This window comes from Jiangella sp. DSM 45060, from assembly GCF_900105175.1.
Classification (GTDB): domain Bacteria; phylum Actinomycetota; class Actinomycetes; order Jiangellales; family Jiangellaceae; genus Jiangella.
Window position 1 is genome coordinate 964,641 of sequence record NZ_LT629771.1, and the last position, 57,671, is coordinate 1,022,311.

The 57,671-nt window shown below is 72.2% G+C and carries 48 protein-coding genes (2 of these 48 cut by a window edge); 33 read left to right on the forward strand and 15 right to left on the reverse strand.

Annotation, left to right across the window (positions count from 1 at the left end):
* The 8 genes in view from BLU82_RS04310 to BLU82_RS04345 are tightly spaced (at most 28 nt apart) and all read left to right on the forward strand, a layout consistent with a single transcriptional unit that may run on beyond the window.
* On the forward strand, window positions 1-1,230 hold the end of the coding sequence (locus BLU82_RS04310; protein ID WP_092616064.1) for an Ig-like domain-containing protein. It extends 1,272 nt beyond the left edge of the window; the window shows 1,230 of its 2,502 coding nt (coding positions 1,273-2,502); its start codon lies beyond the left edge, outside the window; the stop codon is at window positions 1,228-1,230.
* Window positions 1,231-1,258: 28 nt separating this feature from the next.
* Entirely contained in the window at window positions 1,259-2,551 is a 1,293-nt protein-coding gene (locus tag BLU82_RS04315) for an ABC transporter substrate-binding protein (protein ID WP_092616067.1), read from the forward strand.
* Window positions 2,548-3,480 (forward strand): carbohydrate ABC transporter permease, encoded by a 933-nt coding sequence (locus tag BLU82_RS04320; protein WP_092616070.1) that lies wholly within the window; start codon window positions 2,548-2,550, stop codon window positions 3,478-3,480. Before BLU82_RS04315 ends, BLU82_RS04320 begins: the two co-directional genes overlap by 4 nt.
* 2 nt (window positions 3,481-3,482) lie before the next feature.
* Window positions 3,483-4,313 (forward strand): carbohydrate ABC transporter permease, encoded by an 831-nt coding sequence (locus BLU82_RS04325; protein WP_092616073.1) that lies wholly within the window; start codon window positions 3,483-3,485, stop codon window positions 4,311-4,313.
* Window positions 4,310-5,326: an N-acetylglucosamine kinase gene (locus BLU82_RS04330; protein WP_092616076.1), complete on the forward strand. Its 1,017-nt coding sequence runs from the start codon at window positions 4,310-4,312 to the stop codon at window positions 5,324-5,326. Before BLU82_RS04325 ends, BLU82_RS04330 begins: the two co-directional genes overlap by 4 nt.
* Window positions 5,323-6,066, forward strand: a complete 744-nt coding sequence (locus BLU82_RS04335; RefSeq protein ID WP_092616079.1) for an N-acetylmannosamine-6-phosphate 2-epimerase — start codon at window positions 5,323-5,325, stop codon at window positions 6,064-6,066. The genes BLU82_RS04330 and BLU82_RS04335 overlap by 4 nt, the downstream gene beginning before the upstream one ends.
* Window positions 6,053-6,802: a sugar isomerase domain-containing protein gene (locus BLU82_RS04340; protein WP_157740563.1), complete on the forward strand. Its 750-nt coding sequence runs from the start codon at window positions 6,053-6,055 to the stop codon at window positions 6,800-6,802. Before BLU82_RS04335 ends, BLU82_RS04340 begins: the two co-directional genes overlap by 14 nt.
* Window positions 6,799-7,578, forward strand: coding sequence for a sugar isomerase domain-containing protein (locus BLU82_RS04345; protein ID WP_092616086.1), 780 nt, complete (start codon window positions 6,799-6,801; stop codon window positions 7,576-7,578). The genes BLU82_RS04340 and BLU82_RS04345 overlap by 4 nt, the downstream gene beginning before the upstream one ends.
* Here the strand turns inward: BLU82_RS04345 and BLU82_RS04350 are convergent.
* Window positions 7,538-8,788 carry an MFS transporter gene (locus BLU82_RS04350; protein WP_092616091.1) on the reverse strand — a complete coding sequence of 417 codons (1,251 nt, stop codon included), beginning with the start codon at window positions 8,786-8,788 and terminating at the stop codon, window positions 7,538-7,540. The two genes, BLU82_RS04345 and BLU82_RS04350, sit on opposite strands and share 41 nt — an antisense overlap.
* Window positions 8,789-9,138: 350 nt before the next feature.
* Here BLU82_RS04350 and BLU82_RS04355 point away from each other — a divergent pair, with 350 nt between their 5' ends.
* Window positions 9,139-9,717 (forward strand): helix-turn-helix domain-containing protein, encoded by a 579-nt coding sequence (locus BLU82_RS04355; RefSeq protein ID WP_092616095.1) that lies wholly within the window; start codon window positions 9,139-9,141, stop codon window positions 9,715-9,717.
* A 17-nt stretch (window positions 9,718-9,734) separates the two neighbouring features.
* On the opposite strand, the gene BLU82_RS04360 is transcribed toward BLU82_RS04355, so the two are convergent.
* From BLU82_RS04360 to BLU82_RS04370, 3 genes are all read right to left on the reverse strand, one after another.
* Window positions 9,735-11,135, reverse strand: coding sequence for a hypothetical protein (locus BLU82_RS04360; protein WP_092616098.1), 1,401 nt, complete (start codon window positions 11,133-11,135; stop codon window positions 9,735-9,737).
* On the reverse strand, window positions 11,132-12,832 hold the full coding sequence (gene treS / locus BLU82_RS04365; RefSeq protein ID WP_231947708.1) for a maltose alpha-D-glucosyltransferase: 1,701 nt from the start codon (window positions 12,830-12,832) through the stop codon (window positions 11,132-11,134). The genes BLU82_RS04360 and treS overlap by 4 nt, the downstream gene beginning before the upstream one ends.
* A 136-nt stretch (window positions 12,833-12,968) precedes the next feature.
* Window positions 12,969-13,637 carry a DUF305 domain-containing protein gene (locus tag BLU82_RS04370; protein WP_092616104.1) on the reverse strand — a complete coding sequence of 223 codons (669 nt, stop codon included), beginning with the start codon at window positions 13,635-13,637 and terminating at the stop codon, window positions 12,969-12,971.
* Between the two features lie 195 nt (window positions 13,638-13,832).
* Here BLU82_RS04370 and BLU82_RS04375 point away from each other — a divergent pair, with 195 nt between their 5' ends.
* The 3 genes from BLU82_RS04375 to BLU82_RS04385 all read left to right on the forward strand — a co-directional run bounded on the left by BLU82_RS04375 (window position 13,833) and on the right by BLU82_RS04385 (window position 19,095).
* Window positions 13,833-15,344: an LVIVD repeat-containing protein gene (locus BLU82_RS04375; protein ID WP_092616107.1), complete on the forward strand. Its 1,512-nt coding sequence runs from the start codon at window positions 13,833-13,835 to the stop codon at window positions 15,342-15,344.
* A 91-nt stretch (window positions 15,345-15,435) separates the two neighbouring features.
* Window positions 15,436-17,985, forward strand: coding sequence for an alpha-glucan family phosphorylase (gene glgP, locus BLU82_RS04380; RefSeq protein ID WP_092616110.1), 2,550 nt, complete (start codon window positions 15,436-15,438; stop codon window positions 17,983-17,985).
* Between the two features lie 3 nt (window positions 17,986-17,988).
* On the forward strand, window positions 17,989-19,095 hold the full coding sequence (locus BLU82_RS04385) for a type IV toxin-antitoxin system AbiEi family antitoxin domain-containing protein (protein WP_157740565.1): 1,107 nt from the start codon (window positions 17,989-17,991) through the stop codon (window positions 19,093-19,095).
* 47 nt (window positions 19,096-19,142) lie between these two features.
* Here BLU82_RS04385 and BLU82_RS04390 read toward each other — a convergent pair whose 3' ends face one another.
* Complete coding sequence (locus BLU82_RS04390; protein WP_092616116.1) at window positions 19,143-19,679, reverse strand: hypothetical protein; 537 nt, start codon at window positions 19,677-19,679, stop codon at window positions 19,143-19,145.
* Window positions 19,680-19,711: 32 nt separating this feature from the next.
* On the reverse strand, window positions 19,712-21,862 hold the full coding sequence (gene glgX / locus BLU82_RS04395; protein WP_197682737.1) for a glycogen debranching protein GlgX: 2,151 nt from the start codon (window positions 21,860-21,862) through the stop codon (window positions 19,712-19,714).
* A 66-nt stretch (window positions 21,863-21,928) separates the two neighbouring features.
* Here glgX and BLU82_RS04400 point away from each other — a divergent pair, with 66 nt between their 5' ends.
* Both BLU82_RS04400 and BLU82_RS04405 read left to right on the forward strand, forming a co-directional pair.
* Window positions 21,929-22,705 carry an enoyl-CoA hydratase/isomerase family protein gene (locus BLU82_RS04400; protein ID WP_092616122.1) on the forward strand — a complete coding sequence of 259 codons (777 nt, stop codon included), beginning with the start codon at window positions 21,929-21,931 and terminating at the stop codon, window positions 22,703-22,705.
* The gene (locus BLU82_RS04405) at window positions 22,705-23,661 is read left to right on the forward strand and encodes a class I SAM-dependent methyltransferase (protein ID WP_092616125.1); all 957 of its coding nucleotides are present in this window, start codon (window positions 22,705-22,707) and stop codon (window positions 23,659-23,661) included. The genes BLU82_RS04400 and BLU82_RS04405 overlap by 1 nt, the downstream gene beginning before the upstream one ends.
* A gap of 4 nt (window positions 23,662-23,665) precedes the next feature.
* Here the strand turns inward: BLU82_RS04405 and BLU82_RS04410 are convergent, their stop codons facing one another.
* Window positions 23,666-24,217 (reverse strand): GNAT family N-acetyltransferase, encoded by a 552-nt coding sequence (locus tag BLU82_RS04410; protein WP_092616127.1) that lies wholly within the window; start codon window positions 24,215-24,217, stop codon window positions 23,666-23,668.
* A 67-nt stretch (window positions 24,218-24,284) separates the two neighbouring features.
* On the opposite strand from BLU82_RS04410, the gene BLU82_RS04415 reads away from it, so the two are divergent.
* The 7 genes from BLU82_RS04415 to BLU82_RS04445 all read left to right on the forward strand — a co-directional run bounded on the left by BLU82_RS04415 (window position 24,285) and on the right by BLU82_RS04445 (window position 33,760).
* Window positions 24,285-24,977 (forward strand): DapH/DapD/GlmU-related protein, encoded by a 693-nt coding sequence (locus tag BLU82_RS04415; RefSeq protein ID WP_092616129.1) that lies wholly within the window; start codon window positions 24,285-24,287, stop codon window positions 24,975-24,977.
* A gap of 321 nt (window positions 24,978-25,298) precedes the next feature.
* Complete coding sequence (locus tag BLU82_RS04420; RefSeq protein ID WP_092616131.1) at window positions 25,299-27,722, forward strand: choice-of-anchor G family protein; 2,424 nt, start codon at window positions 25,299-25,301, stop codon at window positions 27,720-27,722.
* Window positions 27,723-28,469: 747 nt separating this feature from the next.
* On the forward strand, window positions 28,470-29,921 hold the full coding sequence (locus tag BLU82_RS04425; protein ID WP_172885529.1) for a choice-of-anchor G family protein: 1,452 nt from the start codon (window positions 28,470-28,472) through the stop codon (window positions 29,919-29,921).
* 150 nt (window positions 29,922-30,071) lie between these two features.
* On the forward strand, window positions 30,072-30,830 hold the full coding sequence (locus BLU82_RS04430) for a DUF5819 family protein (RefSeq protein WP_092616137.1): 759 nt from the start codon (window positions 30,072-30,074) through the stop codon (window positions 30,828-30,830).
* Window positions 30,827-31,906 carry an HTTM domain-containing protein gene (locus tag BLU82_RS04435; RefSeq protein ID WP_092616140.1) on the forward strand — a complete coding sequence of 360 codons (1,080 nt, stop codon included), beginning with the start codon at window positions 30,827-30,829 and terminating at the stop codon, window positions 31,904-31,906. The genes BLU82_RS04430 and BLU82_RS04435 overlap by 4 nt, the downstream gene beginning before the upstream one ends.
* Before the next feature lie 10 nt (window positions 31,907-31,916).
* Window positions 31,917-32,699, forward strand: coding sequence for a DUF5819 family protein (locus tag BLU82_RS04440; protein WP_092616143.1), 783 nt, complete (start codon window positions 31,917-31,919; stop codon window positions 32,697-32,699).
* Window positions 32,696-33,760 carry an HTTM domain-containing protein gene (locus BLU82_RS04445; protein WP_092616146.1) on the forward strand — a complete coding sequence of 355 codons (1,065 nt, stop codon included), beginning with the start codon at window positions 32,696-32,698 and terminating at the stop codon, window positions 33,758-33,760. Before BLU82_RS04440 ends, BLU82_RS04445 begins: the two co-directional genes overlap by 4 nt.
* On the opposite strand, the gene BLU82_RS04450 is transcribed toward BLU82_RS04445, so the two are convergent.
* Complete coding sequence (locus BLU82_RS04450) at window positions 33,724-34,206, reverse strand: carboxymuconolactone decarboxylase family protein (RefSeq protein WP_092616149.1); 483 nt, start codon at window positions 34,204-34,206, stop codon at window positions 33,724-33,726. The genes BLU82_RS04445 and BLU82_RS04450 overlap by 37 nt on opposite strands.
* 123 nt (window positions 34,207-34,329) lie before the next feature.
* Here BLU82_RS04450 and BLU82_RS04455 point away from each other — a divergent pair, with 123 nt between their 5' ends.
* Window positions 34,330-35,199 carry an RNA polymerase sigma-70 factor gene (locus BLU82_RS04455; protein ID WP_092616152.1) on the forward strand — a complete coding sequence of 290 codons (870 nt, stop codon included), beginning with the start codon at window positions 34,330-34,332 and terminating at the stop codon, window positions 35,197-35,199.
* A gap of 6 nt (window positions 35,200-35,205) precedes the next feature.
* On the opposite strand, the gene BLU82_RS04460 is transcribed toward BLU82_RS04455, so the two are convergent.
* Window positions 35,206-36,495: a glycosyltransferase family 4 protein gene (locus BLU82_RS04460; protein WP_069114682.1), complete on the reverse strand. Its 1,290-nt coding sequence runs from the start codon at window positions 36,493-36,495 to the stop codon at window positions 35,206-35,208.
* Between the two features lie 237 nt (window positions 36,496-36,732).
* On the opposite strand from BLU82_RS04460, the gene BLU82_RS04465 reads away from it, so the two are divergent.
* The 4 genes from BLU82_RS04465 to mnmA are packed head-to-tail and all read left to right on the forward strand — an operon-like array spanning window position 36,733 to window position 40,791.
* Window positions 36,733-37,518, forward strand: a complete 786-nt coding sequence (locus BLU82_RS04465) for an electron transfer flavoprotein subunit beta/FixA family protein (protein WP_092616155.1) — start codon at window positions 36,733-36,735, stop codon at window positions 37,516-37,518.
* 16 nt (window positions 37,519-37,534) lie between these two features.
* Window positions 37,535-38,482 (forward strand): electron transfer flavoprotein subunit alpha/FixB family protein, encoded by a 948-nt coding sequence (locus BLU82_RS04470; RefSeq protein ID WP_092616159.1) that lies wholly within the window; start codon window positions 37,535-37,537, stop codon window positions 38,480-38,482.
* 18 nt (window positions 38,483-38,500) lie between these two features.
* Complete coding sequence (locus BLU82_RS04475) at window positions 38,501-39,697, forward strand: cysteine desulfurase family protein (protein WP_092616162.1); 1,197 nt, start codon at window positions 38,501-38,503, stop codon at window positions 39,695-39,697.
* A gap of 2 nt (window positions 39,698-39,699) precedes the next feature.
* Window positions 39,700-40,791, forward strand: a complete 1,092-nt coding sequence (mnmA, locus tag BLU82_RS04480; RefSeq protein ID WP_092616165.1) for a tRNA 2-thiouridine(34) synthase MnmA — start codon at window positions 39,700-39,702, stop codon at window positions 40,789-40,791.
* On the opposite strand, the gene BLU82_RS04485 is transcribed toward mnmA, so the two are convergent.
* The 3 genes from BLU82_RS04485 to BLU82_RS04495 are packed head-to-tail and all read right to left on the reverse strand — an operon-like array spanning window position 40,781 to window position 43,050.
* Window positions 40,781-41,662: an alpha/beta fold hydrolase gene (locus BLU82_RS04485; RefSeq protein ID WP_092616168.1), complete on the reverse strand. Its 882-nt coding sequence runs from the start codon at window positions 41,660-41,662 to the stop codon at window positions 40,781-40,783. The genes mnmA and BLU82_RS04485 overlap by 11 nt on opposite strands.
* Window positions 41,663-41,684: 22 nt before the next feature.
* Window positions 41,685-42,284 (reverse strand): TetR/AcrR family transcriptional regulator, encoded by a 600-nt coding sequence (locus tag BLU82_RS04490; protein WP_092616171.1) that lies wholly within the window; start codon window positions 42,282-42,284, stop codon window positions 41,685-41,687.
* A gap of 46 nt (window positions 42,285-42,330) precedes the next feature.
* Window positions 42,331-43,050, reverse strand: a complete 720-nt coding sequence (locus tag BLU82_RS04495) for a VIT family protein (protein ID WP_092616174.1) — start codon at window positions 43,048-43,050, stop codon at window positions 42,331-42,333.
* A 120-nt stretch (window positions 43,051-43,170) separates the two neighbouring features.
* Here BLU82_RS04495 and BLU82_RS04500 point away from each other — a divergent pair, with 120 nt between their 5' ends.
* From BLU82_RS04500 to BLU82_RS04515, 4 genes are all read left to right on the forward strand, one after another.
* Window positions 43,171-43,971, forward strand: coding sequence for an ANTAR domain-containing protein (locus BLU82_RS04500; RefSeq protein ID WP_092616177.1), 801 nt, complete (start codon window positions 43,171-43,173; stop codon window positions 43,969-43,971).
* A complete protein-coding gene (locus BLU82_RS04505) occupies window positions 43,968-44,684 on the forward strand; it encodes a GAF and ANTAR domain-containing protein (RefSeq protein WP_092616180.1) in 717 nt (238 codons plus the stop codon). The genes BLU82_RS04500 and BLU82_RS04505 overlap by 4 nt, the downstream gene beginning before the upstream one ends.
* Before the next feature lie 379 nt (window positions 44,685-45,063).
* Complete coding sequence (locus tag BLU82_RS04510) at window positions 45,064-45,270, forward strand: hypothetical protein (RefSeq protein ID WP_092616183.1); 207 nt, start codon at window positions 45,064-45,066, stop codon at window positions 45,268-45,270.
* A gap of 395 nt (window positions 45,271-45,665) precedes the next feature.
* On the forward strand, window positions 45,666-46,688 hold the full coding sequence (locus BLU82_RS04515) for a methionine synthase (RefSeq protein WP_092625435.1): 1,023 nt from the start codon (window positions 45,666-45,668) through the stop codon (window positions 46,686-46,688).
* Here BLU82_RS04515 and BLU82_RS04520 read toward each other — a convergent pair.
* Window positions 46,685-47,497, reverse strand: coding sequence for a nucleotidyl transferase AbiEii/AbiGii toxin family protein (locus tag BLU82_RS04520; protein WP_092616186.1), 813 nt, complete (start codon window positions 47,495-47,497; stop codon window positions 46,685-46,687). The two genes, BLU82_RS04515 and BLU82_RS04520, sit on opposite strands and share 4 nt — an antisense overlap.
* Window positions 47,475-48,491 carry a type IV toxin-antitoxin system AbiEi family antitoxin gene (locus tag BLU82_RS04525; RefSeq protein WP_092616189.1) on the reverse strand — a complete coding sequence of 339 codons (1,017 nt, stop codon included), beginning with the start codon at window positions 48,489-48,491 and terminating at the stop codon, window positions 47,475-47,477. Before BLU82_RS04525 ends, BLU82_RS04520 begins: the two co-directional genes overlap by 23 nt.
* Before the next feature lie 102 nt (window positions 48,492-48,593).
* On the opposite strand from BLU82_RS04525, the gene ligA reads away from it, so the two are divergent.
* From ligA to BLU82_RS04540, 3 genes are all read left to right on the forward strand, one after another.
* Window positions 48,594-50,843, forward strand: coding sequence for an NAD-dependent DNA ligase LigA (gene ligA, locus BLU82_RS04530; RefSeq protein ID WP_197682738.1), 2,250 nt, complete (start codon window positions 48,594-48,596; stop codon window positions 50,841-50,843).
* Between the two features lie 568 nt (window positions 50,844-51,411).
* On the forward strand, window positions 51,412-52,518 hold the full coding sequence (locus tag BLU82_RS04535; RefSeq protein ID WP_157740569.1) for a DUF1611 domain-containing protein: 1,107 nt from the start codon (window positions 51,412-51,414) through the stop codon (window positions 52,516-52,518).
* Window positions 52,519-52,649: 131 nt separating this feature from the next.
* Complete coding sequence (locus BLU82_RS04540) at window positions 52,650-55,169, forward strand: ThuA domain-containing protein (protein WP_172885530.1); 2,520 nt, start codon at window positions 52,650-52,652, stop codon at window positions 55,167-55,169.
* Between the two features lie 36 nt (window positions 55,170-55,205).
* On the opposite strand, the gene BLU82_RS04545 is transcribed toward BLU82_RS04540, so the two are convergent.
* Window positions 55,206-57,671 carry the 3' portion of an AAA family ATPase gene (locus BLU82_RS04545; RefSeq protein ID WP_092616201.1) on the reverse strand. It continues 849 nt past the right edge of the window, so the window shows 2,466 of its 3,315 coding nt (coding positions 850-3,315); its start codon lies off the right edge, out of view; its stop codon occupies window positions 55,206-55,208.

Here is a 57,671-nt window from a genome sequence, read left to right on the forward strand (position 1 = left end):
GCCGTCCCGGACGTGTCACGGTCGCTGGCCGGCTTTCCGCTGGCCTCGATGGAGCTCAAGCTGGCCACCGCGACCGGCGGTGACGCCCGGTTCAGCATCGACCGCGTGCGGGTCGGCTCCGACCCGGCCGCCTTCGAGGTGCTGCCGCCGAGCCAGGCCGGCGAACAGCGGCCGCGGCTCGACGACGTGCCGGCCGCCGACCGGCAGCGCATCCGCGACCTCGCCGATCACATCCTCACCACCCAGAACCCGGACGGCAGCATCCCGGTCGGCCCCGAGGGCCTCAACTCCACCCGGTACGTGGGCTACTTCAGCACCTTCGCCGCGCTGGGCCTCGTCCGCGCGTACGAGCTCACCCGCGACCAGCGCTACCTCGACGGCGCCCAGCTGTACGCCGTCTGGTACCGCGACCACCTGAACCCGGACGGCAGCATGAACGACTTCTCCGGGACGTGGCCGGACCTGACCGACACGCTGACCGCGGACTCGGTCGACTCGTACGCCTCCACGTACCTGCTGCTGCTCATGCACCTCGTTCAGGTGCAGGAGAGCCGGGCCGCCCACGACGCCGCTCTGGACCGGTGGTTCCCGATCGCCCAGCGGGTGTTCGGCGCCCTCAACGGCACCTACGTGTCGAACGGGCAGACCGAGGTCAGGCCCGGCTACCCGGTGCAGTTCATCCAGGACAACTCCGAGACGTGGTTCGGCCTGCAGGCGATGGCCTGGCTGGCCGGCGCCGCCGGGGACGCGGCGACCGCCAGGGTCGCCACGGCGCTCGCCGGACGCACCCAGTACGGCATCCGGCACGCCTACCTGCGCGACGCCACCGAGGACTACGGGGTCGCGATCACCCGGCCGACCTGGGAGGTCCAGCCGACCGGTCCGCTGGTCACCTGGTACCCGGACGCGCTGTCCAACGTGCTGCCGCTCGGCGTGATCGGCGGCGGCCCGGGACAGCCCGGCGACGGCGACGCCGCCCTGCTGCGCCGGCTGGTCCAGCAGTTCGACGTCGAAAGCGACGACACCCGCCCGACCCATATCAACGACACCCAGATGTACCTGTGGTGGGCGATGTCCGGGCTGACCACCGGCCAGCCCGACCTCGCCGCGCACTTCGTCGACCGGTTCGACGACGCCGAACTCGCCGGCAACCACGTGGCGCTCGGGTTCGCCGCCGCCCACCTCATTCGAGTGCTGTCCTTCCCGTACGACGACACGCTCTGGCTCTAGAGCCGCGCCCTAGCAGAAAGACACTCCCGTGAACCGTTACCGCCTTGCCCGGGCAGCGACCGCCGCTGTCCTCGTCCTGACCATCGCGGCCTGCGGCGGCCCGAGCTCGTCGCCGTCCGGCTCCGGTGAGGACGACACCGAGCTCGTGTTCTGGCACTACTTCACCGACCGTGAGGAGCTGCTGCAGCAGTTCGCGGACGAGTACGAGGCCGAGACCGGGGTGAGCATCGACCTCGTGCTCGTGCCCGGCGACACGCTGGGCCAGAAGTTCCAGGCCGCGGCGCAGGCCGGCACGCTGCCGGACATCTCCGCGGCGTGGGCCGGCGTCGGCGAGGAGACCGCTCCGTACGCCCGCGAGGGTCAGATCGCCGACCTCTCCGCGGAGATGGCGGACGGCTGGTCCGACCGGTTCGAGCCGAGCCTGCTCGCGGCCGCGTCCTTCCCGGAGGGCAATGGCTTCGACGTCCCGCCCGGGCCGTACTTGGTGCCGCTGGACAGCACGAACATGCAGATCCTCTACAACAAGCAGATGTTCGCCGATGCCGGCATCACCGAGCTGCCGACCACCTGGGACGACTTCATCGCCGCCGGCCGGCAGCTGGCGGAGGCGGGATTCGAGCCGTTCACGGCCGGGTTCGGTCAGTGGCCGCTGAGCTCGTTCGCCCAGGTCTACCAGTGGAACGTCATCGGTGAGGAGGACCTGAAGGCGACCTTCGCCGGGACCATGCCCTACACCGCCGAGCCCTGGGTGCGCATGCTGGGCCTGTTCGAGGAGCTCGGCCAGGCGGGGATCCTGGCCGACGGCACGGTCACCAACGACGCCCCCGCGTCGGAGTCGCTGTTCGTCAACGGGCAGGCGGCCATGCTGTTCGACGGGTCCTGGGCGCTCGGGGTGTTCAAGCAGCAGAACCCGTCGTTCACCGACTACGGCGTCTTCGTCCCGCCGTCGGCCGGAGACCACGCGGTACGTCTTCCGGGAGGCGTCGGCGCCATGGTCTTCGCCGTCGGGTCCTCGCCGCACCGGGACGAGGCGGTGGAGTTCCTGCAGTGGCTGACCGACACCGAGCGGCAGCGCACCTACGCCACCGAGAGCCTGAACCTGCCGGCCAACACCGACGCGGTCGACGACGGGCTGGACGAGAACCTGGCCGCGTTCGCGGCGCAGGGCGACGCCGTCGCGCCGACGCTGCCGACCCCGATGCCGCTCGAGGTCGACACCACCATGACCAAGGGGATCCAGCGCATCCTGCAGGGCCAGGACACCCCGGAGGGAGTGGCCGCGCTCATGCAGAAGGCGGCCGAGACCGGTCAGGCGCAATGACCACCTCCACTGTGCAGCGGCCGCCGGTCGCGGCCGGGGCGACCCGGCCGCGGCGGCGCCGCCGGTCCGGCGAGGCGTGGGTCGGCTACCTGCTGGTCGCCCCGGTCGTTGCGCTGTTCCTCGTCTTCTCCGCCTATCCGCTGCTGCGGACCGCGCAGATCAGCGTCACCGATTGGAACGGCCTGTCGGCGCACTTCGACTACGTCGGGCTGGCCAACTACTCCCGGGTGCTGACCGACCGGATCTGGGGGATCGCGCTGTGGCACGGGCTGCTGTTCGCCGTCGTCGCGCTGACGGTCATGCAGGGGATCGGGCTGGCGCTGGCGGTCGCCGTGGCCAGGCTGGTCCGGTCGGCGGGCATCTACCGGGTCTTCTTCTACCTGCCGCCGATCCTCTCCGCCATCGTCGTGGCGCTTGTCTGGAAGTGGTTCTACCAGCCGCACGGCGGTCCGCTGAACGAGCTGCTGGCCTCGGTCGGCCTCGACTCGCTGGCCCGGCCCTGGCTGGCGGACTCGTCGACGGCGCTGTGGGCCGTGTCGGCGGCGTCGGTCTGGCAGGGCGTCGGGACGCCGTTCCTGTTCTTCCTCGCTGCGGTGCAGGCCGTGCCGACGGAGCAGCTGGAGGCGGCCACCATGGACGGGGCGGGCGCGTGGCGGCGCTTCCGGGCCGTGACGCTGCCGTCGATCATGCCGGTGATCGGGCTGGTCAGCGTGCTGACGCTGCTCGGCGCCATGCAGATCTTCAACCTCGTGCTGGCGATGACGAACGGCGGACCGGGCTATGACACCGAGGTGCCCGTGCTGAACATCTACCGCAACGCGTTCGAGCTGGGCGAGTTCGGCTACGCGACCGCACAGTCGATCGTCTTCGGCCTGGTGCTGTTCGTCGTGTCCGGCGTGGCCATGGTCCTGTCGCGGCGGAGGAGCTGATCGTGACGAGGACCAGCAGGCTCGGCACGACGGTCACCCACCTCGGCCTGATCGTCTGGGCCGTCGGCTCGGTGCTGCCGATGGTGTACATGCTGTCGGCGTCGTTCCAGCCCACCGAGGACATCTACGCCGGCATCTCGCTGTGGCCGGGCCGGTGGACGTTCGACAACTACCGCGAGTCGTGGCAGGGCGCCGACTTCGGCGTCTACCTCGGGAACAGCGTCCTGTACACCACCGTGACGACGGCCGCGGTGCTGGTGTTCGGCGCGGGCGCGGCCTACGCCTTCGCCCGGCTGCGCTTCCCCGGCCGGGAACTGATCTACACGGCGCTGCTGGTGTTCCTGTTCCTGCCCATCCCCGGTGTCTTCATCCCGCTCTACACCGTGCTGGTGAGCCTGAACCTCGCCGACACCCGGATCGGCTACGTCCTGCCGCTGATCAACGCCTCGCTGCCGGTCGCGGTCTTCATCATGCGCCGGTTCTTCGAGCAGCTGCCCGAGGAGATCGACGACGCGGCGCGGATGGACGGCGCCGGCCCGGTCACGATCTTCTGGCGGATCGCCGTACCGCTGGCCCGCCCCGCCCTGGCCACCGTCGCCATCCTCACGGTGCTGAACTCGTGGAACGAGTTCGTGCTGGCGCTGATCGTGTTCTCGGACGAGAGCCTGATGCCGTTGCAGGTGGGGCTGCAGACCTTCCAGGGCACCTACTTCGCCCAGTACGGGCTGATGATGGCCGCCCTGACCGTCTCGACGGTGCCGGTCGTGATCGTCTACCTGCTGTTCCAGCGCAACATCATCAAGGGCATCACCGCCGGGGCGGTGAAGGGATGACCGCCCGCCTGGTGATCGGGGTGGACGGCGGCCAGTCGTCGACGCGCTGCCTGCTCGGCGCCGACGACGGCAGGCTGCTCGGGTGGGCGACCGGCCCGCCCGTGCGCCACGGCGCCGCCCCTGGCGCGGCCGACGACCTGCGCGCCGTCGTCGACCAGATCCTGGCCGACGTGACGGCGTCGGCCGGCGCCGCGCCGGGCGACGTCGTCGCCGCGCACCTGAGCCTGACGTCGGGGCTGGTGGTCGCGCGCGCCCAGGCGGAGCTCCGGCTGCCGGCTGCCACCGTGACCGCCGACAGCGACGCGGTCGGAGCGCTCGCGACCGTCACGACCGGGGCCGGCGCCGTGCTCGCGGCCGGCACCGGCGTGGTGGCCATGGCTCTCGGGCCGGACGGGCAGCGGGTCGAGGTAGGCGGCTGGGGAGCCGACCTCGGCGACGAGGGCGGCGCCTACTGGCTGGGGCTGCGGCTGCTGCAGGCCGCCACCCACGCCGCGGACGGCCGCGGACCCCGCAGCCCGCTCATCGACCGGGTGCCCGGCCTGCTGAGCGAGGCCGGGATCGTCGACGCGGCCGAGCTGCGCGAGTTGCCCGGCTGGATCGCCTCCGGGCAGCTGGACCGTCCGGCGATCGCCCGGCTCGCGGCCGCCGTCGCCGCGGCGGCCGCCGCCGGTGACCCCGTCGGGTCCCGGCTCGCCGACCGCGCCGGAGCGGAGCTGGCCCGCTGCGGCGACGCCTTGCTGCGCGCCGCCGGCTTCCTGCCCCGTCCGCGGCGGCTGGTGCTGGCCGGGGGCGTGCTCGAGGCCGGCGGCCCGGTCGCCGACAGCCTCGCCCGGCAGCTGGCCGACGCGCAGCCGCAGGTCGCCCTGATCCGCCCCGAGGCGCCACCGGTCGTGGGCGCCTACCTGCTCGGACTGCGGACCGCGGGGTCCGAGGCCGACCGCCTGCGCCGCGCGGCCATCGAGAGCTACGACGCACTGATGCGAGACCGACGTCCCATGGATGAGGAGAGATGACGTACCAGCACAACGCCAGCACCCGCCCGGCCCGGCCGGACCCGCCGGGGGAGGCCGCCGTGGCCAGCATCGCCGGAGGCGTCGTCGTCTCCTGCCAGGCCGGGCCGGAGAGCCCCCTGAACACCCCGGGCATCCTGGCGGCGCTGGCCCAGTCCGCCGAGCGGGGCGGTGCGGCGGGCTTCCGCGTCGACGGGCCCGCGAACATCGCCGCGATCCGTCTCGGCAGCGACCTGCCGATCATCGGCATCCGGAAGTGTCACGTCCCGGGCTCGGACGTCTACATCACGCCGACGCTGAGCGACGCGCAGGAGATCGTCGCGGCCGGCGCCGACGTCGTCGCGCTGGACGGGACCCCGCGCCCGCGGCCCGGCGGCGAGCGGCTGGAGACCATCATCGAGCGCATCCACGACGACCTGCGGGTCCCGGTGATGGCCGACATCGCCACCGGGGACGAAGGACTGGCCGCACACGACGCGGGCGCCGACCTGGTGGCGACGACGCTGGCCGGTTACACCACTCCGGGCGACCGGCGCACCGGGCCGGCGTTCGACGTCCTCGACCGGCTGGCGGCCGCCGGTGCGAGGTGCGTCGTCGAGGGCCGGATCTGGACCGTCGAGGACGTGCGGCGCTGCTTCGACGCGGGCGCCTACGCCGTGGTCATCGGCTCGGCTATCACCGTTCCCGAGTTCATCACCCGGCGTTTCGTCGGCGCCACGAGGAGTCACGTTGAGCTGCACTGACACGGCCATGAGCGACTACTTCGACGCGTTGCAGGCGCTGCTGCGCGACCTGCGCGAGCAGGAGTGGGACGCGTTGCGACGAGCCGCCGACGTCTGTGCCGAGGCGGTCGCCGCTCGCGGAGTCATCCACGTTTTCGACACCGGTCACCTGCTCTCGCACGAGATGATCTGCCGCACCGGCGGGCTCGTGGCCTACACCCCGCTGCGCATCGCCGGGACCGTCGACAACACCAACCCGCACCGCGGTGCCGCCGCACCGTCCGGCGAGGAGGCCGACCGGCGGCTGGTGGAGTGGGCCCTCTCCGGCGGGACGCTGCGCCGTGGTGACGTGCTGGTCATGAGCTCGGTCTCGGGAACGTCCGCCCTCGTGGTCGAGCTGACGCTGGCGGCCCAGGCGCTCGGCGTGACCGTCGTCGCCGTCACCGCGGTGCGGCACTCCAGCCGGCTGCCGTCCGGGCACTCCAGCGGCAGGCGGCTGCACGAGATCGCTGACGTCGTGCTCGACGACCACGCCGACTACGGCGACAGCATGATCGAGGTGGCCGGGCTCGGCAAGCGGATCAACCCCGCCTCGGGGGTGACCGGGGCGGTGCTGATGTGGGCGCTCAACGCCGGGGTCGTCGAGCGGCTGCTCGCCCGCGGTGTCGTGCCCAGCGTCTACACCAGCGTGCACCTGCCCGACGGACGGCGGCAGCTGGCCGAGGTCGAGGAGCGGTACCGGGTGGAGGGCCGGTGAGCGAGTACGACGCCTATCTCGACCAGGTGGCGGCGGCCCTCGACGCCGCCCGGGCCCAGGGGCCGACGATCGATACCGCCGCCACCTGGATGGCTGACGCCATCGCCGGCGGCCGCGTCGTGACGGTGTTCGGCGCCAGCCACGCCGGCCTGCTCGCACAGGACCTCATGTACCGCGCCGGGGGACTGGCCGCGATCGACGCCGTGCTGCCGCGGCAGCTCATGCTCGACACCCGGCCGGTCACCGACACCACGGCGTGGGAGCGCCGGCCCGGCTTCGGCGCCGAGCTGTTCGCCGGCCGCGGCCTCGGGCCCGGCGACGTCGTGATCCTGATCTCGGTGTCGGGCCGCAACCCGGTCATCGTCGAAGCCGCGACCACGTGTGCGGCGGCGGGCGCCCGGGTCATCGCCGTGACCAGCCTGGAGTACTCCCGGTCGGTCACCGGTCGCGGCGGACCGCGGCTGTTCGAGGTCGCGGACCTCGTGATCGACCTCCCGGGCCGGGTCGGCGATGCCTCCGTCCAGCTCGCGGCGGACTGCTGGGCCGGACCCACCTCGTCGGCGGTGGGCGCCGCCGTCCTGCACGGCCTCTGCGTCACCGCGGCGGCGCAGCTCGTCCGGCGAGGGGTCGAGACACCGGTGTTCCAGTCGGCGAACACCGACGACGGCGACGCCGCCAACGCGCGGCTGCTGGCGCGATATCGCGACCGCGTCGGCTACCTGGAGGGCTCGGCCATCACCACTGGTCCTTTTCCGGAGCCGGTCCGGTCATGGTGACGCCATCGTGGGTTGAGCGGCGTGCCCGGTCGAGGAGGATGAGGGGTACAGCAGCTGCCGCGAGGGCGGCCCCGATCAGGCACACGGTTGTGAGGGCCGCCCCTTGTGTGAGTGCAGCGGCTGCGAGAACGGGGGTGATGCTGATTCCCAGTTGGAATGCCGACACGGTGGTGGCACCGGCGAGGGTGGGCGCGTCGGCTGCGATGGTGAAGACGCGGCCGAAGACGGCGGGGTTCAGTACGAATGCGGCGATACCGATCAGGACAACGATGGGCACCACCACCCAGGCCTGCTGGATCGCAGCAGTCATCACCACCGACAAGATCACGATCGCTGATGCACCAGTCAGGAGTGCGAGGTGCGGCCGCTGATCGGAGACCCGGCCACCGATGGACAGACCGATGAAGGCGCCGACCCCCAAGAGCGCGAGCACGCCCGGGATCCAGACTTCGGGCATGCCGGTGATGTCTTCGAGCATGGCCGCCAGGAAGTTGAACGTGATCATGTACGCCGCGGTGGTCAGGAGCGTGATCGCATGGATGACCCACAGACTCGGGTTCCGCATCGTGGCGAACTCCCGCGACAAGCTCGGCCCGGTGGAGTCGGCGGAGTCGGAGTTGGCGGCGGCGGGTAGCCCGAGGAGGCACCCGATGGTCCCTACGACCGTGAGGGCAACGACGGTCCAGAAGCCGGTGCGCCACTGGGTGAAGTGGCTGAGCAGCGTGCCTACAGGACCACCAGCCACCATGGCCACACTGAGCCCGCTCACCACGACTCCGGAGGCGCGGGCTCTACAGTCCGGTGTCACCAGGCTGATCGCAGTCACCGCCGCGACGGCAAAGAAGGCCGCGTAAGCGATGCCCGCGACCAGTCGCGTGACCAACAGGACCTCATAGCTGCCCAGCTGTCCGACGGCAATACTGACGGCGAAGACACACTGGCTGGCCACCAGCGCGGTGCGGCGCGGCCAGCGCAGGCTGAGCACAGCGAACGGTGGCCCCCCGACCACGACGCCCAGCGCGAACGCCGTGATCAGGAACCCGGCAGAGGAGAGCGTGACATCCACGTCAGCGGCGACCGCCGGCAGTACGCCGGCCAACAGGAACTCCGCGCTACCCATGGCGAACAGGCTGAAGCCGAGCAGATACACCCCCGCAGGCAATCTCGTGGATCGACCGCTCAGGGACGACTCTGCGGTAGTGCCGGCCATCAGTTCACGCCCCCGTCATCGAGCCCGTCACTCGCGACGCCGGCTGAGTCCCCACCCGCTGCGCCAGCCGGCGTCGCGACCCGTGTGACGTGCGCGTCGACCAGGCGTACGCCGTGCACCGACACCGCCGACGTCATCGCCGTCGCCGAGTAGCGAGGACTACTCCGGCCGACAAGCCCGCGGCTCCACCGCCGATGATGACGCTGTCCCACAGTGTCGCTGCCTGCGGTCCGGTCGTTGATTGCCTTGTTGTGTCCATACGGATCACCTCCACCGAGAGGATCGGCGGCTTCGTTCACTTTCGACAACATTCGTTGCCGATTCCGGGACACACTGCTTGACTGCTGCCCATGGACGGTCAACCCAGCGTCAGCGCCGCGATCGAGCAGATCGCTCCTCGGCTACGAAGCGCCCGCGAGAAGAAGGGCATCAGCCTGGCCGACCTCGCGCGCGCCACCGGCATCTCGACCAGCACCCTGTCCAGGCTGGAATCAGCGCAGCGCAAGCCAAGCCTCGAACTCCTCCTACCGATCACCGCGGCACTGGGCATCCCTCTCGACGAGATCGTCGCGGCACCCCGGATCCTCGACCCTCGCGTGCCACAGCAGTCCACCGGAAAAGACGGCCGGGTGCTGATCCCCCTGTCACGACAGCAAGGCGAACCACGGGCGTACAAGATGACCATCCCAGCGCACGACAACGAGCCGCACCTACGGACTCACGACGGCTACGAATGGCTGTACGTGCTACGCGGACAACTCCGCGTGCGACTGAGCGACGAGGACTTCATCATGGGAGTCGGCGAAGCAGCCGAGTTCGACTGCCATATCCCACACTGGTTCGGAGCCTCCGCACGCGGGAGCGTCGAAGTCCTCAGCCTCTTCGGCAAGCAAGGCGAACGCATCCACCTGCGCACCCAGCGGCGCTGACGCCGGTCCTGCAACAGCTAGACGCCGGCCAGCCGCTCCACGGCCGCCAGCGGGATCGGCAGCCAGGTGGGCCGCCGCCGGGCCTCGAAGACCACCTCGTAGACCGCGGTGTCGGTCTCGTAGGCGGTCAGCAGCTCCGGCTCGTCGCGCGGGTCGAGCTGCGCCGCCGACGCGTATCCGTTGCAGAACGCCTCGCTGTTGCGCTGCGTCCACTCGTGCGCGCGGTAGGCCAGCTGGTCGTGCGCGGGGTCGTCCTGCGGGTGGTCGGTGATCAGCAGGTGCCGGGCGGCGTAGTCGAACGAGCGGAGCATCTGCGCGACGTCGCGGACGGGGGAGTGCATGGCCCGGCGCTCGGCCGCGGGCGCCATCAGCTCGCCCTCGAAGTCGATCAGCTTCCAGCCCAGCACGGTGCGCAGCACCTGGCCCAGGTGGTAGCTGCCGTGAACGCGCTGGACGGCCACCTCGCCGGCGCGCTCGCGCAGCACGTCGTAGTGCGTGCGCAGCCCGGCGGCGAACGGCTCGAGCTCGGGCACGGTCGCGACGGCGGCGTCGAGTCGGCGGGTCATGGTGTCGGCCAGCTCGTTCAGGCCGGACGGCGCCATGGCCCCGCTGGGCAGCACCTCGGCCAGCGTCTCGTGCACCCGCGCCGTCGCCATGCCCAGGCGGTACGACTCGGCCGCGAAGTCGCCGCCCACCTCGTCGGCGTGGAGGTCGCCCTCGGCGTAGAGGTCGCGCACGCTCGCGGTGGCCAGCGCCCAGCCGTCGGACGCCGTGGTCAGGAAGCCGCGCAGCATCGCCAGGCTGCCCGACCGCGGCGCGTCGTCGCCCGGCCCGGACCAGTCGCCGTCGACCCAGCCCAGGTACGGCGCGACCAGCGTGCTGCCGGCGTCGGTGAGCGCCTCGTTCAGCTCGACGTCGGGGTTCAGCCCGGGGTCGACCCGGCGGAACACCTTGAGCAGCGCCGCGTTGCCGTAGGCCAGGCTGGTGTTGTGGTGCTCGCCGGGCAGCACCAGCGACGGCTCGCCGTACGGCACCTTGACGTCGGGCTTGACGTGGAAGCGCAGGCCCTCGGCCGGCGGCGCGTCGTCGGCGAAGTGGTCCAGCAGGGCCGCCGTCGCCTCCTTGTCGTGCAGCGCGTCGTAGACGTGGCCGTCGGCGGTGTGGCCGAGGTGGACGTGGTCGAGGCGCTCGGCGCGCTGGCTGTGCACCGACAGCGGCACCTGGTAGACGTCGGCGCCGTCGGAATGCGTGACCTCGGCCAGCAGGTGCCACACCCGCGGCTCGCCGTCGTGCAGCAGCGCGGCCGCCACCGGCCGGACCTCGAGCGGCGCGGACCGCCCGCCGGTGAACCAGTGCTGGTGCGGCAGCCAGTCGGGCAGCAGCGCCACCGCCTCGGCGAGCCGAGCGTCGACCGTCACGGCATCGACTCCTCGGGCAGCCGGGCCAGCCGGAACCAGTAGAACCCGTGCGAGCCGAGGGTCAGCAGGTACGGCAGCTCGCCGATGGTGGGGAACCGCACGCTGCCGATCAGCTCGACCAGCTGCATGCCCTCGTACTGGCGCAGGTCCAGCTCGACCGGCTGCGGGAACCGGGACAGGTTGTTGACGCACAGCACGATGTCGTCGCCGAACGTGCGCACGTAGGTGAGCACCGTCGGGTTCGACCCGCCGAGGTCGACGAAGTCGCCCAGGCCGAACGCCGGATTCTGCTTGCGCACCTCGATCATCCGCTGGGTCCAGTGCAGCAGCGACGACTTGTTCGCCAGCTGCGCCTCGACGTTGGTGACCTGGTAGCCGTAGACGGCGTCCATGACGACCGGGAGGTCCAGCCGGCCGGGGTCGGCGGTGGAGAAGCCGGCGTTGCGGTCGGGCGTCCACTGCATGGGGGTGCGTACGGCGTCGCGGTCGCCCAGCCAGATGTTGTCGCCCATGCCGATCTCGTCGCCGTAGTACAGCACCGGCGAGCCGGGCAGCGACAGCAGCAGCGCGTTGAACAGCTTCATCTGGTTCATGTCGTTCTCGAGCAGCGGCGCGAGCCGGCGGCGGATGCCCAGGTTGGCCTTCATCCGCGGGTCCTTCGCGTACTCGGACCACATGTAGTCGCGTTCCTCGTCGGTGACCATCTCGAGCGTCAGCTCGTCGTGGTTGCGCAGGAACACGCCCCACTGGCAGCCGGACGGGATCTGCGGCGTCTGCGCCATGATCTCGCTGATCGGGTAGCGCGACTCGCGCCGCACCGCCATGAAGATGCGCGGCATGACGGGGAAGTTGAACGCCATGTGGCACTCGTCGCCGCCGACCTCGGGGTCGCCGAAGTACTCGACCATCTCGCTGGGCCACTGGTTGGCCTCGCACAGCAGCACGGTGTCGGGGAACTCGTCGTCCATCACCTTGCGCACCTTCTTCAGGAAGGCGTGCGTCTCGGGCAGGCTCTCGCCGTTGGTGCCCTCCTTCTCGTAGAGGTACGTGACGGCGTCGAGCCGGAAGCCGTCGACCCCCAGGCGCAGCCAGAACCGGACGACGTCGAGCATGGCCTCGTGCACGGCCGGGTTCTCGAAGTTGAGGTCGGGCTGGTGGCCGAAGAAGCGGTGCCAGAAGTACTGCCGGCGCACCGGGTCGTAGGTCCAGTTGGACGTCTCGGTGTCGTTGAAGATGATGCGGACGTCCGGGTAGCCGGTGTCGTCGTCGGCCCACACGTAGAAGTCGCCGTACGGGCCGTCGGGATCCTCGCGGGAGGCCTGGAACCACGGGTGCTGGTCGCTGGTGTGGTTCATGACGAGGTCGGTCATGACCCGCATGCCCCGGCTGTGCGCGGCCGCGACGAACTGGGAGAAGTCCTCGAGCGTGCCGAACTCGGGCGCGACGTCCATGTAGGCGGCGACGTCGTACCCGCCGTCGCGCAGCGGCGACGGGAAGAACGGCGGCAGCCACAGGCAGTCGACGCCCAGCCACTGCAGGTAGTCGAGCTTGCGGGTCAGCCCCTGGAGGTCGCCGATGCCGTCGCCCTGGGAGTCGTAGAACGACCGCACCAGGACCTCGTAGAAGACGGCACGCTTGAACCATTCGGGGTCGGTGCCGCGGGCGGGCAGGACCCAGGCCTGCTGCGTCTCGCTCATGGCCGGCACCATTCGATGGTAGAGGCGGTACGCACGATACCTCTCGGGACGACGTGTCGGGGCGGGCGTCGGCCCGCCCGATGAGCCATTCTTCATACCCACCTCGACGCGGGCAAACCGCCTCGTCCGGGGTCGGTCAGAGGCTGTCCAGGATCTCCCGCATGCGGTCGATCTCGATGCCCTGCTCGACGCTCACGTCGCCGGCCAGCTCCAGCACGCGCGAGTTGGTGCCGGTGTTCAGCTCGGCGGCGGCCATGTCGATGGCGCCGGCGTGGTGCTGGCTCATGTAGGTGAGGAACAGCTCGTCGAACTCCGCGCCGCTGGTGTTGCCCAGCTGCTCCAGCTGCAGCGGCGTGATCATGCCGGGCAGGCCGTGGTCGTGCTCGGCGCCCTCGGCCGGGACCGGCAGGCCGCGCTCGGTGAGCCAGCTCTCGAGGACGGCGATCTCCGGGCCCTGCGCGGCGATGATGCGGTCGGCGACCAGCAGGACGCGTTCGTCCTGCGCGCGGTCGACGGCCAGCTCGGCCATCGTGACGGCCTGACGGTGGTGCGGGATCATCTGCTCGACGAACCGGACGTCGGTCTCGCTGTGGCCGCCGTCGACGATCTCGATGTCCTCGCCCGGCTCGATGACGTCCGCCGTCTCGCCCGGACGGCCCGGCTGGATCACCCGGGAATCGGCCGTGACGGTGGACGTGCTCGGCGCGGCGCCGCGGCCGGTGTCGTCGTCGCCGCTGCACCCGGCCAGCGTGAGCAGGGCGGCGACCGCCGCCGCGGTCGTCGTGCCGAGGGTCGCGCGCCGCATCGTTCCTCCAGGTGGCCGGGGGACGGACCGGGCCAGCGTACGGCCGGATCGGCGCCGGCCGAAGCGTGTCAGAAACCGGACACGTCGAGGTTTCGCAGGTATGTGACAGAAGTATGGCCAATCTGGTCGATTGCCGTTATTGTTCGGCCCTGACCTTGATCGGCCCAGTCCTCTCTACCCCGGTGAGGTGTGCGCATGATCGGACATCGATGGAGAAGGAGGGCGGCCGGGCTTTCCGTCGCCGCCCTGGTGAGCGGCGGCCTGGCCCTCGGGGCCATCGGGACCTCCGCCGCCGACGACGGTGAGCTCCTGCGGGACTCGTCCAGCGAGGAGTGCGCCAACGCCGAAGCGCTGGAAGGCGCCGGCGACAACTTCGAGGAGAACTGCCTCACCGAGTCCGAGCTCGCGGACGCCCAGGCGTCGTCGGGCATCCTGCCGGTCGGCGGCGTGGCCAGTTCGCCCAACATCAGCCTGGAGTCGAACCTGCCCAAGGGTGGCGCGTTCAGCGCCGAGGGCGCGTTCAACTCCGACCTGGCGTTCCAGGGCAAGTACGCCTTCGCGGGCAACTACCAGGGCTTCACGGTCTACGACATCCACAACCCGCGCAAGCCGCAGCTGGTCGCGCAGGTGCTCTGCCCGGGCTCGCAGAACGACGTCTCGGTCTACGGCGACCTGCTCTTCCTGTCGACCGACTCGCGCTGGACGGACGACTCGTGCAGCGCGCAGGGCCCGCTGAACACCCAGCAGACCGTGGAGAACCCGGACTACTGGGAGGGCATGAAGATCTTCGACATCAGCGACGTGACCAACCCGCGGTACGTCGCCGCCGTCGAGACCAAGTGCGGTTCGCACACCCACACGCTGGTGCCGGGCGAGGAGAGCGTCTACATCTACGTCTCGTCCTACGACGTCAACGCCCAGCACGCCAAGTGCCAGCCGCCGCACGACCAGATCTCCATCATCGACGTCCCGCTGGACGACCCGGAGTCGGCGCACATCGCCGCCGAGCCCGTGCTGTTCCCGGACGCCGCCAACCAGGGCAGCAACACCCGCGGCTGCCACGACATCACCGCCTACCCGCACCTCGGCCTGGCCGCCGGCGCGTGCATGGGCGACGGCATCGTCATGGACATCACCGACCCGCTCGACCCGGTGATCCTCGACCAGGTGCGCGACGCGAACTTCGCGTTCTGGCACTCGGCGACGTTCAACAACGACGGCACCTCGATCATCTTCACCGACGAGCTGGGCGGCGGCAGCGGCCCGACCTGCAACCCGACGATCGGCCCGGTCCGCGGCGCCAACGCCATCTACACGTGGGACGGCGACTCGCTGGACTTCGCGTCGTACTACAAGATCCCGCGCGAGCAGGCGGCCACGGAGAACTGCGTGGCGCACAACGGCTCGCTGATCCCGGTGCCGGGCAAGGACATCTTCGTCCAGGCGTGGTACCAGGGCGGCATCTCGGTGTTCGACTTCACCGACCCGTACAACCCCACCGAGTTCGCGTGGTTCGACCGCGGCCCGCTGTCAGCCGACCGGCTGATCCTCGGCGGCGCGTGGTCGACGTACTACTACAACGGCTTCATCTACTCCAACGAGATCCAGCGCGGCTTCGACGTCTTCAACCTCAGGGACCCGAGGGTCGCGCCGGCCAAGGGCACGCGCTACGACGAGTTCAACGCTCAGACGCAGCCCGTGTACTGACACCGTGAGCGCACGAGCGGACGGCGACCCGGTCGCCGTCCGCTCGTCCGCCGGTAAGGCCCGCGTAACAGTCAGCGACTAGCGTTGGGTCGTGCGAGCGATCCGACGACTCATGGTCCGTACCGTCCTGCCCGAGCCGCTGGCCGCGCTCGGCGAACTCGTCACGAACCTGCGGTGGTCGTGGCACCAGCCGACGCAGGAGTTGTTCGCCGCCGTCGAGCCGGATCTGTGGGCCGAGGTCGGCCACGACCCCGTGCGGCTGCTCGGCGAGGTGCGGCCGGAGCGGCTGGCCGAGCTGGCCGCCGACCCCGCGTTCCTGGGGCTGGTCCGGGCCGCCCACGACGACCTCCAGCAGTACCTGACCGAGGCGCGCTGGTACCAGGACCACGACGGCGGCGCGCCGCGCGGCGTCGCGTACTTCTCGCCCGAGTTCGGCATCACCCACGTGCTGCCGCAGTACTCCGGCGGCCTGGGCATCCTGGCCGGCGACCATCTCAAGGCCGCCAGCGACCTCGGTGTGCCGATCATCGGCGTCGGGCTGCTGTACCGGCACGGGTACTTCGTCCAGTCGCTGTCGCGCGAGGGCTGGCAGCAGGAGCGCTACCCCGTCGTCGACCCCGACAACCTGCCGCTGGTGCGGCTGCGCGAGGCCGACGGCACGCCGGCGCAGGTCACCATCGGCATGCCGGGCGGGCGGGTGCTGACCGCCGCCGTCTGGGTGGCGCAGGTCGGCCGGGTGCCGCTGCTGCTGCTCGACTCCTACATCGACGACAACGGGCCGGTCGAGCGCGACGTCACCGACCGGCTGTACGGCGGGAGCCGCGAGCACCGGCTGCTGCAGGAGATGCTGCTCGGCGTCGGCGGCGTGCGGGCGGTGCGGGCCTATTGCCGCATCACGGGCGTGCCGGCGCCGGAGGTGTTCCACACCAACGAGGGGCACGCGGGCTTCCTCGGGCTCGAGCGCATCCGCGAGCTGGTCGAGGAGCGCGGGCTGACCTACGAGGCGGCGCTCGAGTTCACCCGGGCCGGCACCGTGTTCACCACGCACACGCCGGTGCCCGCCGGCATCGACCGGTTCCCGATGGACCTCGTCCGCGAGCACTTCGGCGGCGCCAACGCCAGCCCGAGCCTGTCCGTCGAGCACATCCTGGCGCTGGGCGCCGAGGACTACGAGGGCGGCGACCCGTCCGTGTTCAACATGGCCGTCATGGGGCTGCGGCTCGCGGCCCGCGCCAACGGCGTCAGCACCCTGCACGGCGAGGTCAGTCGTGGCATGTTCGCCGGGCTGTGGCCGTCGTTCGACGAGCGCGAGGTGCCCATCGGCTCGATCACCAACGGCGTGCACGCGCCCACCTGGGTGGCACCGGAGATCCTGCGGCTGGAGGAGAAGGCCGTCGCCGGCGGCGGCTGGACGGCCGCCACGACCACCGTCTCCGACGCCGACCTCTGGACGACGAAGCGGGCGCTGCGGGCCCGGCTGGTCGAGGCGGCGCGGGCGCGGCTGCGCGACGCCTGGCGCGGGCGCGGGGCGTCGGAGGCCGAGCTGGGCTGGATCGACGGCGTCCTCGACCCCGGCGTCCTCACCATCGGGTTCGCCCGCCGGGTGCCGTCGTACAAGCGGCTCACGCTGATGCTGCGCGACCCGGCCCGGCTCAAGGCGCTGCTGCTGCACCCGGAGCGTCCGGTCCAGTTCGTCATCGCAGGCAAGGCGCACCCGGCCGACGACGGCGGCAAGCGGATGATCCAGGAGATGGTCCGCTTCGCCGACGACCCCGAGATCCGGCACCGCATCGTGTTCCTGCCCGACTACGGCATCGGCATGGCGCAGGACCTCTACCCCGGCTGCGACGTGTGGCTGAACAACCCGCTGCGCCCGTACGAGGCATGCGGCACGTCCGGCATGAAGGCGGCGCTCAACGCCGGGCTGAACCTGTCCATCCGCGATGGCTGGTGGGACGAGTGGTCCGACGGCCTCAACGGCTGGGACATCCCGTCCGCCGAGGGCGTCGAGGACCCGTCCTACCGCGACGAGCTGGAGGCGACGGCGCTCTACGAGCTGCTGGAGAACGAGATCGCGCCCCGCTTCTACGACGTCGACGGCGAGGACGTCCCACGCCGCTGGGTCGACCAGCTGCGCCACACCCTCACCACGCTCGGCCCGAAAGTGCAGGCCACCCGCATGGTCCGCGACTACGTCGAGCGGCTGTACCGGCCGGCGGCGCAGGCGGGTCGCACGCTGAACGCCGACTTCGACGGCGCGGTCTCGCTGGCGGACTGGAAGGAGCAGGTCCGCGCCGCCTGGCCGCAGGTCCGCGTCGTCCATGTCGAGACCACCACCGCCGACACCTTCGAGCGCGGCCAGACGCTGCGGCTGCACGCGTTCGTCACCCTCGGCCCGCTCACCGCAGACGACGTCGACGTCCAGGTCGTCCACGGCCCCGTCGACGACGCCGACACCCTGCGCGAGCCCGCCGTCACCCCCATGACGCTGAGCGAGCGCCAGGACGACGGCGCCTACCGCTTCGACGGAGAGGTCCAACTCGACCGCACCGGCGCCTTCGGCTACACCGTCCGCATCGTCCCTCGCCACCCGTTGCTCTCGGACGGCAGCGAACTGGGTCTGGCCGCGCTCCCGGAGTGATGGGTGGGGTATCCGGGCCGCCCTGGCTGCCTCGATCCCTCACCCATCCGAGAGCGCTGTCCACAGATCGCTCCGGCTATCTTTCGCGGCCTCGCTTGCGCGGGCAGGCTCGGCTTCATGGCTCGCTTGGAGGTGCTCCGGCTCGCCGCGGCGCAGGACGGGTTGATCACCCGGTCCCAGGCACTGTCGGCGGGCATGTCGATCGGCGCGCTGCGGCACGCCGTTCGCGCGGGCGGCTCGTGGCAACGCGTCGTGCCGGGGGTGTACGCGACCTTCACCGGCCCGCTGCAGGACCTCCACCGGCTGCGTACGGCCGAGCTCGTCGTCGGCGCGGACGGCATGATCACCGGTTCGTGGGCGTGCCGGTCGTGGGGGCTGCGGTACGGTCCCGAGCCGGGTGAACAGGTGGACGTGTTGCTGGACCGGCGGCGCGACCGCGGGCGGGTGGGCTTCATCCGGGTCATTCGCACCTCGCACCTACCCGAGCCGAGGCGGTGCGTCGACGAGGCACGATTCCAGGAGCTGCGCCGATCTGGGCCACCACTCGAGTTGGTCTTCGACGGTACCGTGTCGAGTCCGGGCGTGGTCACGCTGGCACCGCCGGCGCGTGCCGTGGTCGACACCATCGTCCACGCGCGACAGCCGTGGGCCCTGCGCGACGCCCGGGCACTCATGTGCGAGGTGGTTCAGCGCCGCCGTTCGACGGTGGCCGAGCTGTGTGCAGAAGTGGCTGCGGCGCCACGTCGCGGCGGCGCCGTGGCTCGCCGGGCGATCAGAGACATCGCCGCCGGCTGTCGGTCAGCGCCGGAGTGCGAGCTGCGTGACCTCGTCCTCACCAGCCGCCTGCTGCCCGAACCGCGGTGGAACCGCACGCTGCCGGGTCACCGGCGTATCGTGCCGGACGCCTGTTGGCCGGAGGCGCGGCTGGTGGTCGAGGTCGACTCGCGGAGCTTCCACGGCTTCGGCGACGCGCCGCGGCGGACCGAGGAACGGCGCGCCCGATACGCGATGCTGGGCTGGCGGGTACTGCCTGTCTCGCCGATGCGGTTGCGGAGCGAGCCGCAGGCCGTCCTGCGTGAGATCGAGGCCGCCTACCTGGCTGGTGATTGAGGGTTTGGTGTCGCCCTGGCGGCACCAAACCCTCAACCATCGGCGGGTCAGTAGTCGTAGCCGCCGCCACCGTCGTCGCTGGACGGGGCGGAGCCGTCGGTGGTGACGGCGTGCCAGACGAAGTGGGTGCCCTGGAAGTCGTCCTCGAAGCCGTCGCCGGTGAAGGAGCCGGGGCCGGAGTCCTCGGAGAACGTGTACAGCGGCTTGCCGTCGAGGGTGAGCTGGTCCGAGCCGTCCGGCCGCGCGATCACGCCGAACTCGCCGTCGACACCCTCGACACCGGAGGGGACCTCGGAGCCCGTCATGGCGACCGGCGGCCAGAAGTCCTCGCAGCCGTCGACGCAGAGGATGGTGCCGTCGGCCTCGGCGTCGGTCGTGTAGAGCGTGTTGCCGTCGGCGTCGGTGAGGACGGTGCCGAAGTCGGAGATCTCCCGGGTGCCGACGATCCCGTCCGTCGTCGTCTGGGCCTCGGCCCCGTCGGAGGACGAGTCGTCCGAGCCGCAGGCGCTCAGCGCGAGCAGGGCCGCGGCCGCAACGCCGATCAGGCGGAGCCGCCGGGACCCGGTGTGCAGCGAAGTGTTCATACCAGTGGTACGGCCGAGCCGCCCGCGGGGATTCAGTCGATCACGCGCAGCAGCAGACACGACCGTCCGGTCAGCCGCACCCGGCCGGCCGCCCGGTGCCGCCGTCCCTCGGCCGCGGCGGAGGCGGTGTCGAGCACGACCTCGTACGACGCCGCCCAGAACCGGCCGGGCAGCCGCACGTCGAGGGCGTCGGCGCCGGCGTGGACGTACAGCAGGAACGACTCGTCCAGGATCGGCTCGCCGCGCACGCCGCGCGACCGGATGCCCTCGCCGTTCAGGTACATGCCGAGCGTGCGCAGCGACCCGTCGTGCCACTCGGTCTCGGTCATCTCCGCACCCGACGGGGCGAACCACGCGATGTCCTTGCGGCCGCCCTCGACGACCGGGACGCCCTCGAAGAACCGGCGCTGCCGCACGACCGGGTGCGCGCGGCGGAACCGCAGCAGCCGGCGGACGTGCTCGAGCAGCTCGGGGTGCTCGGCGGCCAGCGACCAGTCGATCCAGCTGATCTCGTTGTCCTGGCAGTACGCGTTGTTGTTGCCGCGCTGCGTGCGCCCCGCCTCGTCGCCGGAGAGCAGCATGGGCACGCCGGTCGAGAGCAGCATCGTCGTCAACATGTTCTTCACCTGACGCAGCCGCAGCTCGCGCAGCGCGGGGTCCGGCGGCACGGGGTCACCCTCGACGCCGTGGTTCCAGGACCGGTTGTTGTCCGTGCCGTCCCGGTTCTCCTCGCCGTTGGCCTCGTTGTGCTTGCGGTCGTAGGAGACGAGGTCGCGCATGGTGAAGCCGTCGTGCGCGGTGACGTAGTTGATGGACGCGTACGGGCGGCGGCGGTCGTCGGCGTACAGGTCGGAGGAGCCGGAGAGCCGGAAGGCGAGGTCGCGGACGCCGGCCGCGGCGCCGCGCCAGTGGTCGCGGACGGAGTCGCGATAGCGGTCGTTCCACTCGGTCCACAGGTGCGGGAACTCGCCGACCTGGTAGCCGCCGGGCCCGACGTCCCACGGCTCGGCGATCAGTTTCACCTCGCGCAGCACCGGGTCCTGCCCGATGACCGTCATGAACGAGCCGAGCATGTCGACGTCGTGCATCGACCTGGCCAGCGCCGACGCGAGGTCGAAGCGGAAGCCGTCGACGTGCATCTCGCCGACCCAGTACCGCAGCGAGTCCATGACCAGCCCGAGCACCTGCGGGTGCGCGACGCGGAACGTGTTGCCGGTGCCGGTGTAGTCGAGGTAGCGGGACCGGTCGGCGGGGTCGACGTGGTAGTACGCCTCGTTCGCGATGCCGCGGTAGGCCAGCGTCGGGCCGCCGTCGCCCTGCTCGGCCGTGTGGTTGTAGACGACGTCGAGGATCACCTCGAGCCCGGCCTCGTGCAGCGCGCGGACCATGGCCTTGAACTCGTCGACCTGCTCGCCCCGCGTGCCCGCCGACGAGTACGCGTTGTGCGGCGCGAAGAACGCCAGCGTGTTGTAGCCCCAGTAGTTCAGCGAGCCGCGGTGCAGGAAGTCGGGCTCGCTGACGAACTGGTGGACGGGCAGCAGCTCGACGGTCGTGATGCCGAGGCCGGTGAGGTACTCGAGGGCCGCGGGATGGGCCAGCCCGGCATAGGTGCCGCGCAGCTCCTCGGGGACGCCGGGGTGGCGCATGGTGAAGCCGCGCACGTGCGTCTCGTAGAGGACGGTCTCGGACCAGGGGACGCGCGGCGGGGCGTCGCCGCGCCAGTCGAACGGGTGGCGGTCGACGACGACGGACTTCGGGACGTACGGGGCGGAGTCGCGGTCGTCGCGCACGTGGTGGTCGCCGCCCTCGTCCATGGACGGGCGCACGTGGCCGTAGACGGCCGGGTGCGCCGTCAGCGCGCCGTCGACGGCGCGGGCGTACGGGTCGGTGAGCAGCTTCGCCGGGTTGAACCGGCGGCCGGTGGCCGGGTCCCACGGGCCGTGCACCCGGAACCCGTACCGCTGGCCGGGCCGCACCCCGGGGACCGCGCCGTGCCAGATGTCGAACGTCCGGTTGGGCAGCACCAGCCGCGTCTCGGCGCCGTCGTCGTCGAACAGGCAGACCTCGACCTGCTCCGCCTCGGGGGCCCAGAGGGCGAAGTTCGTGGCGGCCACGTCGTAGGTGGCTCCGAGCGGGGTCCAGTGACCGGGCCAAGGCTCCATCGCGACATCCACGCGGGGCATTGTTTCTCATGCCCGCGGCGAGAACCTCTTCCACCAGGTGACGAGCCCGCCGGGTACGGTGCCGGGATGAGTGAAAACGTGGTGCGGCTGGAGGTCGCTGACGGCGTCGGGACGATCCGGCTGGACCGTCCGCCGATGAACGCCCTGGACGCCGCCATGCAGGACGGTCTGCTGGCGGCCGCCGCCGAGGCGACGTCGCGCCGTGACGTGCGCGCCGTCGTCGTCTACGGCGGCGAGAAGGTGTTCGCGGCCGGCGCGGACATCAAGGAGATGGCCGGCTGGTCCTACACCGACATGGTCGACCGGTCGGTCGCGCTGCAGGCCGCGTTCACCGCCATCGCCCGCATCCCGAAGCCGACCGTCGCCGCCGTCACCGGGTACGCGCTGGGCGGCGGCTGCGAGCTGACGCTCGCCTGCGACCTGCGCTTCGCCGCGGCCGACGCGAAGCTGGGCCAGCCCGAGATCCTGCTCGGGCTGATCCCCGGCGCCGGCGGCACCCAGCGGCTGGCCCGGCTGATCGGGCCGTCGAAGGCGAAGGACCTCATCTACACCGGGCGCATGGTCGGCGCCGAGGAGGCGCTGGCGATCGGGCTGGTCGACCGGGTGGTCGACGACGTCTACACGGCGGCGGTCGAGTGGGCGGCGCGGTTCGCGACGGGTCCGGCGTACGCGCTGCGGGCGGCCAAGGAGGCCATCGACCGCGGGCTGTCCACCGACCTCGACACCGGCCTCGAGATCGAGCGGCACCTGTTCGCCGGGCTGTTCGCCACCGACGACCGCGGCATCGGCATGCGCTCGTTCATCGAGAACGGTCCCGGCAAGGCCGCCTTCGAGGGCCGCTGATGAGCGGCGACACGACGCCGCGCCCGCCCGCGTCCGCCGAGGACGTCGAGCGGGCCTGGAACGACACCAAGCTGGCCCAGGTGCTCTACCACGACTGGGAGGCACAGACCTACGACGACAAGTGGTCGATCTCGTTCGACGAGCGCTGCGTCTCCTACGCGCGCGACCGGTTCACCGCCGCCGCGGGCACCGGCGGCTGGCCGTACGAGCGGGCGCTCGAGATCGGCGCCGGCACCGGGTTCTTCTCGCTGAACCTGCGACAGGCCGGCGTGCTCGACGACGTCACCGTCACCGACATCTCGCCGGGCATGGTCGAGGCGGCCCGGCGCAACGCCCGCGGGCTCGGCTTCGAGATCGACGGCGAGGTGGCCGACGCCGAGCGGCTGCCGTTCGACGACGAGACCTTCGACGTCGTCGTCGGGCACGCCGTCATCCACCACCTGCCCGACGTCGAGCAGGCCTTCCGCGAGATGCTGCGGGTGCTGCGGCCGGGCGGGCGGGTCGTCATCTGCGGCGAGCCGACGAAGTACGGCGACAGGATCGCGCGGGCGCTGTCGCGGGCCACCTGGTGGACGGCGACGCGGGCCACCCGGCTGCCCGGGCTGCGCGGGTCGTGGGCGCGGCCGCAGGAGGAGCTGGACGAGTCGTCCCGGGCCGCCGCGCTGGAGTCCGTCGTCGACCTGCACACGTTCGACCCCGGCGCGCTGACGGCGCTGGTCACCCGGGCCGGCTTCACCCACGCCCGGTCCGTCACCGAGGAGCTGACGGCGGCCTGGTTCGGCTGGCCGGTGCGCACGTTCGAGCACGCCGTCAACCCCGACCGGCTCGGCTGGGGCTGGGCGATGTTCGCGTACAAGAGTTGGCTGCGGCTGTCGGCGGCCGACCGCGTGCTGGCCAAGGTGGTGCCGGGCGAGCTGTTCTACAACGTGTCGGTGACGGCGGTCCGGCCCTCGTAGCGGGTCAGGCCGCCGTCGCGCCGAGTTGCTGCGGGAGCCGGACCGGCGGTGAGCGCAGCCACAGCCGCATCGTGTCGTGGCCGTCCGACCGCTCCAGCCGGGTGCGGCCGTGCCGGGCCAGCGTCGTGCGGTACCAGCCGCTGCCGGGCAGCCCGACGGTGTAGACCTCGCGGTAGCCGACCAGCCGGGCCATGCCGACCAAGTGATCCAGTAGCGCCGAGCCGAGGCCGGCCCGCTGCCAGCGGTCCTCCACGACGACCGCCAGCTCGCCGGCGGCGTCGTCGTCGCGGCCGAGGTTGGCCAGCGCCACCACCGCGCGGTTCGGCGCCACGGCGACCAGCGCGATCTCGGTGCCGAGGAGCTGGGAGAGGAACCGCCCCGTCATCGGCGGGACGGAGTGGTAGCGGTGCCGGACGGTCTCGGTGGAGCACCGCACGTGCATCGCGCTGACGTCGCCGGCGTCGCGCGCCGTGGCCGCCCGGACGGTGACCGTGCGCCCGTCGCGCAACCGGGCCGTGATGCCGGAGCCGGAGAACAGATGGGCCGAGTCCTTCATGCCGGCAAGCCTCCGCCACGGGTGTTTCGCGGCCGTCTCCGCCCCGTAACGGGCTGATCAGGCCACCATGACATACCGTGTGGCGGTGTCGTTCCGCCGTCCCCGCGACCCTCGGCAGGCGCGCTACCTGACGCCGTCGTCGCTGCGGTGGGTGCTGCGGCACCGGGCGTGGACGTGGTGGTACCTGGTCCGGTACGCGCGGCTGCTGCGGCTGCGGCTGCGCCACCCCGAGGTCGTCACCGAGGGCATGGTGTTCCTCGGCCGGGGTGCCCGGGTGGCCGGGCGGCGCGGCTACGGGCGGGTGGTGCTCGGCCGCTGGGTGCACATCGGCGACGGCACCGCGCTGACGGCGCACGAGGGGACGCTGCGGGTCGGCGACAAGGCCGTCCTCGGGTCGTCGTCGACGGTCACGTGTTACCTGGACGTCGAGATCGGCGCCCGGACGCTGGTGGCCGACTGGGTGTATGTCACCGACTTCGACCACCGCTTCGACGATCTCGGCCTGCCGATCAAGGACCAGGGGATCGTCAAGTCGCCGGTGCGGATCGGGCCGGACTGCTGGCTCGGGGTCAAGGTGACGGTGCTGCGCGGCGCCGTGGTCGGGCGCGGCTGCGTGCTCGCCGCGCACGCCGTCGTTCGCGGGACGATCCCCGATCTGGCCGTCGCCGGGGGAGTTCCCGCGCGAATTCTCAAGCACCGAGGGAATCCGGCGGTTTCCGCAGAAAAAGGCCAGGACGATTGTCCGGATCGGCGGAATTGACGCCGGTCTGTCGGTCGTGATCCGTCCCATTTCTCCGCTACGGAGAGTTCGCTCGCATTTCGCGCTCGGGGCCGAGTAATTCAGCAATTCTGAAGGTCAACTGCCTTGTCGGGACAGTAATATCGCACCCGTCAGCAGGCCGGTCCTCGACCTAGGTCGCGCCCTTTGTTCCGCGCGTTCGACGCGGACGGCGCGGAGGTAACGTCCCCGAGCACAAGGAGAGCAGGAATGTCTTCCTGGGAAAGACATCGTCGGCGTCGGGTAGCGGCTTCGCTCCTGGCAGCCGGAGTGGCCCCGGTAGTCGCCGTCGGTGCGTGGTTGGTGCCCGCATCGGCGGCCGAGGGTGACGAGTCCCGCTCGGCCGCGCGATTCCTCAGCGGCGAGATCCTCGGGACGGACCTCGACGCCGTCGCCGAACTGGCCGGCGTCGAGGTCGAGAACCTCGGCACACCCGACCCGGTCACCGAGGCGAACCCGCTCGATCTCACCGTCCTCGACACCCTCAACGTGTCGGTCCCCGGCGGGGTGCAGTTGCCGCTGAGTGACATCCTGCAGCTGGGCGCCGTCAACCAGTGGGCGTCGGCGGAGGACGGCGGCGCCTCGCACGCCGCGACCGGTGCGGTCGCCGACAACGGCGGCATCGGCACCGGCACCGAGGCCGGGTTCCCCGGCAACGCGACGTTCGACCTCACCGACGTGCTCGGCGAGGCCCTCACCGACCTCGTCGCCGACCTCGAGCTCGAGCTCGGCGCCATCTCGTCGGAGGCGCACCTGGCGCCGTCCGGTGAGGGGTTCGAGTTCACCAACGACTACGAGATCGCCGGCGGTCAGCTGCGGCTGACCATCCCCCTGCTCGCCGATCTCCTGCCGCAGGTCCAGGACGCCGTCGCCACCGTCGACGAGATCGTCAACGGGCTGGCCGGGCCCGAGGGCACCATCGCCCAGACCCTCTCGACCGTCGAGGGGCTGCTCAACCTGCTGGCCGTCGCGGGCGTCGAGAACCCCGACATCACGGTGTCGCTGGAGACCGACCTCGCCGGCGCCGTCGAGGAGCTGCTGGCCACGCCGCTGGGCGAGGGCACCGGCGTCGAGCTGAACCTGGCCGAGGGCACGCTGGTCGTCGACCTCGACACCCTGGCCGGCGGGCTGAACGACCAGGCGCCGAACACCGAGCTGCTCAGCCCCGAGGTGATCTCGCAGCTGGCCGAGACCATCGGCACCCTGCTGGACACGCTGGTCACGGACATCGTCGACACGGTCGAGAACGCGCTGAACGCGGCGACGCTGGACGTGAAGATCTACGCCGAGGTCGGCGGGCTGCTGCCGGGCACGCTGGACCTGCAGCTCACCGGCACCCTGGGCGACGTCCTCACCGGTGAGGCGGCGTTCGTCAACAACAGCACCGGCGTCGTCGTCGGGCTCATCTCGGCGCTGATCGCGCCGGTGCTCGACACGCTGATCTCCACGGTCGGCGGGGTCATCGAGGACGTCGTGTTCGCCGAGGGCGGCCCGCTCACCACGCTCGGCGAGACCGTCGCCGGGCTGGTCAGCTCCCTGGCGGAGTCGCTCACCCCGGTCGGCGACCTGCTCGCGTCGATTCTGTCGATCAAGCTGAACGTCCAGCCCGAGGCCGTCGAGGTGCCGGCTCAGGCGCGGGCGACGGATGGTCCGTACAGCGTGGCCGCCCTCGAGGTGACGGCGCTCCCCGACGCCCCGGCCGCAGTCCTCACCCTCGCCGAGTCGACCGTGGGTCCCAACACCACCGCTGATGACGGTGGCGAGACCGAGGTCGATGGCACTGAGGTGGACGGCACTGAGGTGGACGGGACCGAGGTCGATGGGACCGAGGTCGATGGGACCGAGGTCGATGGGACCGAGGTCGATGGCACTGAGGTGGACGGCACTGAGGTGGACGGGACCGAGGTCGATGGGACCGAGGTGGACGGGACCGAGGTCGATGGGACCGAGGTGGACGGCACTGAGGTGGACGGGACCGAGGTCGATGGCACCGAGGTGGACGGGACCGAGGTCGATGGGACCGAGGTGGACGGCACCGAGGTGGACGGGACCGAGGTCGATGGCACCGAGGTCGATGGCACCGAGGTGGACGGGACCGAGGTCGATGGCACCGAGGTCGATGGCACCGAGGTCGATGGCACCGAGGTGGACGGGACCGAGGTCGATGGCACCGAGGTGGACGGGACCGAGGTGGACGGGACCGAGGTGGACGGGACCGAGGTCGATGGCACCGAGGTGGACGGGACCGAGGTCGATGGCACCGAGGTCGATGGCACCGAGGTCGATGGCACCGAGGTGGACGGGACCGAGGTCGATGGGACCGAGGTGGACGGCACCGAGGTGGACGGCACCGAGGTCGACGGCACCGAGGTCGATGGCACTGAGGTGGACGGGACCGAGGTGGACGGGACCGAGGTGGACGGCACCGAGGTGGACGGCACCGAGGTGGACGGCACCGAGGTCGACGGGTCGGAAGTGGCCGGAGTCGAGGTCGACGGGTCTGAGGTCGATGGCGTCGAGACGGCGGGTGTGATCCCGCAGCCGGCGACCGAGGACAACGGCGACGACGACAACGGTCACGAGAACCGTGGCAGCGATGACGACGAGCGGCTGCCCGACACCGGCGCTGGGTCGAACCAGCTGCTGATCGTCGGCATCGGGCTGATGCTCGCGGGCGGCATCGCCGCCTTCGCCGTCAGCCGTCGCGGCGGGGTCGGCCAGGGCTGAGTCCCGGCCACCATCCGGCGAGACGAACGATGGCCGCGGGTCCGCGATCCGGACCCGCGGCCATCGGCTCGCAGGCCTCCGAAACAGGCTCGGCGGGCACTGGAAAACGGGCGCCGAGGAAGCGGCTCGCCGCCGGCCCGGCGAACGCCATTCCCGCCGGCCGCCGACTGGCATATCCACAACGCATCGCGCTATCAGCCGAATGGGTGAGCCGGACTCCGCTCAATGGCGCTCTGACCAGGACGTTGGGCGGAAAGGAAACCGCACCGGAACCCGCCCGCGTGTCGCCCCTCCATAACGATTGGGTCACGGCCGACAGGCTCGCGGTTTAGACCACTGGTTCCGGTTTGCACACCTCGAGCACGGCCGATTCGCCCCCTTCGCCCCAGTTCAACGCGACGATCCGCCCCGGTATGTCCGGAGAACAGGCGAAAAACGGCAAAGACGCTAAGAGGCCAGCTTTGCGGGGATAGAAGTTGATCAACCCTTTCGAGGCTTAGCGACCGGCGCGCGACGAATGGGCGGTCGGTGTCCCCGGAGGCAAATTCGCCAAGTACGAGACACGTCTCTGACGCAGTTGTAGGTTCATGATCACGCTTCGCCGGCCTTGGCACATCTGATGGCCGCGAAGGAGCCCGCCATGAAAATGCAAATGCCAGAGGAGAAGGCATGCCTGCAACACCTGTTATGCGCCGGCGTCGCGCAGCGACAACGCTGCTCGCAGCTGGTATTGCCCCGGTTTTCGCTGTGGGTGCGTGGCTGACGCCCGCCGCAGCGGCCGAGGGTGACGAGGCGCGCGCTGGTGCGCGGTTCCTCGACGGCACCGTCCTGGGCACCGACCTGGACGAGATCGCCGAGCTCGCCGGTGTCGACGTCGAGAACCTGGGCGACCCGGAGGCCGTCACCGACGCCAACCCGCTGGACGTCACTCTGCTCGACTCGATCAACATCGACATCGACCCGAACCTGCAGATCCCGCTGAGCGACATCATCAAGCTCGGCGCGGTGAACCAGTGGGCCACGGCCGAGGACGGCGCCGTGTCGCACGCCGCGACCGGTGCGGTCGCCGACAACGGTGGCGTCGGCACGGGTGTCGAGGCCGGCTTCCCCGGCAACGCCACGTTCGACCTGACCGACCTGCTCGGCGAGGGCGTCACCGACCTCATCGCCGACGTCGAGCTCGAGCTCGGCGCCGTCTCGTCCGAGGCGCACCTCGAGCCGTCCGACGACGACTTCGAGGTCTCGCGCGACTACGAGATCGCCGGTGGCGAGCTGCGGGTCACCGTCCCGCTGCTGAGCGGCCTGAACCTGTCGCTCGGCGACGACGCCGCGGTCTGGATCGAGGACGGCACCATCGTCATCGACCTCGACCTGCTGTTCGAGAGCCTGAACGACCTGCCGCCGAACAGCGAGCTGATCGGCCCGGGCCTGTTCGACATCCTCGACAACCTGCTCACCGAGCTGCTCGGTGACCTCGGCGCCGGCCTGGGCGACCTGCTCGGCAACCTCGGCCTCGACGAGCTCACCAACGGCATCGCCGACGCCCTGACCGACATCCTGTCGATCAAGGTGAACGTGCAGCCCGACCAGGCTGACGCCGGTGTGGCCATGCCGACCAGCGCCCGCACCGCGGTGAACGTCGAGCGCGCCGCCACCTCCGAGACCTACAGCGTCGCGGCCATGCAGGTCACGCTGCTGGGTGGCCTCGACAACGGCGGCGTCTCGGTGACGCTGGCCGAGTCGCACGTCGGCCCGAACACCAAGGCCGACGGTGAGGAGACCGAGGTCGACGGCACCGAGACCGAGGTCGATGGCACCGAGACCGAGGTCGATGGCACCGAGGTCGATGGCACCGAGGTGGACGGCACCGAGGTGGACGGCACCGAGGTGGACGGCACCGAGGTCGATGGCACCGAGGTGGACGGCACCGAGGTCGACGGCACCGAGACCGAGGTCGACGGTACCGAGACGGAGGTCGACGGTACCGAGACGGAGGTCGACGGCACCGAGGTCGACGGCACCGAGACCAACGGTGACGACGACGGCGCCGCTGACGCCAACGGCAACGAGGACGGCGACGAGCTGCCCGACACCGGTGCCGGCTCCAGCCAGCTGCTGATCCTCGGCCTGGGCCTGGTCCTCGCCGGTGGCATCGCCGCCTACGCGGTCAGCCGTCGCCGGGGCCTCACCGTCGAGTGACGCACAGCACCACCAGTAACACCCAGGAGTAGCACCACGACTCCCACGTTCGATCACGGTGGGTCCGCTCTCAAGCCAGGGCGCGGGCCCACCGGATCGGCGTTTCCGGGGTCGGTCGAACCGGGCGGTCGGCACACGAGGGCAGGCACGATGCGTGACCAGGAGACAGCGACAACGCCGGAGCGGCAGGAACCGCGTCCGACGTGGATCAAGGTCGTCGCCGGAGGGCTCGGCGCGCTGCTGTGCGCGCACCTCTTCGCGACGGCGGTGTTCGTCGGCCCGGCCAACGCGGCCAAGGAGTCGCTGGGCACGACGCTGACGAGCTACATGCAGCCGTACTTCCAGCAGGAGTGGAGCCTGTTCGCGCCGACGCCCATCAGCGTCGAGTACTCCATGCTGGTGCGCGGCTGGTACGACGCCGACAGCTCCACCGAGTGGGTGGACGTCACCCAGCTCGAGGTCGACGGCAACATCCTGCACAGCCTGGCGCCGTCGCGCGCGGGCATTATCACCCGGCGGCTGGCCGGCAACATGCGCAAGCAGTACCGCCTCATCTCGCGCGAGGAGCAGGCCGTGCTGGCCGGCAACTACCACGAGAACGCGTGGGCGCGCATGGAGGAGGCGATGCTCGCCACCCCCGACCCCAGCTCCGACGCGCGCATCTCCTACGTGCTGCGCCTCGACCGCGCCATGGCGGCCTACGCCACGCAATTCGCGTGGGCCTGGTGGGGCCGCGACTCCGGCATCGAGTACGTCGAGGTGCAGATCCAGGAGACCCGCGCGCCGCGCTTCGACGACCGCGGCGACGACCCGTCGGTCACCACCCGCGAGTTCGGCCGCCGTCCTCTCTACCTGTACGACGACCAGGACAGCGCGGCGTTCGCCGAGGCCATCGGGAGGTTCCGGTGATCGGCTCCGCCGTCGACCGCGCCCTGGACGGCGCCGCCCGCACCGTCGGCAAGGGCGAGGAGTGGCTGCTGGGCGCCAAGCGCGCCACGTACGGCGTCGCCGTCGTCCGCGTCATCTTCGGCGGCGCGGCCGTCTGGTTCCTGCTGGCGAACTTCGCCAACCGCCACTACCTGTGGGGCGACGCCGCGCAGTGGATGACGCCGCTCGAGCGCAACGGCGGCTTCGGCTGGCCGTTCACGCTGTTCGAGGGCGGCAGCGACCCCACAACGCTGACGGTGAAGACGCTGGTCGTGCTCGCGCTGGCGGTCGCCTTCACGCTCGGCTGGCGCACCCGGGTGGTCGCGCCACTGCTGCTGATCTGCTGGGTCAGCCTGATCGAGTCGAACCCGCTCTACGGCGACCAGAGCGACAACATCTTCCGCATCCTGCTCATCTACCTGTGCTTCGCCGACCTGTCCGGACGGTGGTCGCTGGACGCCCGCCGGCGCGCGCGGCAGGAGCAGGGCCTGAGCCGCCGGCTGTGGCCGCGCCGGTTCACCCCCGATGGGCTGCGTCGCGGCGGCGCCCGGCTCGGCGTGCTCATCCACAACCTCGCCGTCCTGGCCGTCGGCGCGCAGATCTGCATCATCTACGTGGCCTCGGCGCTGTACAAGGTGCAGGGGGAGTACTGGCAGGACGGCACCGCCGTCTACTACCCGATGCAGGTCGGGCAGTACCGGCCGTGGCCGTGGCTGAACGACCTGCTGTCGGCCAACCCGTTCGGCGTGCTGGTCGTCTCGTACTTCTCCGTGTTCATCCAGCTGTTCTTCCCGCTGCTGCTGTTGCGTCGCGGCACCCGGGTGGTAGCGCTGCTCGGCGTCCTCGGCATGCACGCCGGCATCGCGGTGATCATGGGGCTGCCGTTCTTCTCGCTGTTCATCATGGCCGGCGACCAGATCTTCATCCGCGACTCCACCTACCAGGGCATCGCGGCCCGGGTGCGTGCGGCCCGGGACGAGCGACGGCGACGGCGGCGGCCGGCCGCGGCGGAGCCCGCGCCGGAGCAGGCCCCGGCCGAGCCCGTGCCCACGAGGTAGCCTGGCCCGCGTGCCGAACGAGAGGCCGGACGACACCCAGCGCGCCGAGGTGCCGCCGATCGCGAAGGGCGTCGCGTTCTTCCTGGTCGGCGTCGTGGTGCTGCATTTCGTGGCGACGTTCCTGTGGAACGCGCCGAGCAACCCGATCAAGGACTCCGTCGGCGCCCAGGTGTCCGGGTACATGCGGCCGTTCTTCCAGCAGAACTGGAGCCTGTTCGCGCCGAACCCGGTGAACGCCGAGGACGAGCTGCGGGTCCGGGCGCAGGTCGAGGACCCTCAGACCGGTGAGCTGCGCACCACCGACTGGGCCGACGCGACGCGCCTGGAGTGGACGCTGATCACGCACGACCCCGCGCCGTCGCGGGCCAGCCGGCTGACGTCGAACCTGCACCGCCGCGTCAACACCGCCTGGGACGCGCTCACCGACGAGCAGCAGGAGATCGTCGCCGCCGACTACGTCGACATGGAGGACTGGCGGCCGCTGGCCGACGACCTCATCGCGGCGCAGGGCGGCGAGACGTCCAGCCGCGTCGCCAACATCGTCCGCGCCGACCGAGTCGCCACCGGCTACTCCACCCAGCTGGCCCGGGCGCTGTGGGGCGAGGACGTCGTCGCCGTCCAGTTCCAGCTGGTCCGCACGCCGGTGCCGCGCTGGGATGTCCGGTTCGACCCGGTGCCCGAGGACCCGCAGCGGACGGTCCGCGACTTCGGCTGGCGCCCAGTGCTGGTCGACCCCGACCAGGACGACGCCGCGTTCGCCGACGTCGTCGACGGGCTGGTGGAGAACCGGTGATCGGCGACGCGATCCGGTTCGTGACGGGCGCCGTCGGGCGGACGGTCGACGCGGGCGAGCAGTGGCTGTTCGACCGCAAGAAGGCCACGTACGGGCTGGCCGCGATGCGCATCCTCATCGGCGTCGCGATCCTCGGCTCGCTCACCGTCAACTTCGCCGCCCGGCACTACGTGTGGGGTCCCGGCTCGCGCTGGCTCACCCCGTGGCTGACCGTCGACGAGTACGGCTTCCCGTTCACCTGGGTGTTCGCGCAGGACGACGGCACCACGGAATTCACGCTGAAGTACCTGCTGCTGGCCGCGCTGGCCGTCGCGTTCACGCTGGGCTGGCGCACCCGCGTGGTTACCCCGCTGCTGATGATCGCGATCGCCAGCCTGATGCGGCTGAACCCGCTGGCCGACGACGCCGGCGACAACATCGTCCGCATCATGCTGCTGTTCCTGTGCTTCGCCGACACCTCCATGCGGTGGTCGCTGGACGCCCGCCGCCGTGCCCGGCCCGGCTACCGGCCGCTGGTGCCGCTGCCGCCCTGGGTGGGGACGCTGTTCCACAACGTCGCGCTGATGGCCGTCGCCACCCAGGTGTTCATGATCTACATGACCTCCGGGCTGTCGAAGGTCCAGGGCAGCATGTGGCAGGAGGGCGTGGGGCTCTACTACCCGCTGCGCATCGGCCAGTACGCGCCGTGGCCCGGGCTGAACGAGCTGGTCTACACCAACGGCGTGTTCGTCACGATCGGCAGCTACGTGACGGTGTTCGTGCAGGTGCTGTTCCCGCTGCTGCTGTTGCGACGCGGCACCCGGGTGCTGGCGCTGCTGGCGATCTTCGCGATGCACGTCGGCATCGCGGTCACGATGGCGCTGCCGTGGTTCTCGCTGGCGATGATCGCCGCCGACATGGTCTTCGTCCGCGACGACACCTACCGGGCGGTGATCCGCTGGGCGCGCCGGGCCCGCAAGCGGCCGCCGCCGGAACCCGGGCGCGAGCCGGAGCCCGAACCCGGCCCGGCGGCCGCCGCCGGTGGTCAGCTCGACGACGCCGCGAAGGTCCCCGGGACGTAGGAGCCGCCGCGGTTGCGCACGATGACGTTCATCAGGTTGGCCGCGGTGATCAGCGAGACGACGCAGATCAGCGCGCCGAGCTGGTCGTCGTCGTAGTGCTCGCGCACGGCGGCCCACGTCGCGTCGGAGACGCCGTGGCCGAGGTCGAGCCGGGTGGCCTCCTCGGCCAGCGCGAACGCGGCCCGCTCGGCGTCGGTGAACACCGTCGACTCCCGCCAGGCCGCGACCAGGTGGATCCGGACGTCGGGCTCGCCGGCGGCCGCGGCCTCCTTGGTGTGGGCGTCGACGCAGTAGCCGCAGCCGTTGAGCTGGCTGACCCGCAGCTGCACCAGCTCGCGCAGCGCCTTCGGCAGCGTCGACTCCTCCAGCGCCAGCGCGGCGCCGGAGAAGCGCTTGAGCGTCTTCGCGGCGGTCGGGGTGGAGAACAGGTCGAGTCGGAGCGTCATGGTCGGTCCTTCCGTGCCGGTGTGCGTGACGACCTGGAGATGCCGGCCGGCCCGATCCCGTGACAGCGCCGGGGTGTGACGTACGCCGCGTCACAGACCTGCGCCGGGCGGTGTCATAGGCGTATGGACCCGGCCACCGAGACCTTCGTCGCGTACCGCAACCTGCTGTTCACCGTCGCCTACGAAATGCTGGGCTCGGCCGCCGACGCGGAGGACGTGCTGCAGGAGGTGTGGCTGCGGTGGGCCGGGGTCGACCTCGACGGGGTCCGCGACCAGCGCGCCTACCTCATCCGGACCACCACCCGGCAGGCGCTGGTCCGGCTGCGCACGGTGCGCCGGCGGCGCGAGTCCTACGTGGGCCCGTGGCTGCCCGAGCCGCTGCTGACCACGCCCGACGTCGCCGAGGACGTCGAGCTGGCGGAGAGCGTCTCGATGGCGATGCTGCTGGTGCTGGAGACGCTGACGCCGACGGAGCGGGCGGTGTTCGTGCTGCGCGACGTGTTCGCCGTGGAGTACGACGAGATCGCCCGGGCGGTCGGCAAGACCCCGGCCTCCGTCCGGCAGATCGCGCACCGCGCCCGCGGCCACGTCGCCGCCAGACGGCCGCGCGGCTCCGCGCCGGCGGAGCAGGCCCGGGCCGCGCTGGACGCGTTCCGGCGGGCGGTCGAGACCGGTGACCTGCAGGGACTGGTCGACGTGCTCGCGCCGGACGTCGTCCTGCTCACCGACGGCGGCGGGGTCGCCCGGGCGGCGCTGGAGCCCGTCACCGGTGCCGCGACGGTCGCCGCCGTGCTGGGCCGGATCGCTGCCACGCCGCAGCCCGCGCTGGTGAACGGCCACCCGGCGCTGGTTCTGCGCGACGGCGACGCGATCGACACCGTCATGGCGGTGCGGCTCGAGGGCGGGCTGGTGACCGGCCTCTACGCGGTGCGCAACCCGGAGAAGCTGACGCGGTTCGGCCGCGCGGTGACGTTGCGCCGGGCCCGCCCCTGAGCGCCGTCAGACCTCGCCCCGGACCCGCTTCCAGGCCTGCTGCACCGCCGCCGGCCGGTCGGCCAGGATGTTGCCGTCGGGCGCAGGTGCGGGCCGCGGCCGCGGCGGCCGGGGGTCGGCGACGGCGGCCGCGTAGACCTTCTCGGTCTCGCGGGCGACCGCCGTCCAGACGAACTCGGTGGCGATGCGCTGGTGGGCGGCCCGGACCAGCCGCTGCGACAGGCCGGGCTCGTCGAGCAGCCGCATGGCCGCGGCCGCGAGGTCGCCGGGGTCGCGCGGCGGCACCAGCAGGCCGGTGACGTCGTGCTCGATGACCTCGCGCAGGCCGCCGCTGTCGCCTGCGATGACCGGGGTGCCGGCCGCGCACGCCTCCAGTGCCACGATGCCGAACGGCTCGTACGACGACGGGCACATGGCGACGTCGGCGGCGCCGAAGAGGGCGGCGAGGTCGGGCTGGTCCATGCGCCCGGCGAACTGGACGACGTGGTCGATCTGCAGCCGCTGCGCCAGCCGCCGCAGGTTGATCTCCTGCGACCCGGCGCCGGCCAGCACCAGCCGGGCGTCGTGGTGGCGCTGGCGGACCAGCGAGAGCGCCTCGACGCAGACGTCGACGCCCTTCTCCCATTCCAGCCGCCCGCCGAACACCAGCAGCGGCGTCTTCGGCGGGATGCCGAACCGCTCGCGGGTGGCTCGCCGCGCCTCGGCCGTGGTGCGCCAGGCGGGGTGGTCGACGGCGTTGCGGATGACGGTGAGGTCCTCGGGCGGGACGTCGAACGCGGCGGCGGCCTCGACCCGCATGGCCTCGGAGCAGACGATGGAGCGGGTGGCCTCGGCGACCAGCCACGCCTCGATGTCGTGCCGGGCCCGCGACAGCGGCGTCGACAGCCAGCCGTCCCAGAGCCCCGCCTCGGTGGCGTGGACGGTGGCGACCAGCGGCGCGTCGATGGCGCGCGCGACGTTGATGCCGGCGTGCGCGTCGACCCAGTCGTGCGCGTGGACGACGTCGGGCATCCACTCGCGGGTGAGCCGGTGGGCGGTGCGCATGAGGCTGGTGTTCAGCGCCAGCACCCACGGCACGAGGTCCTCGCCACGCTCGCCGGCCGGCGGATCGGGCGGCGCCCGGAACACGCGCACACCCTTGTCGTCCTCTTCCTCGGGCATCCCCGGGGCGGACTGGGTGACGACGGCGACGTCGTGTCCGTCGGCCACGAGACCCTCGGTCAGGCGGTGGACGTGACGCCCGAGCCCGCCGTAGATGACTGGCGGGTACTCCCACGAGACGACAAGTATCCGCATCGCGCGATCATTTCACAGCGGGCCCATGATCGGGACCGCGTACGGATGGCGAAAACGGGTATCGGCGGCCGTCCCGGACTGTGACGTGTTGCACGTCGCGAGGGCTTGGGGTCGTCGGTTACTCCCCGGTAACATCGGGACAGTCGACGGCCCCGCCACCCCGGCGTGGGCTAGCCTCGCGATGGACGCCACACTGGCAGTCTCCACCCGCCCGGCCTAGGAGGTCGCAACCCGGCCATGAAGATCGTCACCCTGGTCAAGCACGTTCCGGACGCCACCGCGGACCGGACCTTCACCGCCGCCGACAACACCACCGACCGGGTGGGTGTCGACGGCTTGTTGTCCGAGCTGGACGAGTACGCCGTCGAGGAGGCGTTGAAGATCGCCGAGGCCGGCGACGATGTCGAGGTCGTCGCGTTGACGATGGGCCCCGAGGGCGCCGACGCCGCGTTGAAGAAGGCGCTGCAGATGGGCGCCGGCTCCGGTGTGCACGTGGTCGACGACTCCCTGCACGGGTCCGACGCGCCGGCCACCGCTCGGGTGCTGGCGGCCGCGGTCGCGAAGGTCGGCGACGTCGACCTGGTACTGACCGGCATGGCGTCGACCGACGGCGGCATGAGCGTGGTCCCGGCGATGCTGGCCGAGCATCTCGGGCTGGCGCACGTGGGCTTCGTCGGTGAGCTGGCGGTGTCCGAGACGTCGGTGACGGCGCGCCGCGACGGCGACGTCGCGTCCGAGACCATCGAGGCCGCGCTGCCGGCGGTGGTGGCGGTGACCGACCAGATCAACGAGCCGCGGTACCCGTCGTTCAAGGGGATCATGGCGGCGAAGAAGAAGCCGGTCGAGACGTGGACGCTGGGCGACCTCGGGGTCGACGCCGGCGCGGTCGGGCTGGGCGCCGCCGCCTCCGTCGTCCGTGAGGTGACGAAGCGGGCGGAGCGCACACAGGGTCAGGTCGTGACCGACGAGGGCGACGGCGGCACGAAGCTGGCCGAGTTCCTGGCCGCGCAGAAGTTCATCTGAGCAGGGAGAGGCGACGATGGGTGAGATTCTGGTCCTGGTCGACCACGTCGACGGCGCGGTGCGCAAGACCACGCTGGAGCTGCTGACGCTCGCGCGCCGCGCGGGCGAGCCGGCAGCCGTCTTCCTGGGGTCGGGGTTCGACGCGGCCCGCGACACGCTGGGGGAGTACGGCGCGGCGAAGGTGTATGTCGTCGAGGCGCCCGAGTTCGAGCAGTACCTGGTGGTGCCGAAGGCCGAGGCGCTGGCGCAGCTGGCGGCCTCGTCCGGTGCGGCCGGGGTGCTGCTGACGTCCTCGCCGGAGGGCAAGGAGATCGCGGCCCGGCTGGCGGTGAAGCTGGGGTCGGGTGTCATCACCGACGCCGTCGACGTCGCGGCCGACTTCACGACGACGCAGTCGGTGTTCGCCGGCGGCTACACCGTCACCGCGCAGGTCACCACGGGTGCGCCGGTCATCACGGTGAAGCCGAACGCGGTCACGCCCGAGCCCGCGCCGGCCACGCCGGCGGAGGAGAAGGTCGCGGTCGCGTTCAGCGAGGCGGCCACGAAGGCGCGCATCGTGGAGCGCAAGCCGCGGGCGGCCACCGGCCGCCCGGAGCTGACCGAGGCGTCCATCGTGGTCTCGGGCGGGCGCGGTACCGGCGGCGACTTCGCGCCCGTGGAGGCGCTTGCCGACGCGCTGGGCGCGGCCGTGGGCGCGTCGCGGGCCGCGGTCGACGCCGGCTGGTACCCGCACGCCTACCAGGTCGGGCAGACCGGCAAGACGGTGTCGCCGCAGCTCTACCTCGCGGCCGGCATCTCCGGCGCCATTCAGCACCGGGCCGGCATGCAGACGTCGAAGACCATCGTCGTGGTCAACAAGGACGCCGAGGCGCCGATCTTCGCGATGGCCGACTTCGGCGTCGTCGGCGACCTCCACACCGTCCTGCCCCAGGCCACCGAGGAGATCCGCAAGCGTCAGGGCTGACGACGTAAACTGGTCGCGATGTCCGAGCGCCGCGTCTATCTCGACCACGCGGCGACGACCCCCGTCCTCCCCGAAGTGATCGACGTCGTCGCCGCGGCCATGGCGACCCTCGGCAACCCCTCGTCGCTGCACGCCTCCGGCCGGCACGCCCGCAAGCTGGTCGAGGAGGCGCGCGAGTCCGTCGCCGCCGGCCTCGGTGCGCGGCCCAGTGAGGTGGTGTTCACCTCGGGCGGCACCGAGGCCGACAACCTCGCCGTCAAGGGCCTCTACTGGGCCCGCCGCGCCGCCGACCCGCGTCGGGTCCGCATCCTCGCCTCCGCCGTCGAGCACCACGCCGTCCTCGACACCGTCGACTGGCTGGCCGCCGAGCAGGGCGCGAAGGTCGAGTGGCTGCCGGTCGACGCCACCGGACGGCTCGACGTCGACGCGCTGCGCCGGGTCGTCGCGGCCGACCCCGAGTCGGTCGCGCTGATCACCGTCATGTGGGCCAACAACGAGGTCGGCACGGTGCAGCCGGTCGGCGAGGTGGCCGCGGTCGCGCACGAGCACGCCATCCCGGTGCACTCCGACGCCGTGCAGGCGGTCGGCGCGCTGCCCGTCCACTTCGGCGACTCCGGGCTCGACGCCATGACGGTGTCCGGCCACAAGGCCGGCGCCCCGGTCGGCGTCGGCGCGCTGCTGCTGCGCCGCGAGGCCGACGTCGTGCCCGTCCTGCACGGCGGCGGGCAGGAGCGCGACGTCCGCTCCGGCACGCTCGACGCCCCCGCCGTCACCGGGCTGGCCGCCGCGCTGCGATCGACGCTGACCGACGTGCCCGCGCGGGCGTCGGCGCTGGCCGGGCTGCGCGAGCGGCTGGTCGGCGGCGTGCTGGCGGCGGTGCCCGGCGCGGTACTGAACGGCGACCCGGCGCACACGCTGCCGGGCATCGCGCACTTCTCCTTCCCCGGCTGCGAGGGCGACGCGCTGCTGCTCCTGCTCGACGCCGCCGGCATCGACTGCTCCACCGGCAGCGCCTGCACGGCCGGCGTGCCCGAGCCGTCGCACGTCCTGCTGGCCATGGGCGCGCCGCACGAGCGGGCCCGCGGGTCGCTGCGGTTCTCGCTCGGCCACACGTCCACGACGGCCGACGTCGACGCGCTGGTCTCGGCCATCGGGCCGGCCGTCGAGCGGGCCCGCGTTGCCGGCATCGTCAACGTCGCCACCAGGGAGAACTGACCATGCGCGTCCTCGCCGCGATGTCCGGCGGAGTCGACTCGGCGGTCGCCGCGGCCCGGCTGGTCGAGGCCGGCCACGACGTCACCGGCGTGCACCTCGCGCTGTCGTCGAACCCGCAGTCGTTCCGCACCGGCGCCCGCGGCTGCTGCACCATCGAGGACTCCCGCGACGCCCGCCGCGCCGCCGACGTCCTGGGCATCCCGTTCTACGTGTGGGACCTCGCCGAGCGGTTCCGCGCAGACGTCGTCGACGACTTCGTTGCCGAGTACGCCGCCGGCCGCACGCCCAACCCGTGCCTGCGCTGCAACGAGAAGATCAAGTTCGCCGCCGTGCTCGACCGCGCGCTGGCGCTCGGCTTCGACGCCGTCGGCACCGGGCACTACGCGCGGGTCGTCGCCGGGCCGGAGGGCACCGAGCTGCACCGCGCCGCCGACCCGGAGAAGGACCAGTCCTACGTGCTCGGCGTGCTGACCGCCGAGCAGCTCTCCCATGCGCTGTTCCCGCTCGGCGGCACCGTCAAGTCCGAGGTCCGCGACGAAGCCGAGAGGCGCGGGCTGGCCGTCGCCCGCAAGCCCGACAGCCACGACATCTGCTTCATCGCCGACGGCGACACCGCCGGCTTCCTGCGCGACCACCTCGGCGACGCGCCGGGCGAGGTCGTCGACGCCGCCGGCGCCGTCGTCGGCACGCACGAGGGCACCTACGGGTTCACCATCGGGCAGCGCAAGGGGCTGCGCATCGGCACGCCGGCCGCCGACGGCAAGCCGCGCTACGTCCTCGACATCTCCCCGGTCGACCGCCGGGTCACCGTCGGCCCGCGCGAGGCGCTCGCCGTCGACGCGCTCACCGGAGTGGCGCCGCGCTGGTGCGGCGCGCCGCCGCCCGCCTCGTCGCCGCTGTCGTGCCTGGCCCAGTTCCGGGCGCACGGCACCCCGGTCCCGGCGGCCGCGACGGTGTCCGGCTCCGGGGTCGAGGTGACGTTCGAGACCGCCCAGGAGGGCGTCGCTTCCGGCCAGGCGATCGTGCTCTACGACGGCACCCGGGTCATCGGGTCGGCCACCATCGACCGCACCCGCTCGGCCGTCAGCGCGTGACGTAGTCGACGACCAGCCCGATGACGCCGGGGTCGCGCAGGATGCGCTGGTGCCCGAGGCCGTCGGTGCTGATCAGCTCCGCCTCCGGCCACGCGGCCGCGAGCGCGGCGCCGTCGTCGTACGGGACCTCCTTGTCCTTGCGGTCGTGCACGACGAGCGTGGGCGGGACCTCCGCGCGCCGGGCCAGCCCGGTGACGTCGAAGTCGGTCAGCGGGCGGCCGGCCAGGCGTTCCAGCCGCGCCAGCAGGCGGCTGCGGGTGCGCTCGCCGAAGCCCATCGTCCGCTGGAACAGTGCGAGCCCGTCGCTGAGCGTCGTGCTCGGCGCGATCAGCACCAGCCGCGCCGCCGGCAGCCCGTCCGCCACCGCCACCGCCGTCGCCGCCCCGCCGAGGGAGTGTGCGACGACGGCGGACGGCTTGCCGTGCTTGCCCACGGCCGCCGCCAGCGCCTCGGTGAACTCGACGCCGGTGGCCCGGCCGCGGCCCAGCTGCCCGGGCCCGGACTCGCCGTGGCTGGGCGCGTCGAGCGCCACGACCCGCCGCCCGGCGTCGACCAGCGGCTGGACGAACGCGCCGAGCTGGCCGCGCCAGCCGCCCCAGCCGTGCATGAGGTAGACCGGCGGGCCGAACCCCCAGCTCTCCACCGCGACCGCTCGGCCGTCGGGGAGGGTCAGCGTGCTGCGCTCACCCGGCCGCGGCCGTTCGTCGCGCCGGCGGCCGCCGGTGTCGGGCAGCATGCACCACAGCCCGGCGGCCCAGCGGGCGCCGGCCGACGGCGCGACGCGGTCGAGCGTGCGGAACGCGACCCGGAGCGTGCGGAGCTTCGCGCCAGCACGAACGATCGTGCGATTCTGCGGCGAGACGGTGGTCATGACGGTCCCTTCGCGGTTTCCTCTAGGTGGTAACAGGGACGCGGGCGGCGTCGAGCAGCCGCTCGAACGCGTACCGTGCCCGCGCCTCCGACCGCTCGTCCTCGAGCAGGCGGTGGGCGTGGTAGAAGCCGAGCATGATGCCGTCGAGGTCGGCGGCGAACTGCAGCGGGTCGGCGTCGTCGCGGAAATGGCCCTCGGCGATGCCGGTGGCGAACATGCGGGCGCAGGAGTCGTAGAGGTCGAGGTGGTCGCGGACCAGCTGGTCGCGGACCGGGCCGTCCTGCTCGTCCAACTCGGCCGCGGCCTTGACGAACAGACAGCCGCCGGGCATGCGGGTGCGGCCACACTCGACCCAGCGCTCGAACAACTCACGCACCCGCGGCTCGCCGCGCGGCGCCAGAAGCGCCGGCCGGATGACGGAGTCGATGAACTCGGTGCGGGCCTCGCGCAGCACCTCGAGCTGCAGCAGCTCCTTGGACCGGAAGTGCGCGAACAGCCCGCTCTTGGACATGCCGGTGGCGGCGGCGAGGTGCCCGATGGTCAGCCCGCCCAGCCCGACCCGATAGGCCGTCTCGACTCCCTGGCGGAGGATGACCTGCCGGGTTTCCGCACCCTTTGTCACGCGACCAAAATAGCACGACCGTTCGTACTGCGCGAGGGGGTGTGGCCTACGACACCGAGACGCCGATCGCCGAGCCGACGACGTACGTCACCGCCATGGTCAGCAGCCCCACGATCACCGCCCGAGACGCCGCCCGCCGGCGCCGTCCGCCGCCCAGTCGCGCGCCGGCGTATCCGGTCAGGGCCAGCGCGATCACCACCGTCACCATCGTGACCGGCACCCGCGCGCTGGCCGGCGGCAGCACGATCGCCAGCAGCGGCAGCGTCGCACCCAGCGCGAACGCCACGAACGACGACAGCGCCGCCGTCCACGGGTTGGTCTGCTCGTCGGCGTCGATGCCGAGCTCGGCCTCGGCGTGCGCCGCCAGCGCGTCCTCGGCCGTCAGCTCGCGCGCGACCTGCTCGGCCAGCGGGCGGGACAGCCCCTTGCGCTCGTAGATCAGGGTGAGCTCGGCCAGCTCCTCGTCGGCCAGGTGCTCCAGCTCCCACCGTTCCCGCGCGAGCGCCGCCCGCTCGGTGTCGCGCTGGGCGCTGACCGAGGTGTACTCGCCGCCGGCCATCGAGAACGCGCCCGCGACCAGGCCCGCCACGCCGGTCAGCAGCAGCCAGTCGCGGTCGGTGGTGGCGCCGGCCACGCCAACCACGATGCCGGCCGTGGAGATGATGCCGTCGTTGGCGCCGAGGATGCCCGCGCGCAGCCAGTTCAGCCGCCCCGCCAGCTTGCCGTGGTAGTGCTGCTCGCCCTCGTGCGGCGTCGCCTCGGCCATGCCGACAGCGTAGCCACGCGCGGCGCGTCATACAGGGTCGATAGGCACTGGCGCGGGGCCGGGCGGACCTGTCAAAGTTTTCCCCGTCGACGGGGGAGGAGCTCATCGTGGTGGTGACGTTTGTGCGCTGAGCGCCGAGCCGACCACGTCTGGGGAGCGGTTCTCGAACGCGCGCGGGCCGAGGGCGCCGACCCGTCGCTGCGGCACGTGCTGGAGGCCTGCGCCGTCGCGCTCGGCGCGGCCGGGTGCGGGCTCTCGATGGTCGGCGCGTCCGGCGCGCGCGAGCCGGTGCTCTCCGTCGGCGCGCTCTGCGAGGAGCTGGAGGAGCTGCAGTTCACCCTCGGCCAGGGCCCCGGCGTCGAGGCCGCCGGCGACGGCGTGGTGCTGGCGCCCGACCTCGCCACGGGGGCCGCGACGCGGCGCTGGCCCGTGTTCGCGCCGGCCGCGGTGCAGCGGGGCGTGCGGGGGCTGTTCGCGTTCCCCGTGGCGGCCGGCGCGGCCCGGGTCGGCGTGCTCGACGTGTACCGGCGCGACCCCGGCGACCTGGGTGCATCGCGCCTGTCGACGGCGCTCGCGTTCGCCGACGCGGTGCTCGTCGTGGTACTCGACGAGCGCGGCGCGGTCGGTACCGGTCCGGACCAATATCGGGGTGGCATGCTGCCGGAACGCCGCGCCGAGGTGCACCAGGCCGCGGGCATGGTGAGTGTGCAGCTCAACGTCGATGTGAGCGAGGCGCTGGTCCGGTTGCGGGCCTACGCGTACGTCCACGAACGACGGCTGGCCGAGGTGGCCGCCGACGTCGTGGCACGGCGGCTGAGATTCACGTCGGACCGGCGCGGCATGAACGACACGGCTGCGGGGAACGGGATGATGGACGCGCCTCCGCACCCCGACCCCGACCACCCGGAGGGCGGCGCATGAGTACCACCGATCGGCGAGTCCGCGAGACCTTCGTCGAACTGGCCGACACGCTTGTCGACGACTACGACGTGCTCGGATTCCTCGACGTGCTCGCGCACCGGGTGGTCGAGCTGCTCGACGTCGATGCGTGTGGCGTCGTCCTGGCCGACCACCACGGCACGCTCAGCCTCGTCGCGGCTTCCACCGAGGAGACCCGGCTGCTGGAGCTGTCGCAGCTACAGAACGCCGAGGGCCCGTGCCTCGACGCGTTCCACGGCGGCCGGCCGGTGTCCATGGAGGACCTGCGCGCGGGCGACGAGCGTTGGCCGCGGTTCGCCCCCGCCGCCCGCGAGGCCGGTTTCCTCGCTGTCCACGCCCTGCCGATGCGGCTGCGCGAAGTGGTCGTCGGCGCGATGAACCTGTTCGCCGCCGCGCCGGGCGGGCTGCCGGCCGACTCGATGGCGCTCGGCCAGGCCATGGCCGACGTCGCCACCATCGGGATCCTGCACGAGCGCACCGTCCGCCAGCAGGGCGCGGTGGTCGGGCAGCTCCAGGCCGCTCTCGATAGCAGGATCCTCGTCGAGCAGGCCAAGGGCGTGCTCGCCGAGCGCCTGTCCGTCTCGGTCGACGACGCGTTCGCCCTGCTGCGCGGCCACGCCCGGTCGTCCAACAGCAAGCTGCGCGACGTCGCGGCCGCCGTGGTCGACGGCGCGATCACCGAGCTGCGCGCCTGACGCCGGGCCGGGGCCGCTTCGCCGAAACCGGCCCCCTTGACCACCGGCCTGTGCGGGCGTAGCGTCCGCAGAGATGCGCTGAATCCGGCTCTGACGTGCCACGTCGTGCTCGTTCGGCGCAGTTGGACGTCGCCCCGGACCCCGGCGGCACACGCCGGAGGGCGGGGATGTCGTCGTGCCCATCCCTCCGCGTGGCGGTCTTGGCTTCGGCCACGATCGCGGGGCGGGCCGCCCACGCCGGCCGCTCGCCGTCGGGCGCATCCGGTCTCGGCCGGGCAAGGGGGGCGCGCCCGACGGTGGGTGAGCCGGCCGGGCGGCAGCCATCCGCGTGGCGGCAGGGCGGGTGATGGCCGGGGGGGCCGCGAGAAGCGGGGTGCGCATGGGTGGTGACGTCGGCGCGGCAGCGGACCGCCTGCTGCGGCGGATGCACGCGGCAGGCCTGGAGCTCCGCCTCGTCCTCGACGAACTGGACGACGATCCGCTGGCGGGCCCCGTCGCCCGCGCCGTCGTGGAGGTGGACCTGATCGTCCGCGAGCTGCAGGGCCGCGCCCTCTCGCGTGCCGCCGACCCCGTCCCGGATGCTTGACCGTGCGGGCGGTTGTGGGCCCCGCCCTCGCGCGCCGCGGCCCCGCCGAGCCCGCGCCGGACGGCTGACCGTGCGGACGGTTGTGGGCCCCGCCCTCGCGCGCCGCGGCCACGCCGAGCCCGCGCCGGACGGCTGACCGTGCGGGCGGTTGTGGGCCCCGCCCTCGCGCGCCGCGGCCCCGCCGAGCCCGCGCCGGACGGCTGCCCACGTCGGCCCATGCCCCTGACCAGGCACGTCGCGCCGCAGAGCCGGCGTTCGGCCGACGTTGTCGGTGCCCGCCCGTAGGGTGGGCCCCACCCGGGCCGGGAGGGCCATCGGCACGGATCACCGCGGCGCTTCCTCCATCGCGGCGCCGCAGACGACGGCCGTCCCCCATCGCCTAGGGTTCTGTGTTCGTGAGCGACTACGTGTGGGCGCCGGCGACGGCGACGGGCATCGGTTCACTGCCGTTCCCGGACCGCGACGAGGCCGCGCGCGTCGTCGTCGGCGAGCTGCCCGACTTCCCGCACCTGGCCGAGCTGCCCGCCCGCGGCGCCGGCGCCGACATGATCGGCCGCGCCGCGTCGCTGCTGGTCGACCTGCACGTCGACCTCCAGCCGTCCGGCTGGCGGCTGGTCGCGCGGCCGGGCGCCGACGAGCAGCGGGCGGCGTCGTTCCTGGGCGCCGACCTCGACGCGCTGGAGATCGCCGCGTACGGCTACGAGGGCCCGCTGAAGGTGCAGGTCGCGGGGCCGCTGACGCTGGCGGCGTCGGTCGAGCACCACCGCGGCGGCGCGCTCGTCGGCGACTCCGGGGCACGGCGCGACCTCGCGGCCTCGCTGGCCGAGGGCGTGTCCGCGTTCGTGGCCGACGCCACGCGGCGGGTGCCGGGCGCTTCCGTCGTCCTGCAGCTGGACGAGCCGTCGCTGCCCGCCGTGCTCGCCGGGGCGATCCCGACGGCGAGCGGGTTCGGCCGGCTCCGCGCGGTCGACGTGGCCGAGGCGTCCGCGCTGGTCGGTGCGGTGGTCTCGCGGGTGGACGGGCCGGTCGTCGTGCACTGCTGCGCGCCGTCGGTTCCGGTCGACGTCGTGCGCTCGGCCGGGGCGGTCGCGGTGTCGCTGGACGTGTCGCTGCTGGCCGGCGCGCCGGCGGCGGAGTTGGACGCGCTGGCCGCGGCGGTCGACGCGGGCCTCGCGGTGTGGCCCGGCGTGGTGCCGTCGCTGCGCCCGTCCACCCCGCCGTCCGACCGCGAGCTCGCCCAGCGCGTCGTCGGGCTCTGGCGCCGCCTCGACCAGGACCCCGCGGCCATGGCCGCCCGCACCGTCGTCACCCCGTCCTGCGGCCTCGCCGGCGCCGATCCCGCCTGGGCCCGCCGCGCCTACACCCTCGCCCGCACGACGGCGCGCGCCTTCGCCGACCTCGTCGCCGAGACGTCTTAGATCGGCTGCTCGACTCCCGCGCGGAAGGCGTCGAGTAGCTCTGCGTTCGCGTCCCGGTCACCGGGCATGTCGTCGGCGAGTCCGCTCGTGTCGCTCGTCGTCGCCGTCAACAAGTCGCCGAAATGGGCGAGCGCCGATGGCGGCAGCATCCGCCTGACATCGGCGCCCAGCAGCATCGCTCCGGCGATTTCCAGGTCGTAGTCGGCGCGCTCCAGCATGGGGACGCCGTCGCCCACGTAGAGGCGATCGACGTTGCAATCCGGTCCGTACGACTTCAGGATCAGCTGGAGGTCGGCGCTGTCGTGTCGCGGCTTCTCGAAGTGGCGTTCCTCCCATGCGGTCAGCTTGAGAACCGCCTGAGCCGGCAGCGACGCGACCCGGACGACGAGGTCTGGGGCGAGCCGGATCTCTTCGGCGGTCGTCAGGGCCTCGGCAAGACCGAACGCCGACATGACCGAGTCCTCGGCGGGCGGCCAGGCGATGGTGCGGTCCACACGTTCCACGCCGCCGAACGGAACCAAGTCGACAGTCATCTCGGCCACGGTGACGCGATGTTCCGGACTGCCGCTGGCATGCGGAAACGTCGAGCGCAGGGTTTCGAATGCGCTCCAGTCCGCCACCGCGACCGCGACGTCGAGGTCCGTCGTCAGCCGGCGGATCTGCACGCCATGCACGGCGTGCAGCAGGACGTCTCGTGCGGCCGCGCCGACGACCAAGTACGGCGATCCGGCGGCCTCGGCGCGCCGGTCGATGATCCGAAGCGGCTCGACGAGGTGCGCGATCTTGTCATGCCCGGTCAGGTCGATCAAGGTACGTCTCTCGAATCCGTTCGGCAGCCTGCGCGCTTCGCGCGTCGCCTGCAGCGATCAGGTCGGCATAGATCAAGGGCGCGGGGACGACGGCGGGGTTGGGTGTGGGCAACCCGCCGGTCCAGAACTGGTTACGGACGTCGACGTTGCCCGCTGGATGACGACGCAGACGCGCGTTCATGATCAGGTCTCGCGGCATGGAGACGGCGTAGATCGTGGTGGTCTCGGGCCGCAACTCGTGCGTCAGCATCGACGCGGCGGTCTCGCCGCCCCAAGTGACTCCGTAGCGGGTGGGGTCGATCGACTGCCACCACAGGGGATCGTCCGCTTGGAACCGATCAGTGAACAGCTTGGGCCGGAGGGTTTGCGAATAAGCCTCAGTCCAAGAGACGAGTAGCCGGTTCAGCCGTTGCATGGACCGGTTCTCCTCGGGCCCGATGACATAGCCGAGGTCACGCAGATCCTGGATCACCGGTGTGACGGCTCCGAGCGAGGTTCCGGCCAAAAGAGCGATGAGTCGGTACGGCTGACGGATGAGCTCCGGATCCGCCAGGAGGGTGAAGACCACCTGCAGGCCGACGCGCCGGAAGGCTCGGCCGGGCCGTTCGCCTACCGCTCGTTCTGGCCGCGGTCGGCCGACGACCCAGAGGACGACACCGTCCTGCCGCACGTACATGTTGCCTGCGGCGTCGAGAAACTGTGCCCCCTGCTCGCGGAGCCGATCAGCGACTGTCGGCGACACGTAGTCGGTGACCACGACTCCGTCACCGTCGGGCCTGATCTCCCGCAGGACCTTGGCGATGAGGGCTGCCGCGGAGGCGGTGGCCGGCTTGAGCCATGCATGGAGAACGTGCGACCGGCCGTCTACGGTGAGGGTGACGAGAGCATCGGCATCCTGCTCCACATGGAGGTGCGCGGTTGCCTGCAGGCCGAGCTCGTCGAGGCGAGCGACCACCTCGTCCAGGAGGTCGCGTCTGAGCTGTTGATCGGCCATGTGTTCATTCTAGTCTCATGTTCAGAAAAAATGAACAGAGCAGAAAACTGAACATGCGCCGGTTCCGGCACATCGTCAGTGGTGGGCGCTACCGTCTGTGCTGTGACCGAGCCAGTCGACAGCAACGACGTCCCGACGCAGGTGCGCGAGCGCCACGCCACGCTCTCGCAAGAGATCGAGGACCACCGCCAGCGGTACTACTTCGCCACGCCCACCGTCAGCGACGCCGAGTTCGACCAGCTCATGCGCGAGCTCGAGGGCATCGAGGAGCAGTACACGTCGCTGCGCACCCCCGACTCCCCGACGCAGAAGGTGGGGGCGCCGGTGGCCGAGCCGGGCGCCGGGGTCGAGGCGTCGTGGCCGCCGGTCGAGCATCTCGAGCGCATGCTGAGCCTCGACAACGCGTTCTCCTCCGACGACATCGCCGAGTGGGCCGCCCGGGTCGAGCGCGAGGTCGGCACCGGCGCGCGGTACCTGTGCGAGCCGAAGGTCGACGGCCTGGCGGTCGACATCGTGTACCGCGACGGCAAGCTGGCCACGCTCGCCACCCGCGGCGACGGCCGCACCGGCGAGGACATCTCCTACAACGCGCAGTTCGTCGACGCCATCCCGAACGAGCTGACCGGCACCGACGAGTACCCGGTGCCGTCCGTGGTCGAGATCCGCGGCGAGGCGGTGTTCCCGACGGCCGAGTTCGAGGCGGTCAACGCCGAGCGGGCCGACCTCGGGCTGCCGCTGTTCGCCAACGCCCGCAACTCCGGCGCCGGCGTGCTCCGTCAGCGCATGGACCGCCGCCGCGAGAAGCTCGACGCCGCCAAGGCGAAGGCCGACGCCGCCGGGAACGAGGGCCGGTCGCAGGTGGCGTACGAGCGGGTCCTCGAGGAATACGAGCGGGCTCGGCGCAATCTCAACCGCATGATCCTGGTCTGCCACGGCATCGGCCGGCGCGACGGCTTCGACATCAGGTTCCAGTCCGAGGCGTACGAGGCACTGCGCGCGTGGGGGCTGCCGGCCAGCGACCGCCCGCAGGTCGTCCCCGACCTCGAGGCGGTGCAGGGCTTCATCGACCACTACGGCCAGCACCGCCACGACATCGAGTTCGAGATCGACGGCGTCGTCGTCAAGGTCGACCAGGTCGACCTCCAGCGCCAGCTCGGCTCCACGTCGCGGGCGCCGCGGTGGGCCATCGCCTTCAAGTACCCGCCCGAAGAGGTCACCACCAAGCTCATCGACATCCGGGTCAACGTGGGGCGCACCGGCCGGGTCACCCCGTACGGCGTCATGGAGCCGGTCAAGGTCGCCGGCTCCACGGTCGAGAACGCCACCCTGCACAACGCGTCCGAGGTCAAGCGCAAGGGCGTGCTCATCGGCGACACCGTCGTGCTGCGCAAGGCCGGCGACGTCATCCCCGAGATCCTCGGCCCGGTCGCCGAGCTGCGCGACGGCGGCGAGCGCGAGTTCGTCATGCCCACCGAGTGCCCGGCCTGCGGCACCCCGCTCGCCCCGGCCAAGGAGGGCGACGTCGACATCCGCTGCCCGAACAGCCGGTCGTGCCCGTCGCAGCTGCGCGAGCGGCTGTTCTACCTGGCCGGACGCAGCGGGTTCGACATCGAGGCCATGGGCTGGGAGGCCGGCATCGCGCTCATCGACGCCGGTGTGGTCGCCGACGAGGGCGACGTCTTCGGGCTCGACGCCGACCGCCTCAAGCAGGTGCCGCTGTTCACCAACACCGACGGCGAGTTGACGGTCAACGGCCGCCGCCTGCTCGAGAACCTGCGCAAGGCCAAGGAGCAGCCGCTGTGGCGGGTGCTGGTCTCGCTGTCCATCCGGCACGTCGGTCCCACGGCGGCGCGTGCGCTGGCCGGGGCGCTGGGCTCGATGGAGGCCATCCGGGCGGCGAGCGAAGAGGACCTCGCCGGCACCGACGGCGTCGGCCCCACCATCGCCGCGTCGGTGAAGGAGTGGTTCGCCGTCGACTGGCACCAGGCCATCGTCGACAAGTGGGCCGCGGCCGGCGTGCGCATGGTCGACGAACGCGACGAGTCGACGCCGCGCACGCTCGAGGGCCTCACCGTCGTCGTCACCGGGTCGCTGCAGGGCTTTTCCCGCGACGACGCCAAGGAGGCCATCCTGGCGCGCGGCGGCAAGGCGTCCGGCTCGGTGTCGAAGAAGACGTCGTTCGTGGTCGCGGGCGAGAACGCCGGGTCCAAGCACGACAAGGCGGTCGAGCTGAAGGTGCCCGTGCTCGACGAGGACGGCTTCCGGGTGCTGCTCGAGTCGGGGCCCGACGAGGCCGCCAAACTGGCCCGGGTCGGCGACGGCGAGGAGCCGGCTGCCGAGGCTCAGGAGTAGGACGAGACGCGCGAAGGGTCCGGCGAATGCCAGACCCTTCGTGTCCAGGAAGACTCGTCCGCGGCCCGGAGGCGCGACACGAGCTGCTCCGTGGAACCGGAGATCGGAGTCCTCTACGCCCGGGCCGAGAACCGGCCCGCGACCGCGGCGTAGGCCTGCAGTCGCAACTTGGCGAGGTACCGGCCTGGATGGAGCCGGCTGAGGTGTCTCCGTCCGTGCTGACGACTCATGAGGGGTCCTCTCGCTACTGACGAGGTTCCACAGGGCCGTCGTACGACCGCTCGGGAACCAGGCGATGTGCCGGTGCCCCGAGCGGGACTCCAGTGTTCAGTTGTCCCTCCATGATCGTTCCGTCCTGCTGGACGGTCAAGGGGGTTCCCCGTATGCGTCGTTTACCCCGTTTCACCTGCGGATTCACGGTCACGAAAAAAGTCGGTGCCGGGGTCTGGCGCGAGGGGCGTCCGCTCATGCATTCTTGCGTCGACAAGGCACATCTCGCCGCAGAAACACCCGGTGGTCACCCCATCGTCAGTGCCACCTCTGCGCCCGTCCCCGGAGTGAGGTTCCCATGACCTCTTTCGCTGAGCATGTGGCTCCAGCGGCGGAGCTCTTCCCGGTCGTGGCCCCGTGGCCGCGCCGGCTCGGAGCGGCCAAGACCTCCTACATCACCCGGCACGTCATCGATCTCGTGCCGTCCGGCGACGAGCTGATGCTGGCGCCGGCGACCATCCCGGCGGCCGGCGACGTGATCCTCGCGCGGGTCGAGTCGATCGGCGCCCACGACTGGATCGAACGTCCCGACGGCCGCAAGGCGCGGCTGTTCGCGGGCGACGAGATCATCGTCGCGTACGGCGCCCGGTACGCCACCGAGGCCTACGAGGCCGTCGTCCCGGACGACCTCGGCCCGTGCGACCTCGTCGCGGCGGGCGGCATGGCCGGTCGCGTCGTCGGAGCGTACGCCGGCATGGCGGCGCCGACCCGCATCGTGCCGATCGGCCAGCTGGCGGGGCCCGACGGACGCGGCCTGACGGTGCGCTCGGGTGCGCCGATCCCGCTGCTGCCGGCGCCGCCGCCGCTGCACCCGCCGGTCATCGCCGTCGTCGGGGCCTCGATGAACGCCGGCAAGACGACGTCGGCCGCGTCGCTGGTGCGGGGCATCACGCGGTCCGGGCGGCGGGTCGGCGCGGCGAAGGTCACGGGGACCGGCGCCGGCAACGACCGCTGGCACCTCGTCGACGCCGGGGGCGCGCCGGTGCTCGACTTCACCGACGCCGGGTTCCCGTCGACCCACCTCGTGGCGCCCGACGATCTGGTCGCGACGTACTTCGGCCTGCTCTCCGCGGTGGCGGCGGCCGAACCCGACATGGTGGTCATCGAGATCGCCGACGGCGTCGCACACGGAGAGACCGCGCGGCTGCTCGCCGACCCCGCCGTCCAGGCGACCCTCAGCGGTGTCCTCTTCGCGGCCGGCGACGCGCTCGGCGCCCTCTCGGGGGTGAACCTGCTGCGCTCGTGGCACCTCCACGTCGCCGCCGTCACGGGCAAGGTCACGTCGTCGCCGCTGGCCGCCCGCGAAGCGGCCGCTCTGGTCGACGTCCCCGTCGTCAGCACGCACGAGCTCATGGAGCCGTCCGTCGCCGCGGCGCTCGTGTCATTCGATTCCGAAGCGGCCTGACGCAATCCCCGTGGCCGGTTCCGCCGTATATCAGGCAGGCAAGACAACTCCACAAGGGCCGAGACCCCCGGGGCCCGATGCCCCGGGGGCCAGGAGCGCGTGTTCTCCGATCACCGACGAAGGAGACAGCGGTGAAACACGTCACCTGGCGCCTGCGCGACGCGCGCACCCGCGCGGTCGCGCTCATGGCGGCCGGAGCCTTGACACTTCCCGTCGCCGCGGCGACCACCTCGACCGCGCGAGTGGCCGAGCCCCAGCAAGACGACGACTACTCGGTCCTGGTCGTGGGCCGGACCCTCGGCTTCCGGCACGGCAGCATCGTGCCGGGCACGACGGCGATCATCGAGCTCGGCGAGGAGAACGGCTTCGACGTCGAGGTCTGGGATCCGGCCCAGCCGACGCGCACCCTGCCGAGCACGCCGTTCACCTCGGCGGCCGACCTGGCTCGATACGACGCCATCGTCTTCCTGTCGCCCGTCGACGGCACCAACAACCCGGCCAACGCGCCGCTGCTGAACGACACCGAGTTCGCGGCGTTCCAGGGCTACATCCGCAACGGCGGCGGCTTCGCCGGCATCCACGCGGCGACCGACACCATGCACAACCGGCCGTGGTACGGCCAGCTCGTCGGCGCGTACTTCCGCAACCACCCGGCGAACCAGGACGCGAAGCTCGTCGTCGCCGACCGCTCCCACCCGTCGACGGCGCACCTGGAGACCGTCTGGAACCGCCACGACGAGTGGTACAACTTCACCGCCAACCCGCGCGGCAATGTCCACGTGCTGCTCACCATCGACGAGAAGTCGTACAACCCGGGCAGCGGCACCATGGGCACCGACCACCCGATGGCCTGGTGTCACGCGTTCGAGGGCGGCCGGTCCTGGTACACCGCGCTGGGCCACACCAACCAGTCGTACACCGAGCCGGCGTTCCTGCAGCACATCCTCGGCGGCATCGAGTGGGCGGCCGGCGCGGCCGGCGGCGACTGCGGCGGGACCGACTGGGAGCACTTCGAGAAGGTCACGATCGACGCCGACACCCGGTTCCCGAGCGAGCTGGACATCGCCGACGACGGACGGGTGTTCTTCATCGAGATGGGCGAGCGGCGCCAGGCGTCGACCCCGGCGAACCTCAAGGTCATCGACCCGGCGACGCAGACCACCAGCGTCGTCGACACGCTCGACGTCTACACCGGGATCGCGACCGGCAACGCCCAGGAGGACGGGCTGCTCGGGCTGGCGCTGGACCCGGCGTTCGAGAGCAACAACCGGCTGTACCTGTACCGGTCGGTGCCCGGCTCGGTGACCTGCCCGCCGTCAGACGTCCCCGGCGGAAGCTGCGGCGTCAACCGGCTGTCGCGGTTCACGTTCGGCGCGGACGGGCTGACCGACGAGAAGGTCGTGCTCGACGTCACGGTGCAGCGCGAGCAGTGCTGCCACGAGGCCGGCTCGCTGGAGTTCGACCGCTTCGGCAACCTCTACATCTCCACCGGCGACGACACGAACCCGTTCGAGTCGCAGGGCTACACCCCGATCGACGAGCGGCCCGGACGGCAGCCGTTCGACGCCCAGCGCTCGTCGGCCAACACGAACGACCTGCGGGGGAAGATCCTGCGGATCACGCCGACGCCCGCCGGTGGCTACACGATTCCGGACGGGAACCTGTTCGCGCCGGGGACGGCGGGCACGCGGCCGGAGATCTTCGCGATGGGCTTCCGCAACCCGTACCGGATCGAGTCCGACCCGTCGACGGGGACCCTGTACGTCGCCGACTACGGGCCGGACGCCGGCGGGCCGAACGCCGACCGCGGCCCCGAGGGCCGGGTGACGTGGAACGTCGTCGACGAGCCCGGCAACTACGGCTGGCCGTACTGCCACGGCGGCGCCGCCTACCGTGACTGGGCGTTCCCGAGCGGCCCGGCCGGCGCGACGTTCGACTGCGCCAACCCGGTCAACGAGTCGCCGAACAACACCGGACTGAGCGCGCTGCCGCCCGTCGTCGCACCGGAGATCTTCTATGGCCGGCTGCCGTTCGCGAGCGGCGGGGCGAACGTGCCCGACATCGGCACCGGCGGCGCGCCCACGGCCGGGCCCATCTTCCGCTACGACCCCGCGCTGGACTCGTTGACCAGCCGGCAGTGGCCGGAGTCGTACGACGGTCAGGCGTTCTTCGGCGAGTGGGGGCGGACGAACAACAACTTGTACACGTTCGTCCTGGACGACCAGCAGCAGGTGCAGGAGATCAACCCGCTCTTCCACGGCGTCTTCAACCCGTGGACGCGGCCGCACGACATGGTGTTCGGTTCCGACGGCGCCCTCTACGTGATCCAATGGGGGCACACGTTCGGGACGACCGGCGTCTCGACGATCCAGCGGGTGGACTACACCGGCGGCCCGGCCTGTGACGAGCGGGACGTCGGCGCCAGCACGGTCGTGATCGGCGGGGACGACACCGGCGTGCCTAACCGGGTCGGCGGAGCGAGCTGCTCGATCAACCAGCTGATCGACGACGACCCGGACTCTTGGCCCAGCCACGGCGCCTTCGTTCGACACGTCGAGGAGGCCGCGAACTACTTCCTCGCGCGCGGCCTGATCACCGAGCGGCAGAAGGGCACGATCGTCCGCGTCGCCGCGACGTCCGACATCGGCTGAGTGTGGACGCCCGCCGCCCCGTTCTGGGGCGGCGGGTCAGCCGGCGGCGTCGAAAGGCAGCAGCCGTGCGGCGAGCTCGCTCCGCGACTGGCAGCCGAGCTTGCGCAGCACGCTGGACACGTGGCTCTCGACCGTCCGAGGCGACAGGAAGAGGTCGGCGGCGATCTCGCGGTTGGTCCGGCCCTTCGCCGCCAGGACGGCGATCTCGTGCTCGCGGGCGGACAGGTCCAGCCCGCCGGAGCGCCGGCCGCCGCGCCACGGGTACGGGACGGCGACGCCGTGGCGGCGCATCGCACTGGTCACCCGGGCGACGTCGCGGGTCGCGTGGAGGTCGGCGTAGCCGCGGAGGGCGTGTTCGAGCAACGCACCGCCGGACTCCTCGCCGCCGGCGCCTCCGGGCTTCTCGCCGCTGGCCCCGCCGGGCTTCTCGCCGCTGGCCCCGCCGGGCTTCTCGCCGCCGGTGCGGCCGGGTTTGTCGCCGCTGGGGCGGCTGGGTTCTTCGCGGCCGGCGTCGCCGGTCACTCTGCTGCCGGCGTCGCCCGACTCGACGCCGCCGTGGCCGCCGGGTTCGTCGCCGCCGGTGCGGCCGGGTTTGTCGCCGCTGTGGCGGCCGGGCTCTTCGCCACCGGCGTCGCCGGTCACTCTGCTGCCGGCGTCGCCGGACTCGACGCCGCCGTGGCGGCCGGGCTCTTGGCCGCCGGCGCCGTGGGGCTCCTCGCCGCTGGGGCGGCTGGGTTCGCCGCTTTGGCGGCCGGGCTCTTTGCCGCCGGCGCCGCTGGACCTTTCGCCGCCGGTGCCGCCGGGCTTCTCGCCGCCGGTGCGGCCGGGCGCCTCGCAGCGCCATTCGCCGAGCCGCTCCGTCGCCCGCAACTCCTCGTACCGCAGCCCGGCCGCGGCGAGCGTCGTCCGCGCGGCCGACTGCAGCGCGTCCGCCCGCGCCGCGTCCCCGGCGGCCCGCGCCAGCACCGCCTGGCACCCCCGCAGCGCGGCCGATGCCAGCGGCGCGTCGACGTCGCCGAGCTCGGCCGCCAGCGCGTCGACCCACTCGGCGGCCCGTTCCGCCGTCCCCGCCGCGGCGTGGGCGTCGACCAGGCAGGCCACCGCGGGCGCCGCCCAGATCCAGTGCCCCTTCGCCAGCGCGAGCTCCAGCCCCGCCGTCGCCTGCTCCATGGCGCCGTCCACGTCGTCGAGCCCCAGCAGCAGCCGCGACAGAGCCGACCGCGCCGGCACCAGCGGCCATACCGCGCCCAGCCGCTCGGTCGTCGCGATGAGCTCGCGCAGCCGCTCGGCCGCGGCGGCCGTCTCGCCGCTCGCGGCCAGCAGCGTGGCGTGCAGGAGCTCGCCGTCCAGCGCGGCGGCGCCGAACCGCGTCGCCGCGAGGGCCCGGGCCCGGCCGGCCAGCCCGTCCCAGCTCCCGGCGGCGTGGTCGACGGACACGGCGACCAGCTCGATGACCTCGGTGACGCGCACGTACTCGGCCCGCGCCGCCACCCGCCGGCCCTCGGCCAGCAGCGAGCCGGCCCTCCTGACGTGCCCGGTGTGCAGCGCCGCCTGGGCCCAGTTGACGCAGGCGCGGGCGTGCTCGCGGGGATGCGCGACCAGGAGGTCGTCGGTGCGGAACTCGTCGACGAGCGTCCAGCCGGCCGGGTCGCCCTGCTCCAGCAGCAACGACACCTGCGTGATGCGCGCCGCCAGCCGCACCTCGGGCCGTCCGCTGCGCTCGGCCGCCCGTTCGGCCTGTTCGTACCGGGCCGTGTGCTCGCGCAGGTGCCGACCGACGACGGTCTCGGGCGCCGCCAGGACGGCGAGCGCGCGGGTCAGCAGCGCCGGCCGGTCGCCGAGGTCCTCGACCGCGCGCTCGATCTCGAGGTACCCGTCGCGCGCCCGCCCGGCCTGGCGCAGCGCGCGCCCCAGCGCGAACCGCAGTTCGCCCCGGCTGCCCGGCGGCAGGCCGGGGGTCTGCAGCAGCCGTTCCAGGATCGGCACCGCCTCGGTGTGCGCGAGCCCGTCGACGGCGGCTCGGCCGAGCTTGGCGGCCAGCCGCAGCCGCACCTCCAGCGGCGCGTCGACGGCGGTCGCGTCGAGCAGGAAGCGCGCGGCCAGCGCGTCGTCGCCGTGGCTGACGGCCTGGTCGGCGGCGAGCTCGGCGTAATGGACGAACGCCGCGGTGTCGCCGGCGTGCTGCCGGTGGTGCGCGACTCGGCCCAGCGGTAGCGGGTCGCCGCGGCGTTCGACGGCCTCGGCGACCGACCGGTGCAGCCAGCGCCGGGTCGCCACGGGCAGCGACTCGTACACGATCTGCTGCGCCAGGACGTGCCGGAACCGGCTCTGCCCGTCGTGCTCGTGCAACAGCCCGGCCGACTCCGCCGCCGCCAGCGCGGCCACGACCTGGGCGTCGTCGCGTCCGATCACCTCACTGATCAACCGGGGATCAACGGTGAGACCGTCGACGGCGGCGACGGCGAGCACCTCGGTCGCGGCGGGGTCCAGCGCGGCCAGCCG

Excerpts from the sequence above, each read along its gene's own strand:
- BLU82_RS04350 (WP_092616091.1), bottom strand. The coding sequence starts at position 8,788 with ATGGCCGGCACTACCGCAGAGTCGTCCCTGAGCGGTCGATCCACGAGA.
- BLU82_RS04320 (WP_092616070.1), top strand. The coding sequence starts at position 2,548 with ATGACCACCTCCACTGTGCAGCGGCCGCCGGTCGCGGCCGGGGCGACC.
- BLU82_RS04400 (WP_092616122.1), top strand. The coding sequence starts at position 21,929 with ATGAGTGAAAACGTGGTGCGGCTGGAGGTCGCTGACGGCGTCGGGACG.
- BLU82_RS04505 (WP_092616180.1), top strand. The coding sequence starts at position 43,968 with ATGAGTACCACCGATCGGCGAGTCCGCGAGACCTTCGTCGAACTGGCC.
- BLU82_RS04355 (WP_092616095.1), top strand. The coding sequence starts at position 9,139 with ATGGACGGTCAACCCAGCGTCAGCGCCGCGATCGAGCAGATCGCTCCT.
- glgX (WP_197682737.1), bottom strand. The coding sequence starts at position 21,862 with ATGCCCCGCGTGGATGTCGCGATGGAGCCTTGGCCCGGTCACTGGACC.
- BLU82_RS04465 (WP_092616155.1), top strand. The coding sequence starts at position 36,733 with ATGAAGATCGTCACCCTGGTCAAGCACGTTCCGGACGCCACCGCGGAC.
- BLU82_RS04455 (WP_092616152.1), top strand. The coding sequence starts at position 34,330 with ATGGACCCGGCCACCGAGACCTTCGTCGCGTACCGCAACCTGCTGTTC.
- BLU82_RS04485 (WP_092616168.1), bottom strand. The coding sequence starts at position 41,662 with ATGACCACCGTCTCGCCGCAGAATCGCACGATCGTTCGTGCTGGCGCG.
- treS (WP_231947708.1), bottom strand. The coding sequence starts at position 12,832 with ATGAGCGAGACGCAGCAGGCCTGGGTCCTGCCCGCCCGCGGCACCGAC.
- BLU82_RS04510 (WP_092616183.1), top strand. The coding sequence starts at position 45,064 with ATGGGTGGTGACGTCGGCGCGGCAGCGGACCGCCTGCTGCGGCGGATG.
- BLU82_RS04475 (WP_092616162.1), top strand. The coding sequence starts at position 38,501 with ATGTCCGAGCGCCGCGTCTATCTCGACCACGCGGCGACGACCCCCGTC.
- BLU82_RS04405 (WP_092616125.1), top strand. The coding sequence starts at position 22,705 with ATGAGCGGCGACACGACGCCGCGCCCGCCCGCGTCCGCCGAGGACGTC.
- BLU82_RS04335 (WP_092616079.1), top strand. The coding sequence starts at position 5,323 with ATGACGTACCAGCACAACGCCAGCACCCGCCCGGCCCGGCCGGACCCG.
- mnmA (WP_092616165.1), top strand. The coding sequence starts at position 39,700 with ATGCGCGTCCTCGCCGCGATGTCCGGCGGAGTCGACTCGGCGGTCGCC.
- BLU82_RS04535 (WP_157740569.1), top strand. The coding sequence starts at position 51,412 with ATGACCTCTTTCGCTGAGCATGTGGCTCCAGCGGCGGAGCTCTTCCCG.
- BLU82_RS04430 (WP_092616137.1), top strand. The coding sequence starts at position 30,072 with ATGCGTGACCAGGAGACAGCGACAACGCCGGAGCGGCAGGAACCGCGT.
- BLU82_RS04390 (WP_092616116.1), bottom strand. The coding sequence starts at position 19,679 with ATGAACACTTCGCTGCACACCGGGTCCCGGCGGCTCCGCCTGATCGGC.
- BLU82_RS04375 (WP_092616107.1), top strand. The coding sequence starts at position 13,833 with ATGATCGGACATCGATGGAGAAGGAGGGCGGCCGGGCTTTCCGTCGCC.
- BLU82_RS04415 (WP_092616129.1), top strand. The coding sequence starts at position 24,285 with ATGACATACCGTGTGGCGGTGTCGTTCCGCCGTCCCCGCGACCCTCGG.
- BLU82_RS04410 (WP_092616127.1), bottom strand. The coding sequence starts at position 24,217 with ATGAAGGACTCGGCCCATCTGTTCTCCGGCTCCGGCATCACGGCCCGG.
- BLU82_RS04450 (WP_092616149.1), bottom strand. The coding sequence starts at position 34,206 with ATGACGCTCCGACTCGACCTGTTCTCCACCCCGACCGCCGCGAAGACG.
- BLU82_RS04495 (WP_092616174.1), bottom strand. The coding sequence starts at position 43,050 with ATGGCCGAGGCGACGCCGCACGAGGGCGAGCAGCACTACCACGGCAAG.
- BLU82_RS04460 (WP_069114682.1), bottom strand. The coding sequence starts at position 36,495 with ATGCGGATACTTGTCGTCTCGTGGGAGTACCCGCCAGTCATCTACGGC.
- BLU82_RS04330 (WP_092616076.1), top strand. The coding sequence starts at position 4,310 with ATGACCGCCCGCCTGGTGATCGGGGTGGACGGCGGCCAGTCGTCGACG.
- BLU82_RS04525 (WP_092616189.1), bottom strand. The coding sequence starts at position 48,491 with ATGGCCGATCAACAGCTCAGACGCGACCTCCTGGACGAGGTGGTCGCT.
- BLU82_RS04370 (WP_092616104.1), bottom strand. The coding sequence starts at position 13,637 with ATGCGGCGCGCGACCCTCGGCACGACGACCGCGGCGGCGGTCGCCGCC.
- BLU82_RS04470 (WP_092616159.1), top strand. The coding sequence starts at position 37,535 with ATGGGTGAGATTCTGGTCCTGGTCGACCACGTCGACGGCGCGGTGCGC.